The organism is Longimicrobium terrae, from assembly GCF_014202995.1.
Classification (GTDB): Bacteria; Gemmatimonadota; Gemmatimonadetes; order Longimicrobiales; family Longimicrobiaceae; genus Longimicrobium; species Longimicrobium terrae.
On sequence record NZ_JACHIA010000010.1, the window covers coordinates 57672 to 113412 of the forward strand.

Sequence of the window (55741 nt, forward strand, 5' to 3'; positions counted from 1 at the left end):
GTCACCTTTCCCGAGGACTTCGCCGACGAGGCGCAGCGCGGCAAGCAGGAGCGCCTGCACATTCGCCTGAACGAGGGGCAGCGCCGGCAGCTTCCCGCGCTGGACGAGGAGTTCGCGCGCGGGCTGGGCGACTTTGAGACGGTGGACGCGCTGCGCGAGCAGGTGCGCACCGGGTTGCAGGAAGACGCCACCCGCCGCGCCGACCAGGCCATGCGCGACGCGCTGCTGGGCCAGATCGTGGACGCCAACCCGTTCGACGTTCCGGCCAGCATGGTGGACCGCTACCTGGACTTCATGACGGGCGACGTGCCGGACCAGAACGGAAAGCGCCGCGCCCGCGGAGCGGACGAGCAGGAACGGATCTCGCAACTGCGCACCTTCATGCGGCCGCAGGCCGAGGCGGCGCTCAAGCGCATGCTGGTGGTGGAGCACCTTGCCGACCGCGAGGGGCTGCGCGCCACGGCGGACGATGTCGACGCCCGCGTGGAAGCGCTGGCCGAGCAGCACGGCCGTTCCGCCTCGGAGGTCTGGGTGGAGCTGGAGCGCTCGGGCCAGATGCAGCAGATGGAAGCCGAGATCACCGAAGAACGGGTGTTCGAGCACCTGCGGGCGCAGAACACGGTTTCTCAGGGCTGAGGCGGGCCCTCGGCCGCGGGCCTTTTCGTGAGGCCCGCGGCTCAAGCACCAGCACGTCACCACGCAGCGAAACAGCCGGGAGAAACAGCACAATGGCCATTTTTCCGCCGTACGTGATCGAGCGGTCCAGCCGGGGCGAACGAAGCTACGACATCTTCAGCCGCCTGCTGATGGACCGCATCGTCTTTCTGGGCAGCCAGGTGGACGACACGGTGGCCAACATCATCATCGCCCAGCTCCTGTTTCTGGATGCCGACAATCCGGAAAAGGACATCTACCTGTACATCAACTCGCCGGGCGGCGTGGTGACCGCCGGCCTGGCGATCTACGACACCATGCAGTACATCCGCTCGCCGGTGCACACCATCTGCATCGGCATGGCGGCCAGCATGGGCGCCATCCTTCTGGGCGCGGGCGCCAAGGGCAAGCGCAGCGCGCTTCCCAACGCGCGCATCATGCTGCACCAGCCTTCGGGCGGCAGCCAGGGCAACGCGGCCGACATCGAGATCGCGGCGCGCGAAATCCTGGGGCTGCGCGACAAGCTCAACCAGATTCTTTCGCACCACACGGGGCAGACCGAAGAGCAGGTCGGGCTGGACCTGGACCGCGACCGCTTCATGTCGCCGGCGGAGGCCAAGGAGTACGGCCTGATCGACGAGGTCATCTCGCACGGCGGAACCACGCCGCTGGTGGCGGTTCGCCACCAGGAATCCGAGACGGGCTCCTGATCTTCAGGAGCCCCACCTCTTCCGTTCCAATCATACAGCAGGTTCAGGCATGCCCAGCGACAAGCACCTCCGCTGCTCGTTCTGCGGAAAATCCAAGGACTCGGTAAAGCGGTTCATTTCCGGGCCCTCGGTATACATCTGCAACGAGTGCATTTCCCTGTGCAACGAGATTCTTGCCGAGGAAGAAATCAAGGAGGCAACCAGCGCCGCGACGCCGGTGCCCACGCCCTCCGAGATCAAGGGAGTGCTTGACCAGTACGTGGTGGGGCAGGACCGCGCCAAGAAGTCGCTGGCGGTGTCGGTGTACAACCACTACAAGCGGGTGAACAACCACGGGGTGATGGACGAAGTCGAACTCGACAAGTCCAACATCATGCTCATCGGCAGCACCGGCGTGGGCAAGACGCTGCTGGCGCAGACGCTGGCGCGGGTGCTTCACGTGCCGTTCACCATCGTCGACGCCACCACGCTCACCGAAGCCGGGTACGTGGGCGAGGACGTGGAGAACATCCTGGTCCGCCTGCTGCAGGCCGCCGACTTCAACGTGGCGGAGTGCGAGCGGGGGATCATCTACATCGACGAAATCGACAAGATCGCCCGCAAGAGCGAAAACCCGTCCATTACCCGCGATGTGTCGGGCGAGGGCGTGCAGCAGGCGCTGCTCAAGATTCTGGAAGGCACGACGGCTTCGGTGCCGCCGCAGGGCGGGCGCAAGCATCCGCAGCAGGAGTACATCCAGATCAACACCCGCCACATCCTCTTCATCTGCGGCGGGGCGTTTGACGGGCTCGACAAGGTGATCGAGGCGCGGCGCGGCAAGCGGCAGATCGGCTTCGCCTCGGCGGGGCTGACCAAGGGCGGCGAGGCGGACGACACCGATCCGTTCCGCGACGTGGAGCCGGAAGATCTGCTGCGCTTCGGCCTGATCCCGGAACTGGTGGGCCGTCTTCCGGTGACGGTCACGCTGGAGAACCTGGACGAGGACGCGCTGGTGCGCATCCTCACCGAGCCCAAGAACGCGCTGGTGAAGCAGTACCAGAAGATCTTCGGGATGGACGGCGTGGGGATCACCTTTGATCCGGGCGCCATCCGGGCCATCGCGCGGCAGGCCATCGAGCGCGGCACCGGCGCCCGCGGGCTGCGCGCCGTGATCGAGACGCTGATGCGCGACATCATGTTCGACATCCCGTCGCGCGAGGACGTGCGCGAGGTCGTGGTCACGCCGGAGTGCGTCACCGACGCGGTGCCGCCGCTGCTGGTGCTGGCGGCCGAACCGAGGCGCAAGAAGGAAGCGTAAGCTCGACGCGATGGAGAAAAAGGGGGACGGCCGGAAACGGCCGTCCCCCTTTTCCTTGTCCGGCGCTCCGGGAGGCCGCCCAGCAATCGTCCGATTTCAATCGCCCCGCGCCCCTAAGGTGCCGGCACGAGAGGATGAGCGTCCTCCGTTCCTCCGAGAACCGCACGTAAGCGCAAGCAGGACAACGGTATCAGATTTCGCGCGCTCCGATCAGCTAGAACATACGTTTATTTTCCGTCATCTTTCGGATCACGCAAAAACGAACTACAATGGATTGCGGCTGCAAACGGACCGCCGTCATCCATCACCCGATTCAGGATTTCGTCATGAAGAAGCTCCGGCTGGACATCGATTCGCTGCAGGTGGAGTCCTTTGATCCCGCCACCAGCCAGACGCCGCTGCGCGGCACGGTGGACGCCAACCAGATCCTGGTTCCCAGCACCCGCCGCCTGTCGGAGTGCGGACCGTGCCTGGAAACGGCGTACCTGAGCTGCAACCGCACCTGCTTCGCCTCGTGCAACGGCACCTGCAACTGCCCGGCGCCCAGCCAGTACGTCACCGACTGCGGGTGTCCGATCCGCACCAACTTCTGCCCCATCGGCGACACCCGCCTGTGCCCGATCGAGGATCCGGACCTCAGCGGCGGCCACATCTGCTGAGAGGGGCGTAGAGGCTCCGCGCGGGGCGCGGGCCACTGACAGGAACATCATCACACAGAGCCGCAGAGACGCAGAGAAAGGGGTGCAGCAGGCAGCATCCCGCCCTCTCTGCGGCTCTGCGTCTCTGCGTGAGGCCCTTCCGTTCCGCTCCATGCCCCCGCCGGACGGGCGGCCGCCGCGTACGGCCTTGTCCGGTGTTCCCTTTCCCCTTTACCTTGCCCGCATGCGAATCAAATCAGTGGAATTCGCCGGCGCCATCGGGCAGCTCGGCCAGCAGGCGCCGGAGAGCGCGCGCGGAATGCCGCAGGTGGCGTTTTCCGGACGAAGCAACGTAGGCAAGTCGTCGCTCATCAACCGGCTGCTGGGGCGCACGCGCACGGCCATCGCCCGCGTGTCGCAGTCGCCCGGCAAGACGCAGGAAATCAACTTCTACCGCGTCCGCGCCGACCTGGGCGACTTCTTTCTCGTGGACCTTCCGGGCTACGGCTACGCCAAGGCGCCCCTTGCCCTGCAGAAGAAGTGGGAGAGCGTCATCGCCGAGTTTCTGACGGCAAAGACGGACCTGGTGGGGATGGTGCAGCTCATCGACCTGCGCACCGGGCCTACGGCGGACGACCTGCGCTCGGTGGATTACCTGGCGCAGCTGGAGATTCCCGTCCTGTTCGCGTTCACCAAGTCCGACAAGCTGAGCCTGATGAAACGGCAGGAGCAGTTCCGCTCCGCCGTGCAGAAGCTGGGGATCGACCCCGACCAGGCGATCCCCTTTTCCGCCCTGAACGGCGAGGGAACGCAGCAGCTCCTGGACACGCTGGGCGAATTGCTCTTTCCCGCGGCGGACCCGGAAACGGACCCGGAAGCGGACACGGACGCGCAGGAGAGCGACGTGGAAAGCGAAGAGGCGAATCCAGAAGACGAGGCGGATTCCGGCGTGTGATGCACGCTGGCACGCACAGTGCCTCGACTGCGCAGCGGACCTCAACGGAAAGAGAACCGAACATGCGCGGATTTGGATTGCGGCTTGCCGGCCTGCTGACGGCGTTTGTCATGGCGGGATGCGCGGGCAACCAGAACGGCGAAGGCGACACGCCTCCGCAGGTGCTTCAGGTGACCATTCAGAACGACGGCGCCATCACGCAGCAGCCCCGCATCAACCTGGTGCCGGAGGGCGGCGGCGCCATGACCATTCTGGTGGGGCGGCTCACCACGCTGGGCGTGGAAACCCTCACGGTGCGGCGGCCGGACCTGGGCGGCACCTACCGCCTGCAGGCACAGGCCACCGGGGGATACACGGTCAACTCCCCAATCTTTTCCACGCGCGGCAACGAGCGGCTGTTCTGGGACCTGCGGCGCAACGTTGTTTCCGTCCGCAGCCTGACCGACGACTCGGCGCAGTAGCCGGCACAACAGGCGGATGAGAAGAGGCCCCGCCGGAACCAGGGTTCCGGCGGGGCCTCCTCTCGTTCATCCAGCCCGCGGTCAGGAGCCGGCGGCCGCGAAGCTGGATACCAGCACGATGCGCTGGTCGTTGGGCGTGTTTCCCGAGGGATCCACCGCGATCAGATTGGGGAATCCGAAAGCGGGATCGTACGACACGTTCAGCACCGCCGGGCTGCCGCGCACCTGGTCGTCCACGTACTCGAACAGGTCGTTCACGGTGTCGTAGTCGCCAAAGAGCGAGTCCGGCGCGGGGCGCGGCGGGCCGGTATCATCCTCGTCCTGCACGTAGGTGCGGCTCACCACGGCGCCGTTGGCCACGGTGACCCGCACGGGCTCCAGCGCGCTGGCGGAGGCGCAGAAGCAGTCCAGTTCCACCACGTAGCTGTACGACGGCACGTTGCGCGACGTCCACAGGGCGCGCGCGTCGGACAGCCGGCCGCGCTGCACGTCGTCGCCGTTGCTGGTGAAGGGCGAATCGCACGCGCCCAGGGCAAGCAGCGCGAGCACCGGCGCCAGCCGGGCGGACAACGATCGCATCATCTTGGTCTTCCTCACAATTCATGGCTCCGGCGGCCCCGCCGCGCCGCCCCGCGTGTGGGGTGCAACGCCCGAGCCGCGCCGGATGTGACGCGGGTGCACGGTGATACACCTGCCGCGCGTCCTTTGATCGCCGGAAAACGAAGCGGCCCCGCATCCATGGCGGGGCCGCTGTTTCCGTTCGATGGATCGTCCCGCGCGATCGTCTGCTCAGTGCAGCCACGTGCGGTCCGGCCGGCCGCGCGCCGCGGCCTCCTCGCGCAACGCGAACAGCTCGCGCGCGAATGCACTGGCGGCGGCGGAAAAGGCCTGCCCGCGGAGCGCGCCGGGAGGGCTGCCGAGGAACGAGCGCAGTGCGTTGCGCAGCGCCGCGTCCCCCGAGTATCCGCACGCCCGGGCGATGACGGAAAGCGGGCGGCCGGGGTCGTCCAGCATGTCGGCGGCCAGCAGCACGCGCAGCCACGCCAGCAGGCGCCGCGGATGCGGCAGGTCCGCGCGCCGGCACCAGCGCAGAACCGTGCGCTCGGTGGCGCCCAGCGCGGCCGCGAACTCGGCGGCGCCTTCGCCCGCCGCGGCCGTCTCCGCCGCGGCGGAAAGGAGCGCGCGTGTGCGGCTGGGGGTGCTGCGGGGGAGCGCGCGGTCCAGCAGCTTGGCCACGGAGCGGCGGCGCACGGCGATCAGCCGCTGCCGCAGCGCCGCGGGCGTGTCCTCGCGCCCCACGTCCACCACGTCGGCCAGCCCGGCGCGCACCATCCGCTCCAGGTGGCGCAGCGTGCCGGCGCCGATGGGGAAGGCGGCCACCAGAATGGCGGAGCGCACGTCGTTCAGCAGGTGGAGCAGCCGGGGCGCCGGCGTCCCCGCCTCCTCGCCCAGAAACGGGTCCACGAAGGCCACCACGCTGGGCGGGGCCCGGTGCAGCGCGGCTTCCAGCTCATCCCATCCCGCCAGCGCCCACACGCGCCCGTCTCCGCCCACCGCCGCGCGCAGCGACTCCGCGAGTTCGGCGGAAGGGTGCATCAGGAGCACGGAACGGGGCGGAGTTTCCATACGTGTCGGCTGAGATGCGTGATAAGGACGCGTTTTGATTGACGGAGTGCACCAACACTGTGCACTTTAGAGGGATGCCGGGGCCTTCCCGGACACTTTCTCCATCTCAACGCTCCGAAGAGGCACGATGAAGATCATGCGCCTGGCCGCCGCCGCCGCCCTGCTGACCCTGGCCGCGTGCTCCACCTCTCCCACCGCGCCCGCCCCGGCCGCGTCCAGCCCCGCCACGAGGTCGGATCTGACGAACGGCCAGGGGATGATCGGAGGCGGAACGCGCGCGGAACCCTGAAGCTCTTTACACGGCGGCCAGACCGGCGTCGCGGCGGGGCGAGAGAGACTCGATCATCTGCCGGGCGAGTTCATCTCCGTATTCCGCCACCCTGGTGACGGTGGAATCAGCGGGAGCGACGGGGCTGCGTCCGGACTGCAGCACCGACTCGCACTCCATGCGAATCTGCGCGAGGCTGCGGATTTCGGCAATCTCGAATGCGTGACCTGCCGCTTCCTGAACGCGCGCGAGCTCGCGCAGTGAAACCGCGCCTCGGGCAAGCGTCAGCCATGCCTGCGCGACGGTCGCGTGCGTGCCAAACGGCAGCGACTCCTGTACCGTCGCGTCCCAGTACTGCTCAAAGCGCGCACGGTCGCCGGCTCCCGCGGCGGCGCGGGCGGTGCTGCTGAGCGCCAGCACTCTGTCCAGCCCGGCGGGGATGTGTGGGAGAACCGCTTCCAGCACGGGGAGAGCCTGTCCGAACCTCCCCTCCAGGAACCAGAGGAGCGCCAGGTCGTTCGCCAGCGCGGGGAGGGCGGGGTGAGACGCCCCGTACCGCCGGATGGCGGCCGCGGCGTAGTTCTGGGCCCGCCGGTAGTCGCCGGCCTCGGACGCGAGCACGAACAGGTTGTGGAAGGCGGTTCCCGCGAGGGAGCCGAGCCGCCGCCTGCGCGTCGTTCGCAGGCCGCGCAGCGTGACGATGCGCGCCGCGGGGAGGTTGCCGAGCGTCTGGTACAGGGTGCCCAGGCTCAGGTACCCCAGCGCGTACGTCTGCCAGTCGTGGTTGCGGGCCAGGCTGATGGAGGCCCGCAGCCAGCTTTCTCCGCGCGCGTACTCACCGCGGTCGCGGGCAAGACGGCCCACCGCGTACGCCAGCTTCGGCTCGTCCGGCAGCAGGCGCGCCGCCGCCTGCGTAAACGCGAGCTGAACCGCGGTGGCGCCCTGCCGCCGCCCCCATTCGGCGATGGTGCGGCAGGCATGCACCAGACGCCGTTCATCCACGCTCACCGGCTCCGCCAGCACCCGGGCAATCACCAGCAGCGGCGCCCAGAGCTCCGGCTGGGCCGCGGCGGAGATTTCGCCGGCGCGCGCGTCCGCGGCCCCCGCGCCGAAGAGGGCGGCGCGGTCCCGCGGCTCGGCGCACGTCCACAGCGACACGTCGCGAAGCGACTTCCAGAGCACCACGCCCAGCGGGCCGGGCTGCTCCTGCAGCAGTGCGGCGCCCTCAAAGGCCTCCGATTCCAGCAGCAGCGGCGGAGGCGCCAGATAGGACGACCGCGAACGACAGGCACTCTTGGAAGCAGGACGTGACATCCTGGCAGGCTCCCGATCAGGAGGAAGTTCGTGGCGGGTTCGGAGCGCGGACCCTTTCAGGCCCAAACTAGGGACAAGATACGGATCGCGCAAAGACTTTCGACGTGCGCTGGCGTATGACGGGAGTAACGCCCCGTTCTTCTGACGCCTTTGTTCGCGCCAATCCTCATGGCAGGCAGCGGTTTGCGCCTCTGATTCCCAAGCCTAGGCAGACGGATGGCGTCGCGCAGGTGCATGGTTTCCTTCCCCGGCCGCCGCGCTGTTCCGCATCCAGAAATACAACGCGTATCTGATGCAGTAACACACGCCGCGCTGATTGTTCCATCCACACGGTTTTCATTCCGCCCGCACATGGCGGGAACGGCGTCCATGGCGCGCGCCGGCAACGAGTGCTGTCCGCCTGATCTCCGTGCCTGTCCCGAAGCATGCCCGATGGCCGGCGGCGGATGTCAGGGACGAGTTGCGGACGATCGATGAACATATGAATCCCGCCGTTATCCGGAGATGGCGGGGCGCGGCGAGGGCCCGAAGCGATCCGCGTGAAATGCGGGAGAATATGCGTGTTGTACCACGTAACTGATGAGCGGGCCAGCATTTCGCTCGTGTGCGACGATCGAGGCGCCGGAACCCGGACACTGCCGCCACGTCCAACGCGTACTCTTTATCAGACCATCCTTGACGCGGCGCATCCAGGCCCCTACCATCCACGGGCTGTTCACCGCTGTACTCTCATCATCATGGAGGAAGATATGGCCATCGTGACGACCAACGACCGCATCATCATCAAGGAGCCGGTTTACCCGGTGGATCCGACCGGCTGCCCCACCTGCCTGTCCGGCACCCCGCCGCGCGACCCGTGGTACGAAGAGGCCATCGAGCCCGCCCGCGCCACTTCCTGACCGGCTGCATGCGCTGACGGCCCCGCCCCGCAGTGGGGCGGGGCCGTCGCGTTCGGACCCCTTGCCCGCAGGACCCGCATGACGACCGCATCCCCCGCCGCCCTCACCGGGCCCGGCCTGCACACCCTGCCCCGCCTGGGCGTGGGCGTGCTGTACGTGCCCTCGCTGCCGGCCTTTCTGCGCCAGCACATCGACAGCCTGGACTACCTGGCCATCGTCCCCGACCGCTTCTGGGCGGACGACGGGCCGCAGGCCGGGACGCGCTACCACGAGATGGAGCGCCAGGTGGAGCTGCTGGACTGGGTGGCGGCGCGCAAGCCGGTGATCGGCCATTCCGTGGGGCTCAGCATCGGGAGCGCCGACCTGTTCGACGACGAGCACGTGCGGCAGATCGCCCGGTGGCAGTCGCGGTACGGCTTTCCCTGGCACAGCGACCACCTCTCGTTCAACCGCATTCCCGGGCTGGACGCGCACAGCGACCTTGCCGGGCTGGCGATTCCGGTTCCGTACGATCACGACGTGCTGGAAATGGTGGCCGAACGCGCCGCCCGGGTGCGCGAGATCATTCCCGTTCCGTTTCTGCTGGAGAACAACGTCTACTACGTGGACCTTCCGGATCAGGACATGAGCGAGCCGCAGTTCCTGAACGCGCTGTCGGCGCGCAGCGGGTGCGGGCTGCTGCTGGACATCCACAACGTATACGTCAACTCGGTGAACCACGGATTCGACGCGAGCGAATTCATTCGCGCCGTGGACCTGTCGCGCGTGGTGGAGCTGCACATCGCGGGCGGCAGCGACATGGGCGGAATGTACACCGATTCGCACGCCGGCCCCGTGGCGGAACCCGTGTGGGACCTGCTGGACGAGGTGGTGCAGAACGCGCCCAACCTGTGCGGAATCACCTTTGAGTTCGAGGACGGCTACCTGCCCGCGCTGGGCGGCGGCGACGGCGTGCTGCGCGAACTGGACCGCGCGCGCCAGGCGTGGGACCGGCGCCCCGGCTGATGGCGCTCGCCGACTTTCAGCGCGCCATGGTGGCGATGGCCGCCTCGCCGGAGCTGTGCGACCGCGTGCGCGCGGGCGATGACGCCGAAGGGTTGCGCGGGTACGCGCTGACGGAGCGCGAGCGCCTGCGCCTGCGCGACGCGGCTGGCCAGCGCGGCATGACCGTCAACGCCATGCTGTACCGCAGCAACCGCCTGGCGCCGCTGGCCTCGCAGCTTCGCTACACCTGCTTTCTGATCGGCGGGCAGATGCGCGTGCTGGCCAGCGCGTACTGGGCGCAGAACCCCGTGCTGGAGCGCAACGCGCCCACCGAGGTGCGCCGTTTTGCCGCGTATCTGCGCAGGGAGATCGCGGCCGGGCGGGTGCACGAGCCGCTGGTGGCCGAGGTGCTGGAGTGGGAGGCCGAAACGTACGAACTGGCGCTGATGGCACCCAGCCGCACGCTGCAGGCGCTGGGCGACGCGCCGGAGCGCGCCCGTGCGGACGGGCCGCTGCGCACGCACCCACTGGTGGCCGTCGCGTGGTTCAGCCGCGACCCGGGCGGGCTGCTGAGCGCGCTGGCCATCAAGCGCCCGCCCCCGTACGACGACGTGCCGCAGGGCGCGTTTCCCGTGATGATCGACGCGCGCACGGAGCCGCGGTCGCTGCGCACCCTTCCCGCCGCGACGGCGTCCGCGTTCCGCGCGCTGCGTGCCGGCCGGCTGCTCTCCATGCGCGAAGCGGAAGACCTGATCGAGCGCGGGCTGGCGGTCGCCGCGGACTGAGGCGCGCCGACCAGCCGCGGTCCCGGTGCATGGCGGAAAGATGGGCGAACGCGCGGATGCCGACGAAAGTCGCCGGCATCCGCGCGTTTTCGTTTGTCCTCCAGAAAGCGAAAAGAGCTGCGGATGTAGTGGGAAGGGACTTGATCCAGATGTTTGTTTCCGTTTCTTTTGTGCTTCAACTCCTCCGCCAGGCCCCCGCTCCTCATCGGCTCCCATGAACACGCGCGCTCTTTCGCTGCTGCTTGTTTCGCTCCTTGCCACCGCCGCGTGCGGGGACGGCGGCGGAAGCCGTACCACGCCCTTGGAACCGGTGGAGACCGCCGAGTTCCACATGACGCTGGGCCGATCGGCAAACAGCGCGATTCCGGCGGCGGCGGACAGCGCGCTGATCCGCATCTGGAATTCCAGGGCGGGTGTAAACGCCTTCAAGGCCGTCGCGATTCCGGCGCCCGGAACGCAGACGCAGGTTCAGTTTTCACTTCCCGCCAACACCGGGTACTCGGTGGGCGTCGTCGCCTTCACCCGCAGCAGCGCGTCCCTCCGCGAAGGGCTTGCCGCGGGCGTTACGCACGAGGTCAGCATCCTTGCCGACCAGGCGAACACCGCGACCGTCAACGTACAGCCCGTTTCGCTGACGATGTCGGCGCCTGCCTTCATCCGGGGCGGCACCAAGGCCACACTGAACTTTACGCTCAACAATCCGGAGCTGGCCTCGCGCGAGATGCTGGGCGGCAACTTCTACGTGAATACGGGGATGACGCCCTGGACGTCGGACGCCACGGTCAACCAGCAGCTCGACGGCCAGACCACGTCCACCGGCTACACGTTTGACGTCACCGCCCCCACGGTGGAGGCGGACACCGCCATCTACCTGCAGGGACGCATTCTGATCAGCTTCAACTGGGAGCCGTCTGGCACCCCGGTGATCTTCTACGCGCCGTCCGTCAACCGGGGGCAGGCGCTGTTCCGCGTTCCAGTGCGGCCCGCGTCGGGAACCATCACCGTCCTGTTTGATCGCAAGAAGAACTGACCGGCGGCGGACCAGATACGCCAAAGCGGCGCGGAGAACCCGGTTCTCCGCGCCGCTTTGTTTTGTCCGGTGATCAACTGGCAGCGCAGGCCGAGGATGAGACCAGCGTGTCCGCTCGCGGAACGTGCGTGTCGGGCGTCGTCCTCCTTCCCGCCATCGGCCGGACAGGCCGCCATCGATCCATCTCGTCCGCGCGCTGGCGGGAGAAGGACGAGAGGACGCCGGCCGGCGTCAGGGCTCCGGCGCGCGCAGCAGGCCGCCCTCGTAGATGCGGCGGATGGTGGCTTCGATGTCCGGCTCGCGGACGGTTACGTCGCGCACGGGCGCATGGGCCGTCACCAGCGCGATGGGGCGGGCGGCCGCGCCCTCGAACGCGTAGGTCGCCCGCGGCCCTTCCACGGACAGCATCCGCAGACCCTCTACGGCGGGCTCGGCGGGCGGGGCCTCGAACTCCACCACCAGCTCGCGCGCACCGCCGAATCGCGTCTGCAGATCAGGCAGTCCGCCGTCGTACAACAGGCTGCCGTGGTCGATGATCAGGACGCGCCGCGCGAGCCGCTCGATGTCCGTAAGGTCGTGCGTGGTAAGCAGAACGGTGACGCCGCGCTCGGCGTTGATGTGCTGCACGAAGGTGCGGATGCGCTCCTTGGCCACCACGTCCAGCCCCACCGTGGGCTCGTCCAGAAAGAGGAGTTCGGGGTCGTGCAGCAGGGCGGCGGCCAGATCGGCGCGCATCCGCTGGCCGAGGCTGAGCGAGCGCGCGGGGGTGCCCAGAAACGGTCCCAGTTCCAGCATCTCCGTGAACGCGGCCAGGTTGCGGCGAAAGCGTTCGGCCGGAACGCGATACACGTCGCGCAGCAGGTCCAGCGAGTCGCGCAGCGGGAGGTCCCACCAGAGCGTGGTGCGCTGGCCGAAGACGGCGCCCAGCCGTGCGACGTGCCGCCGGCGGTCGCGCCACGGCACCAGCCCGCCCACCTCCACCCGGCCCGCCGTGGGGACGAGGAGGCCGGTGAGTACCTTGATGGTCGTGCTCTTTCCCGCCCCGTTCGGCCCCAGGTAGCCGACCACCTCGCCGCGCGCGACGGTGAAGCTCACGTCGCGAACCGCGTCGACGGTGCCCCGCGTTCCGCGCAGCAGGCCACCCGTTCGCGTCACGAACGACTTGTGCAGGTGCTCGACGGTGATCATGCGGATTCGCGGAGATCGGCGGCGTGGCGGACGGTCAATTCCCCGCCCCGTGATAGTGGCGCACGCCCACGCGCCAGAACGCGAACGCCGCCGCCAGCAGCAGCGGGCCGACGACCATGGGCAGGAACGCGGCCCAGTGCGGCAGGCCGTCCGGCAGCGGCCGACCCAGCACGTGCAGCACGGGAAAGTAGCTGAGGAACGCGGCGGGGATCAGGTAGGTGAACGTCCTTCGCAGCCACGTTCCGTAGATGTCCATGGGATACGAGATCAGCGTGCGGCCGCCGTAGGTGAGCACGTTCATGGCTTCCACGCTCTGCACCGTCCAGAACGTCAGCGTTCCGCCGACGACGAACAGGCCGCCGAAGAAGGCGATCATCCCCAGCACGCTTGCCGCCATCAGCAGCACGTCCCCGATCGTCCAGGCGACATCCACGCCCGCGACGCCGTAACCGACGATCCCCACCGCCAGCACCACGCGCGTCAGCCGCCGCAGGGCGAAATCAGAGCCGAAAATCTGCAGCGGGAGCGGTACGGGGCGCAGCAGAAAGGTGTCGAAGCTGCCGGTGCGCACGTGCCCGCTGAGCGTGGGCGCGTCGTATCCGCCGAAGACGATGTCCATCAGCACGAAGGCGAGTTCGGCGATTCCGTACAGGAGCGCGACTTCGCCCAGGCTCCATCCGCTGAACGAGCCGAAGCGCGGAAGCACCAGCGCGAACGCGGCGAACTCGGTGGCGGTGACGAGCGCGGCCGCGGCGGCATCCAGCAGAAACGCGGTCCGGTAGACCAGCTGCGACCGTGCCTGCGCCCCCAGCAGCCGCCGGTAGAGGCGGAAGTGGTGGCGCGCATCCCTCACCCAATCAGCCACCGGCCACCTCCAGCCGCCGCAGCCCGCGCGCCAGTGTCAGGCGCGCCAGGGCGAGCAGCGCCACCGTCCACGCGGCCTGCACCGCGATCGCCTGGACCGCGTCCATTCCCACGCGCACACCCAGCCAGACTTCGATGACGGTGTTCATCATCCCGGGAAACGGGGTGAGGGCGAGCAGCCGCTGAAACCATGCGGGAAAGAACGCCAGCGGCATCAGAAATCCGCACGACAGCCCCATGATTCCCCACGCGAAACGGCCGATTCCCACGGCGTCGGGCGACCAGAAGGCCGCGCAGTTCACCCAGAAGCGGAACGCGAATCCGCACGCCCACGCAAGGAGGAGGCTGATTGCGACCAGGGCCGGGCTGGCCGGCCACTCCAGCCCCCAGATCAGTGCATAAAGCGCCAGGATCGACACGCCGCGCAGCAGAAACTGGGCGGCGGCGCGCCCCGCGTCCTGCGCCATCCAGAAGCCCAGAAACGAGTGCGGGCGCAGCAGTTCCGTCGCCACCTCGCCGCGATGGATGGTGCGCATCAGGTCGTACCATCCAAAGAGGCTGAACGCGCTGAGCAGGGCCTGGGTAAGGCCGGTGTAGGTGACGGCGTCGGCCTGCGTGTATCCAGCCATTTGCGGACGCGCGCCGAACAGCGCCAGGAGCACGGCCACGCGCAACGCGCCGAAGAAGAGATTGGTGACCAGGCCCCAGAACGTGGCCAGCGGGTACGCGAACTGGCGCCGGAACGACAGCCGCGCGCCGTGCAGGTACAGAGGCAGGTTGAGGCCCGTGCGGATCGTCGGTGCGGCGGTGGTCAAGCCTGCTCCTTTCTTTGCCGGGCTGGGCGTGGGGGCTGGGGCGACTGAAGTCGCGGCAACAACGGCGCGAAGTCCGCCTGCGCGGACTGGGGCGGAAAGTAGCGTTCAGGCGGCAACCGTCGGCCCGTCGACCTGTCCAGGAGCGAATGAATTCGCCGCTGGAACAGCACGAAGTCCGCCTTCGCGGACTGTGGCCGCCGGTTCAACGCGCGGGGGCGAGCCGGCGTGCGCGGGCCAGATTCTTCGATCGCGCGGGACGCGGCGATTACGGAAGGGCGTCGCTGGCGGATTCGGGGTGGGGGCCGGGGCGCGGCGCCCAGCCGTCCGCCACCACCTCGGCCGTGTGCTGGCCCAGCGCGGGCGCGGGGAGGCGCGGGGAGGCCGGCGTGCGGTCCAGCCGCAGCGGCGAGGCGACGGTAGGCACTGCGCCGAAGGTGGCGCCTTCCATCTGCCAGAGACCGTCGCGCTCCAGCAGCACGGGATCGCGCAGCGCCTCGCCCACGGTCTGCACGGGGGCGCAGGGGACGCCGGCATCCTCCATCGCGCCCAGCCACGCGGCCGCGTCCGCCGTGCGGAAGCGCGCCGCGAGCAGCGGAACCAGAAGCTCGCGGTGCTCCACACGGCCGGGATTGGTGGCGAACCGCTCGTCATCCCGCAGGTCGTCCGCGCCCAGCACGCCACACAGACGCCGCCACTGCGCGTCATTTCCTACTGCGACGGCGACGGGGCGGTCCGCGGCGGCAAAGGTCTGGTACGGGACGATGGTGGCGTGCGCGTTGCCCCAGCGCCGCGGCTCGTTTCCCGTCACGAGCGCGGCCTGCGCCACGTTCACCAGCCCCGCCATCGCCGAATCGTACAGCGCTACCTCCACCCGCTGCCCGCGCCCGGAAATCTCGCGTTCGCGCAGCGCGGCGAGGATCGCGATCGCCGCGTTCTGCCCGGTGAGCACATCCACCAGCGCGATGCCCGCCTTGGTGGGCGCACCGTCCGGCTCGCCGGTGATGGACATCCACCCGGACCGCGCCTGCACGGCGAAGTCGTAGCCCGGCCGCCCCGGCTCCGGCCCGTCCGATCCGTATCCCGTGATCGAGCAGTACACGAGCCCCGGATTGTCCGCGGCGAGCGCGTCGAATCCCAGGCCCCACCCGTCCAGCGTGCCCGGCGCATAGTTTTCCACCAGCACGTCCGCGTCCCGCGCCAGGCGACGGACCAGATCGCGCCCGTCCTGCGTCTTGAGATCCACCGCCGCCGAGCGCTTGTTGCGATTGACGCAGAGATAGTAGGCGGACTCGCGGCCGCCGGTCCCGGGGGACCAGGGCGGGCCCCAGGTGCGCGTGTCGTCGCCAGTGCCGGGGCGCTCGATCTTGAGCACGTCCGCGCCCAGGTCGCCCAGCGTCATGGTGCAGAGCGGGCCGGCCAGAACGCGGCTCAGGTCCAGCACGCGGATGCCGGCGAGCGGTCCGCGCGCCTCGGGATTGGGGGACATGGGGCCTTGTGGATGGATCACGGGTCGCGAGCGCGCAGAGTAGGCGTCCGCGTGCCCCGGCGATAGGGCGCGGGACTCCGGTTTCGTGCGGTGGACGAGCTTCTACTGCCGTTTCACACGGAGGCCACGGAGGATGCACGGAGGGCACGGAGGAACAGCAATCTCACGCAGAGCAGCAGAGGAGCAGAGAACAGACAACAAAAGGCATCACACAGAGTTAACAGAGTCAACAGGAACAGAAGTCATGTACTCCGTTGATTTCGTCGGCTCCGTGTGAGCCCGATCATTTCTTCTTTTTTCTCTGCTGCTCTGCTGCTCTGCGTGAGGGATCCGTTGTTGATCGGTTCCCCCGCGCCCCTCCGCCACCCCCGCGTCCTCCGCGTGAAAATGCACCCGGAATCAGCGGCGCCCTGCGATGAATCGCGACCCAACTTCGCGTATCGCGCCCGCGTGACGTAAGTTGTCCACCCCGCGCGCCGCAACTGGCCGGCGCCGGGCAGGAACCTTGCGAATGCGGGCGCGCGAATCGGTTGACGCTGCGCGTCGGTGTGACCCACCCAGACGGACGGAACGACGTACATGGCTTCATTCAACGACCTCGGGCTTCGCGAGCCGCTCCTCGCGGCGCTGGAAGACGCCGGGATCGAGCGCCCCACCGCCCTGCAGCAAGCCGCCATTCCGGTGCTTCGCCGCGAAGGCAACCTGGTGGCGCGCGCGGGCAGCGGATCCGGCAAGACGCTGGCCTACGGGCTGGGCGTGCTGGACCGCCTGTCGCCCCGCGAAACCGGCGAAGACGAGGCGGAAGAAGCAGCCGGCGGCACGCGCCTGCTCATTCTTTCCGCCACCCCCGAGGCCGCGGACCGCGCCGCGCTGGAACTGGTGCCCTTTGCCCACGCGGGCGGGCTGAGCGTCTCGGCCTCCGGCGGCGGATGGGGCACGGCGGCGGGGCAGGCCGACGTGCTGGCCGCGACGCCGGCCGAGGTCATGGAAGCCGTGCGCTCCAGCGACGTCAAGCTCGAAGGCGTGGAGGCCGTGGTGATCGACGGCGCCGCCGAAATCCACGCGCTGGGTGGATGGGAAGTGCTGGAAACGCTGTTCGATCACCTGCCGCGCGACGCGCAGCGCATCATCATCACCGCCGAGGTGATCGAGCCGGTGGAAGACCTGGCCAGCCGCCGGGTCAAGCGCGCCATCCGCTACCCGGCCGAGGCCGCGGTGCCGGACAACGTCCCCGCGCCCGCGCCCACGTCCACCGTGGGCTACGTCCCCGTCGCCGACCGCGACAAGGTGGACACCGTGGCGCGCCTGCTGGGCGGCAACGGCCGCGGTGAGGGCGACGTCACCGTGCTGTACTGCCGCACGGAAGAACGCGCCGCGCAGGTGGCCGAAGCGCTCTCCATGCGCGGCTTCCTGGTGGGCGACGCGGATGATCCGGACACCGAAGTGGCCGTCATCGGCTCCGCGCCGGAGGACGAAGACGAGACGGAAACACCGGCCGGGCAGGTGATCAGCTTTGACGTCCCCGCGGACGAGGAAACGCTGACCGCGCGCCACGGCGGCGAGGACCCGGGCTTCATCCTGGTGGAGCCGCGCGAACTGGGGCACCTGCGCCAGATCGCCAAGCGCGCCAACTTCCACGCCCAGCCGGCGGGGATCGCGGGCGAAGAGCCGGTTTCGCGCTCGGCGGACCTGCGCGCCTTCCGCGGCGAACTGCGCCGCGCGATCCGCGAAGAAGATCTGTCCGCGCAGATGCTCATCCTGGAGCCGCTGTTCGACGACTTCACCCCGGCGGAAGTGGCGGCGGCGGCCTCCGCGCTGCTGCGCCGCCGTCCGGCCGCCGTGGCCGCCTCGGCGGACGCCATGCCCGCGGCGGCGCAGGCTGCCCGCGCGGCGCGTCCCCAAGCCCGCCCCGCGGCGGGACAGACGGACGCGGGACCGGCGCCCTCCGCCTTCACCCGGCTGTTCATCAGCCTGGGCGAGCGCGACGGCGTGCGGGCCAGCGACCTGATGGGCGCCATCGCCGGCGAAGCCGACATCCCCGGCAGCAACATCGGCAAGATCGACATCCGCGACACCTTCAGCATCGTCGAGGTGCCCGCGGACGTGGCGGAGCGCGTGATCAGCGCGCTCAACGGCACCACCATGAAGAGCCGCAGCCTGCGCGTGGACTACGACCGCCAGCGCAAGGCGCCCGCGGGCGGACGCGACGGCGGCGGACCTCCGCGGCGCATGCAGCGCCCCGGACCGCGCGACGGCGCTCCTCCTCGCGGCGGCGATGATCGGCCCCCGCGCCGCGACGACCGCGGCCCGCGTGGCGGCGACGACCGTCCCCGTGGCGGCGGCGGTGGATACGGCGGTGGCGGCGGGCGTCCCTCCGGGGGCGGTGGATACGGCGGCGGCGGATCCCGCGGCGGCAGCGGTGGCGGTGGTGGAGCCCCGTCGCGCGGCGGTGGATTCCGTCGTCCGCGCGAGGACTGATCCCATGCCGTCCACGGCGGGCATCCACACGCACCCGCTGTAATCGAAAGCGCCCCCGTGCCGGCGCGCGGGGGCGCTTCCGTTCGAAATCATCTCGGGCCGCGCTCCTCCCCATCATCCCTCCCCCGCCCCACCCGCCCATGAACATGATCCACAACCTGCGCCGCGCCTCCCGCGTGGCCGCGCTCATGGCGCGAAACGGACCGGCGCCGGTGCGCATGGCCCGCACGGCCATCCGCGAGCACGGCGCCATGCAGCGCACGTGGGAGCTGGCGAGCCTCATCAGCCGCGTCGCGGAGCTGCGGCCGGGCGTGGTGGTGGAGATCGGGACGCACCGCGGGGGGACGCTGCGGTGCTGGGCCGCGACCGCCGCGGCGGATGCGCTGCTGGTGAGCATCGACCTGCCCAATCCGGCGGAGGGGATGGGAACGCGGCCGGACGACCTGCTCGCCGTACGCCGCGCGCTTCAGCCGGCCCAGACGCTCGCGGAGGTCACGGGTGATTCTCATCTTCCGGAAACGCGCGACCGCCTCGTGGAGATCCTGGCGGGACAGTCCGTAGACTTCCTGTGGATCGACGGCGACCACTCCGAGGCCGGCGTGCGGCAGGACTGGGCGCTCTACAGCGGCCTCGTGCGCCCGGGAGGCATCGCCGCGCTGCACGACATCCATCCCAACCCGGAACTCCCAGGCAACCAGGTGCAGCCGCTGTGGCGGGAACTGAAGCGGCGGCATCCGGGAAAGACGGCGCAGTTCATCGACCAGGACCAGGCTGGCGGGCGCGGCTGCGGAATCGGCGTCGTGCGTCTCTGACTGGATCCGCACTGCACGGGGACGACGGAGGGCGGCGCGCCACCATTGCGCGCCGCCCTTTGCGTCGGCTACACTAGCGCCGCGCGGGGGTCCGGGCAGATTTCGGGAATTTCGGCCGATGCGGATCGATGCGCCGCGCGTCTGAATCCGCCGCCCCAGTCCGCGCAGGCGGACTTCGTGCGGGTCCAGCGGCGAATTCATTCGCTCCTGGATGGCGGCGCGGGCCGGCGCAGGTCGAGACGCATCAGACCCGCTGCCCCAGTCCGCGCAGGCGGAGTTCGCGCCGTTGTTGCCGCGACTTCAGTCGCCCCGGCACCGAGGTACCCGGCAACCACCGCGCCCGACCATCAGCCGTCCTCGGCGCCCTCGGCCAGCATGCGGCGGATTTCGGCGTCCAGCAGCGCGGGCGTGGGGCTCACGCCCAGTTCGGCGAGCGCCTCGGCGGCGCGCAGGCGCAGCGCGGGGTGTGCATCGTCCAGCACGGGCGAGCGGAACACGGGCGCGGCGGGGCGCGCGGGCGGCGGCGGGCGGCGCAGTTCCACGCGAAAGCTGCCGCCCTGGCTGGCATCCTCCCATCCGCTCACCAGCCGCCCCTTGAGCGCGGTGAGCAGGTCCTCCACCTCGTTCTTGACGACGGGGATGCCGCGCGAATGCAGCCCGCGGCCGGTGACCACGATCACCGTGCGGACGTTGCGCGCCTGCTGGTCGCGCAGCCAGACCTCCGTCCGCCGCCGCGCCTCTTCGCCCGTCATTCCGTGCAGGTCCAGAATGGGGTGCACGCGCCCCCACACCTCGCGCGAGATGCCCGGCGAGGCTGGTTCAGCGGTCGGGAGGCGCTTCTTCCGGCCCATGCGCAAGGTGAGAGGTTGAACGTGCAACGGACCGCGGACACGGCGTGAACATGCACGATAGCCGCCGCGCCGCGCGAACGGAACCGTGCAAGGCGATCTGGACGCGTCTTTTTCGGGAAAGATGACCTGACGGGATGGCGAAGTTCGCGGGCGGCCCCCACCCGGGCTCGTACTACTCGCCCACCCTCCGGCACGAGAGCGGATGAATCCGCCGCTCCAACCGCGGGAACCCCCGACTCATGGCCGCTGTCGCGTCCACGATCGGGGCTTCAACTGCACCGTGGCCGCCGAATCCGGTGTGAGTTCCCCCCTCTCCGTGCGGCAGTTTGCACGGGGAGGGGCCGGGGGAGGGGCCTGCCGGGGGACGCGAGCCGAACCCGCCTCCGCGCCGAACGGCTCCCCCTCCCCCGCTTGCGGGGCGAGGGGGCTGGGGGGAGGGGGCCCTCTCCGAACGCGCCTCAGCTGGGCTGATCGCGCTACCCTCCGTCCTCGACGCGAAAGCTCTTGACGCGCCTGTGGCGGAAAACACGAAAGCCACGGCGCTGGGCCGTGGCTTTCGTGAAGTGGAACCGGCGAACGCTCCGCCGTCGATCAATGGTTCAGGACGCGCCGAGCATGTCCTTGAGGCGCTTGCCGATCTTGAAAGCCGCGCTGGTGCTGGCGGCGATGTCGATCTCCTTGCCGGTCCGCGGGTTGCGGCCCTTGCGCGCTTCGCGCTTCTTGGTCTCGAAGCTGCCGAACCCCGTGATCTGAACCTTGTCCCCGTTCCGCAGCGCCTCCGAAATGATGCCGTCCTCGACCCCGAACAGCGCGTCGATGGCCTTGGTGGCTTCAGCGCGGCTCAGGTCGGCACGGGAGGTAAGCTGCTGAATGAGATCAGACTTGTTCACGAAGGAGCTCCTGTCGAAAGTGGGGTGTGAATTGGCACAAAACCAAACGGCAGCGCCGTTCGCACCGTAGAGTAGGCGCACCCTCCGCACACGTCAAGAGAGTTGCCGTGCACGAAACCTCAGTAGCTACGCCACTTCCCGCGCACGAGAGGCACGTTCGCGAACTTCGCGCCGCGAGGGAAATCGCCCACGCGTTCCTGACGGCGCGGGGCCCCGAAGAGGTGTATCGGCTTGCGCTGGAACGCGTTGCGCCCGTGGTGGGCGCGGCGTTCGGATGCGTGTACCTGCGCGAGAGCGACGACGTTCTGCGCCTGGTGGCGGCGTGGAACTGGCCCGCGGAATTCCGTCCGTTCCTTGGCGAAATGCGTGTGCGCGTCGGGCTGGGCCCCACGGGGATCGCCGTGGCCGAGCACCGCTTCGTGGAGGTGTACGACGTATTTGCCGACACCGCGCTGGCGGACTGGTGGGACGCGGCCCGCGAACTGGGCTTTGCCTCCACGGTGGCGCTTCCCGTGGTGCTGGACGGGCGGCCGGAGGGAGCGCTCACCTTCTATTTCCGCCAGACGGAGCAGCTGGATGAGGGTGACCGCTCTCTGCTGCGCCTGGTAGCCGACCAGCTGAGCGCCACGGCGGAAAAGGCGCACCTCATCGAGGACCTGCAGCGGGCCAACCTGCGCCTTCGCGAGCAGAACGTGGAACTGGAGGCGCGCTTTCGCGAGGCGGAAGAGGCGCGGCGGCTCAAGAACGAGTTTCTGGCCAACGTCTCGCACGAGCTGCGCACGCCGCTCACGGCCATCCTGGGCTTCACCTATCTGCTGCGCGAACAGCACGGCGGGCCGCTCACCGCCGAGCAGTCGGCCAGCGTGGAAAAGGTGGAGGCGGCCGCCATGGCGCTCATGCACCTGATCGACGACCTGCTCAGCATGGCCAACCTGCAGCTGGGCCGGCTGGATGTGAAGCCGGAAACGTGCGACGCCGTGGCCTTGGCCCGGGCGGCGATGTCGGGCCTGCCCGCGCCCTCGCCGGAGGTGGTGGTGCGCACGCTGGCGCCGGACGCCGCCGTCCCCGTGCGCACCGATCCCAGCCAGGTCGTGCGCATTCTCCGCAATCTGGTGGGCAACGCGTACAAATTCACCGCCAGCGGCAGCGTCACCATCCGCGTGCGCATCAGCAGCGGCTCGCCGTGGACGCCGGAGGCCCGCGCGGGCGGGGACGCGCGGCACGCCGTCGTCTGGGAGGTGGAGGATACGGGGATCGGCATCGCGGAAGCCGACATGGAAGCGATCTTCGATCCGTTCCGGCAGGTGGATGGATCGGCGACGCGGCGGTACGGCGGCACGGGAATGGGGCTGTCCCTCTCCCGCCAGCTCGCGCGCCGTCTGGGCGGCGATATCAGCGTGCGCTCCAAGCCCGGCGTGGGGTCCACCTTCGTCCTGGCGCTCCCCGCCGGCTTCGCCCCCGTCCTCATGTCCTGATCGCTCTCCGGCGTTCTGTTGTGTCGATGGATGACTAGCGGCCTCGAGCGTGAACACGGGAGCCGGCAGCCGCCGTGTGGACGTGTGGACGTGTGGACGTGTGGACGTGTGGACGTGTGGACGTGTGGACGTGTGGACGGTGACGCGGAATGCGTAACGGCGACGCGCGGCCCTTGGCACGAAGCCTATGGTTTCCGCCACCGCGGGCGCGGGGCGCGTGGCAGGCGGGACGTTGCGCAGACGCATTCCATAGCCGGCGCAGATGGCGCGACAGGCGCGGCAGACGGGACCCGGCGGCGGCAGACACGGCCACGGTTCGGAGGTACGCAACCCGTTGCCGCAACGCCCGTTGGCGTCATCCTGAGGAGGCGCCGGCCGAAGCGGCGGCCGAGACGAACCCTGGCGCCGACGAAGGATCTATTTTCCGCGCGAGAACGGCGTGAGAAACGTGACGATGCGGCGCCCGGACGCCTTCCTGGACGCGCCCGGCGCTCCGAGATCGAATTTGGCAGACGTTCTGCCCATTGCCGAATGGCGCTCACTTCGCCAGCATGCCTGCTCATCTTCCGCCTTTGCGATCGTGATCCGGTGACCGGCTTTGCCACGGTAGTCTTCGACTGCGATTGCACCCTCGTCGGCATCGAGGGCATCGACGAACTCGCCGGACCGTACCGCGAGCAGGTGGCAGCGCTCACGGATGCCGCCATGCGCGGCGAAGTGCCGCTGGAAGAGGTGTACGGCCGCCGTCTGGCGCTCATCCGCCCGACGCGCGCGCAGGTGGACGAGATCGGCAGGCAGTACGTGCGAACGCTCGTGCCCGATGCGCGCGAGGTAGTCGCGGCGCTCCTGTGGCTGAAGAAGGATGTCCGCATCCTTTCCGGCGGTGTGCGCCCGGCAGTGGACGCGGTCGCGGCGGAGCTTGCGATCGCGGACGATCACGTGGCGGCCGTCGGGCTGCGGTTCAGCACGGCGGGCGAGTACGAGGGGTTTGAGGATGACTCGCCGCTCGCGGCCAGCGGCGGCAAGGCACGCGTGCTGGCGGGGTGGGATCTTCCCCGCCCCGCGCTCCTGGTGGGAGACGGCGCCACCGACCGCGAGGCGCGCCCGGCCGTCGATGCATTCGCCGCGTACATGGGCGTGGAGTTCCGCCCCGCCGTGGCCGCCGGCGCCGACCACGTGCTGCGCGACCCGAGCCTCGCGCCCGTGCTCGCGCTCGCGTGCACCGCAGGGGACCGCGAGCGCCTGTCCGGCTCCCCGTGGGCGCACCTCCTCGCCCGCGGCTACGAGCTTCTGCGCGCCGGCTGATCGCGACGGCTGATTTGGATGTGGGTGGATGTCAGCGGCGCGCGAACCCCGTTGAGCGAATGAATCCGCCGCTCAAACAGCGGGAACCCCCGACACGACGCCCACAGGCGCCGTTCGGGGCTTCAACTGCGTAGGCGACGCGAACAGAGATGGAGTCCCAGTCCGCGCAGGCGGATTTCGTGTGTTTCGTGGCGCGGTTTCAACCGCCGATGATCTGGCGGACGCGCGCCGAACCTGCTTCCGCGCCGAACGGCTCCCCCTCTCCCGCTTGCGGGAGAGGGGGTTGGGGGGTGAGGGGTGCCTCAGCATGCACCGGGTTCCATCGAACCTCCCGAACCTTGTTTCAGGGGGAGCAGAACCCAGGCGAGGACCTTCTCCGAATCCGCCTCGAGTAATCGAGACGCACCAATCAGCATCAACCCGTACCCGCGTCCACTGTGACCGAGAACGTGCATCTTCCCGCGCCGGCGGAGTTCGGGCGGTTCTTTCTTCCGGGGCCCACCGAAGTGCACCCCGACGTGCTCGCCGCCATGACGCGCCCCGTAATCGGCCATCGCGGGAGCGAAATGTCTGCCCTGCTTGGCGCCTGCGACCCCGTGCTGCGCGCCATCTTCCGCACCAGCCGTCCGGTGTACGTCGCATCCTCTTCCGCCACCGGGCTGATGGAAGGTGCCATCCGCAACGGCGTGCGCACCCGCGCGCTCTCCCTCGTGAACGGCGCGTTCAGCGCGCGCTTCCGCGATCTGGTGGACGACTGCGGCCGCGACGTGGAGATGTACGACGTGGAGTTCGGCCGCGCGCACGATCCGGAGGAGGTCTACACGCGCCTCCGTGACGGAAAGTGTGACGCGGTGACCGTCGTCCACTCGGAAACATCCACCGGCGTCCTCAATCCCCTTTCCGACATCGCCGAAGCCGTCCGCCGGGCGGAAGCGGAGACCGGCGAAGAGATCCTGCTGCTCGTCGATGGCGTGACGAGTGTGGGCGGAATGCTGGTGGAGGCGGAGGCGTGGGGGCTCGACTTCCTGCTGACGGGCTCGCAGAAGGCCGTCGCGCTCCCGCCGGGGCTGGCGTTCGGCACGGCGTCGGAACGGATGATGGCCAGGGCGGCGACGCTGCGCGGGCGCGGGCAGTACTTCGACCTGATCGAGTTCGACGCGTACGCCAAAAAGCACCAGACGCCGACGACACCGGCTGTTTCGCTCATCTACGCCCTCGCGGAGCAATGTGCCCGTATTGGCGCCGAAGGTGTGGAAGCGCGCGCGCGGCGGCACTGGGACATGGCGGAGCGCACGTGGCAATGGGTGCAGGAGCGCGGCCCGCGCTGGGGGCTCTCCCTCTTCGCGGCGGAGGGCTACCGCTCGCCCACGGTCACCACGATCGCGGTCGACGGAGCCATGCCGGCCACGCGCATCTCCGGGGAAATGACGGCCCGCGGCTGGACGCTGGGCACGGGCTACGGCACGCTCAAGGACACCACATTCCGAATCGGCCACATGGGAGACCACACGGTGGATGAACTGAACCTGCTCCTCGCCGCCCTGGAAGAGGTGCTGGGATGACGGAACGCCGCTATCGCGTGCTGGTCACCGACGAGGTCGACCCCGAGGGCGTCGCCATCCTGCGCGCGCACCCGGACATCGAGGTGGTGGAAAAGCCCACCCGCCCGCTGACCGAAGTGCTGGAGGAAATCGGCACGTACGACGCCTTCATCGGCCGCAGCGCGACCAGGGTGACGCGCGAGTTCCTGCAGGCGGGCGAGCGGCTGCGCATCATCGGGCGGGCCGGGGTTGGGGTGGACAACGTGGACCTGCCCACGGCGACGGAGCTGGGCATCGCCGTCATCAATGCGCCGGGCGGCAACACGGTTTCCGTCGCGGAGCTGGCGTTCGGCGTGCTGATCGGCCTTGCGCGCCACGTACCCGTCGCGGCGGAAAGCATGCGGGCCGGGCGCTGGGACCGCAGCAAACTTGGCGGCATCGAACTGCGCGGAAAGACGATGGCCATCATCGGCGTCGGCCGCATCGGCGGGGAGATGGCGCGGCGTGCGCGGGCGTTCGGCATGCAGGTCATCGGCTACGATCCGTACATCGCCGCGCCCCGCTTCGAGGAGCTGGCCATCGAGCGCGTGGAACGGCTGAACGAGGCGCTGGAGCGCGCCGACGTGCTGACCGTGCACGTTCCGCTCAACAACGAGACGCGGGGGATGATCGGCGCGCCGGAGCTGTCGCGAATGGGACGGCAGGCGTTCGTCCTCAACCTCGCGCGCGGCGGGGTGGTGGCGGAAGACGCGCTGGCGGACGCGCTGACCTCCGGCCGCATCGCCGGCGCCGCGGTGGACGCGTTCGATCACGAGCCGCTGCCGGTGGATTCGCCGCTGCGCGCCATCCCCAACCTGATTTTGACGCCGCACCTGGGCGCCTCCACGACGGATGCGCAGCGCAACGTGGCGGTGGAGGCGTGCGAGGCCGTGCGCGACGCGCTGGTCACCGGTGACCTGAGCGCCGCGATGAACTCGTCCGGCGTGGGCGGCGCGGCCACGCGCGAACTGCGCCCGCTCCTCCTCCTGGCCGACCGGCTCGGCAGGCTGGGGCGCGCGCTGGTTCCCGGCGCGCTCAGCTCGCTGGAGGTGCGCTACACCGGCCCGCGCGAGAACGCGCCGCGGCCGCTGCTGCTTTCCGCGCTGCAGGGGGCGCTTCGCGACGTGGTGGAGCGCCGCGCCATCAACCTGGTGAACGCGCAGCACGTAGCGGCGGAGCGCGGGATCGAGACGGCGTGGGCGTACGTGGAGCCGCGCGGCGAGCAGGGCGAGGAAATCGAGCTGCGGCTGGAGGGCGGCGAGCGCAGCATCCGCGTGGGCGGCGCGCTGCTGGGCGAGACGCACGGGCGCATCATCCGCATCGGCGGGTTCCGCGTGGACGTGGCGCCGCGCGGCGTGATGATGGTCATCCGCAACCGCGACGTTCCCGGCGTGATCGGGCGCGTGGGCACGCTGCTGGGCGAGGCGGGCGTCAACATCGCCGAGTACCACCAGGCGCGCCTGCAGATCGGCGGCGAAGCGCTGGCCGCTGTCTCCGTCGACAGCCGCGTCCCGGCGAACGTGGTCGACGCGCTCTGCACGCTTTCCGAAATTCTGGAAGTGCGCCAAGTGGAGATGGAATAACGGCAGTGCGTGAGTGCGGCGTGCGGGGTGCGTGAGTGCGGTTGATGGGGAGCGGCGGGAGAGCTCGTTGTGGGCGGCGGTGTTCTCGGGCGGCCCCCACCCGGGCTCGTACTACTCGCCCACCCTCCCCCAAAAAAGACTGGGGGAGGGTTGGGGCGGGCGGAAAGTTCGGCGCGGGCGGCGGGGTTCGTCGGGTGAGCGGATTCTCTGGAGCGAATGAATCCGCCGCTCAAACAGCGGAAACCCCCGACACCGCGCTATTCGCGCCCGGTTCGGGGCTTCAACTGCACCGGGACGCGCGACCAACCCGCGCCGCAGTCCGCGAAGGCGGACTTCGTGTCTTTCGAGGCGCGGTTTCAACCGCCGGGCGAAACCCAGGCGATGGGTGCCGACGCCCGCCTCCGCGCCGAACGGCTCCCCCTCTCCCGCGGAGCGGGTGGAGGGGGTTGGGGGGAGGGGGCCCCGTCTGCGCATCGGCACCATCCAGATCGGGGTGAGTTGCAGTTCTCCCCTCTCCGTGCGGCAGTTTGCACGGGGAGGGGCCGGGGGAGGGGCCCCAAAGCCGGGAACGCACACCGCACATCGCCGCCAGCACCCACCTGCCTTCGGGGATTGGGCGGAAGCCTGGGATGAGGAACCCCGGCGCACTCCTTGCCTGTCGTTTACGGCGCAGTCAGCATCCACATCCACGCGAAATCGCAATGGGCATCCGGCACTGGCTCCGGCAACGGACGGCGGACGAAGGCGAAGACTCTCCGCCGCACACCTCCATTTTCCACTCCATCTTCGGCCGGGAAACGCCCACGCCGCGCGCGCTGGGCGAATTCGACCAGAAGACGTACCCGGGCGAACTTCAGGAACTGCTCGGCCGGCGCACGGAAGTGGCCGAGGACCTGATCGAGATGGAGCTGCTCACGCGGGACGCGCGCATCGCCGCGATCCCGCAGCTGCGCGAGCTGCTGCGCCGCTACCCGCATCCGCTCGTGTACGAGACGCTGATTCACGCGTACGTGGACGCCGGCCGCTGGGACGAGGCGCGCGGCGCCGCCTTTGCCGCCCGCGAGCGCCGCAACGAGGTCAGCCGCTCCGCCTACTCCGAGATCCGCGCCGAAGTGGACCGGCTGAACGAGTGGACGCCCGAAGACGTGGAAGCGCTGCGGGTGGAACGGGAATCCCACGTGGCTCCCAAGCTCTGACCCGCATCGGCCCCGATTGAAAAGCCCCGCCCGGAGTTCCGGGCGGGGCTTTTTGTCCATCGGTTCCCGCCAGCCGCGGGGTTTTCCACGATCTCCGCCGCCAGCGGGACGGACGGGAGGGCGCTTCGGGTGCGCCCGGTACGCTCCTTGAACTTCAGCGCGAAATGGCAGTTCAGCCCGCGCCGCGGGCTGATGCCGTCCGCCTGTCCGGGAGCGCTCCATGTCCGACCTCCAGTCCCTGCCCCTCGGCTACGGCCCCGCCGACGACCTGGTCATGCGCGACCTGGCGCACGCCGCCGACGCCTACCGGGCCGCCCGCGCGGAATGGAGCGCCCGCGCCGAACGCGCCGAGTCGGAAGCCGCCACGCAGCGCGCCATCGCCGAACGGCAGCGGCGCCGCGCGGAATGCCTGGAGCAGTCGCTCAGGGAAATTCACGGCGCGCTCTTCGGCGGAGACGTGTACCGGCTGATCCTGCAGGCGTGCCTCACCATCACCGACGCGGAGCGGGGCGCGTACATCACCGCGGGCGCCGCCGGCGAGCCGCTGCGCGTGCGCGCGTCGCTGGGGATGCAGCAGGACGGCCTTCAGCCCTCCCCCTTCCTGGAAGCGCTCGCCCGCCGCGTGCTGGACGGCGGCGAAACGCTGGTCTGCAACGCGGAGGGGGGCGTGGCCGGCCTGCCGGAGCCGGGGCCGGGAGAAGACTTCCGCGGCTTCGTTGCCGCGCCGGTGCTGCTGATGGCGGATCTGAGCGGAGTGGTGATCGCGGCGGACCGCCGCTCGGGGGAGTTCGACAAGGAGGACGTGGATTCGCTGATCTCCGTGGGCAGCCAGGCCGAGGTCGCCGTGCGCAACCGGCGGCTGGAGCGGGAGCTTCAGCACGCGTACCTGTCCACCGTGAGCATGCTGGCGGACGCGGTGGAGGCCAAGGACCCCTCCACGCACGGGCACTGCGAGATGGCGTCGCGGTATGCGCGGATGGTGGCGGAACGGATGGGGATGAGCCCGTACGACCTGGCGATCGTCTGCTATTCGGCCCTGCTGCACGACGTGGGCAAGATCGGCGTGAGCGACGGCGTGCTCAACAAGCCCGGCCCGCTGCTGCCGGAAGAGGTGCAGCTGGTGCGCGCGCACGTGCGCGTGGGGCACGATCTGCTGCGCGGCGTTCCCGCCCTGGGCACCGTGGCCGACGTGGTGCTGCACCATCACGAGTGGTACGACGGAACCGGCTACCCCGACGGGCTGCACGGCGAGCAGATCCACCTGGCCGCGCGCATCGTGTCGGCGGTGGACGCGTACTGCGCCATGGTGGCGCGCCGCAGCTACAAGGAGGCGTATACGGAAGATGTGGCCCGCGCCGAACTGAGGCGGTGCGCGGGGACGCAGTTTGATCCCGCGGTGGTAGAGGTGCTGCTGCAGGTGCTGGACGATCCCCGCGCCACCGACTCGGACGACGACTACGACGCCGAGTGCGGCCTGCTGCCGGAGTTCGTTCTGCTGACCGGCGGGGCGCCGGCGCTGGGCTAGGCCGCCAGCGTCCGGCGCCGTGCCTTGATGTCGCACAGACGGCGGTCCGCCTCGCGGATCAGCGCTTCGGGGTCCGCCGTTTCCGGGGTGAACACCGCCACCCCGGCCGTGATCCCCACCTGCCCGTCCAGCCGGCGGCGCACCCGCTCCGCCAGCAGCTGCGCGCCGTCTGCGGTGCCGCCGGGCAGGATGGCCAGAAACTCGTCGCCGCCGCAGCGCACCACGATGTCGGCCGCGCGCGCCTCGGAGCGCAGCGCCTGGGCCACGGCGCAGAGCAGTTCGTCGCCCGCGTGATGGCCGCGCGCGTCGTTGATCTGCTTGAAGCCGTCCAGGTCCAGCGCCAGCACCGCCAGCGACTCGCCCCGCCCCGCCGCGGCCCACGCCTGCGCCAGCATCAGCTCCATGTGCCGTCGGTTGCCCAGCCCGGTGAGCGGATCGGTAAGCGACAGCGTGCGCACTTCCTCCAGCAGCCGGATGCGGCGCAGCGACATCTCTGCCTGCAGCGCCAGCGCGCGCAGCACGTCCCAGTCTTCCGGCTCAAAGATGCGCTCGTCGCGGCGCTCGGCCAGCACCAGCACGGCGCTTTCTCCGACCGGCACGTGCGCCACCATCACCGTGTGCGGATCGCCAAACAGCCCGGCCGCGGTGGGGCAGGTGCCGCCGGGACGCGCGTCTTCCGCCATCAGCAGCCCGGGCTGGGCAAAGCGGTCGTCCCAGGCGATGCACAGGCGGGTGCGGCAGGCGCATGGCTCCACGGGCATGGGCGCGCGCAGCAGCCCGCGCTCCGTCTCGCGCGCCAGCGCCACCGAGGTGTACGCGCCCACGATGCGCAGCGCGTGCGTGGCCAGCGACCGCAGCACGTCGGGCTCCGTGTCCGCCGCGTTCAGCTCCTCGAAGTAGCCAATCAGCTGGTCGGGCAGGCGCTGGCGCTTTTCCGTGCGGTTGCGCTCGCGCAGAAAGACGGCGGCGCCCACCGCGGCGCGGTCCATCAGGTCCGGGATCTCGCGCGACTGCGGAACCCGGCCGGCCACGGCGCCCGTCACCAGCACGCCCTCGCCATCCGGCCCATCCAGCAGCAGAACCAGGTTTTCGCCCCGTTCCACCGACTCGGGAAGCCCGTCGCGCACCTCCAGCGCGTCGGGAAGGGTGTCCCGGCGCGACGTGGGGCGGCGTGGCGACACATCTCCACCCGTGATCCACCCCGTCGGCTGCGCCAGCACCAGGCGCAACCGGCGGTCTTCTGATCGCCGTACCTGCATGGAGAACCTCCAAAAGAAGCACCCGGACCGGCACCGCGCTCACAATCCCGCGCGGTCGTCCGCAGCCATAAATCGTTATTCTGTATCGGGATAGCGAATCTACATGTGTTTCCTTTTAGCGTCAATCGCGTCCTCACTACAGGACACTTTCCGCCACCCGTGATTTCGGCTTCACCGCCTCGGCCCGTTCGGATGATCACCATCTTGGCCGATGGCGCCTATCGATCGTCCTCCCCTACCTCATCCGCCGCCAGGAGAGTGCGCAGGGAACGCTCGCGGTGGTCCAGAAAGTCGCGCGTGACGCGGTACGCATCCGTCTCCTCGTACTCCGTCTCGTCGATCCCGTCTTCGTCAAAGCGGTAGATGCGGGCGCCGGGATAGGCCAGCAGAATGGGCGAGTGCGTGGCGATGATGACCTGCGATCCTGATCGCGCCAGCCGGTGCATCACCGAAAGCAGCGCCATCTGCCGCAGCGGAGAGAGCGCCGTTTCCGGTTCGTCCAGCAGGTACACGCCGCCGCCGCCCAGCCGGTTGCTGAGCAGGGCCAGCATGGCCTCGCCGTGCGACTGCTGGTGCAGCGAGCGGCCGCCGCCATAGCGGTTGGAGAGCGGCCGGTAGCCGGTCATCGTGACTCCGCTCCACCGCTTCGCCTCTCGCGCGATCTCCTCCATCTCCTCGTCCTGCCGGTCCACCTCCGTCGCCAGATTGAAGAGCCCCTCGGTGCGCACGAAGAAGCCGTCGTCCGCGGAGCCGTCCAGCGTCAGCAGTTCCAGGTGTTCGTGCAGGGATGACGACGAGCGCGCGACCGTTTCGAACCGCAGGTCCGTCGACCCGCCCTCGGGGTTGAAGCCCAGCAGGATGGCGATGGCCTCCAGCACCGTGCTCTTTCCCGTCCCGTTCTCGCCGGCAAAGAAGGTGATGCCTCGCTCCAGGCGCAGCCGCTCCACCTGCTGCACCGCGGCGAGGCTGAACGGATACACGGCGGATCGCGGAACGGAGTCGCGCCGCAGCCGCACGCCGCGCACGAAGGGGATGGATGTCTTCACGGGAGTGACTTCGGGGATGGACCGAATGCGGACGCGCGCCCCGCCGCGAGTCGCGTGCCGCCGGGGAGTGCATGGCCGGCTCTCGTGCACGCTCCGGCGATGAGACGGACAACTGCCGTTTCACACGGAGGGCACGGAGGAGGAGCAACACAATCTCACGCAGAGCAGCAGAGGAGCAGAGGAAAAGAAACGGAGCAGGGTTTTCTCTGCTCCTCTGCTGCTCTGCGTGATGATCCGTTTCCCTGGGGTATGTACGCGAAAAAGCCCCGCAGGCACGAGGCCTGCGGGGCTTGATCAATTTGCGGGCTGCACAACGGAGGCGGAGGGACTCGAACCCCCAAAGGCTTGCGCCCGCCGCATTTCGAGTGCGGTGCCTTACCAATTAGACTACGCCTCCAACAACTTTCCGACTTCACAGTCGGGACGGCCGGATTTGAACCGGCGACCCCTCGCTCCCGAAGCGAGTGCTCTACCGGGCTGAGCCACGTCCCGAAATTCCTACGGAGCGGACCGGGTGGGATTCGAACCCACGAGGGCTATTAACCCCACACGATTTCCAATCGTGCTCCTTAAGCCGCTCGGACACCGGTCCAAGACGGAGCGGAGAGGGCGGGATTCGAACCCGCGTCTGCCTTTTGGGCAGGACGGTTTAGCAAACCGTTGGTTTTAGCCACTCACCCACCTCTCCATCATTACGCTCGCATGCGTCAGCCCACATCATGCGGCGCAGTTGCCCCCCCAGGGATCGAACCTGGACTTTCCTGAGTCAGAGTCAGGCGTGTTGCCAATTACACCAGAGGGCAATCATACAACCCGGATTTTCAATAGAGCGGGAGACGGGGCTCGAACCCGCGACCCTCAGCTTGGGAAGCTGATGCTCTGCCAACTGAGCTACTCCCGCGCGGCCAGACAATGTAACCCACCCGCCGCGATTTGACCAGAGCCACTGGTCGGATTTGAACCGACGACCGCTCGATTACGAATCGAGTGCTCTACCCCTGAGCTACAGTGGCGGTGGTAGTGGAGCTGAGGGGAATCGAACCCCTGACCTCTGCAGTGCGATTGCAGCGCTCTCCCATCTGAGCTACAGCCCCGAACATCTCCCGAGTGGGCGGTACAAGACTCGAACTTGTGACCTCCACGATGTCAACGTGGCGCTCTAACCAACTGAGCTAACCGCCCAAAGTGGTGAGGGTAGGATTCGAACCTACGTAGGGCGAAGCCCGGCAGATTTACAGTCTGCTGCCATTAGCCACTCGGCCACCTCACCGCTTTACTCGTCCCGCATGCCAATGGAGCCGAGGGGAATCGAACCCCTGACCTCTTGAATGCCATTCAAGCGCTCTCCCAACTGAGCTACGGCCCCAGGAATCGCCACTGTAAACGGCGATGCCAACCCAAGTTTTCAATTTCCCAAAGCGGGGCCGACGGGACTCGAACCCGCGACCTCCGGAGTGACAGTCCGGCACTCTAACCGACTGAGCTACGGCCCCTTTTGCGTTTGACTTGTATTCCGGAGTCTGCTCTCCGGCCCATCCAAGCGGGCAACCGGACTCGAACCGGCGACCTCAACCTTGGCAAGGTTGCGCTCTACCAACTGAGCTATGCCCGCACGTTCCAGACCCGACGCTCCCACGGGGAATCGAACCCCGCTCTCAACCTTGAAAGGGTCGTGTCCTAACCGATAGACGATGGGAGCCCACCTATCAAGCTCGCGATGGGACTCGAACCCATGACCTCTTCCTTACCAAGGAAGTGCTCTGCCGGCTGAGCTACGCGAGCATCCAGTTCAGTCCGCCGCAAGGCGGTCATCCTTGGCCCCCGCGAACACCGAAGCGTTCGTCCGGGGAGCAGGCCAGGAGGGAATCGAACCCCCAACCGCCGGTTTTGGAGACCGGTGCTCTACCAATTGAGCTACTGACCTACACGTTCAGGTGGCCAGGGAGGGAATCGAACCCCCGACACTGCGATTTTCAGTCGCATGCTCTACCAACTGAGCTACCTGGCCCTGCAACCTTGCTTCCCCGAATAAAAAACCGCCCGACTTCGGCGGCGGGGCCCGGCATAGCGGGGGCGGGATTCGAACCCGCGACCTTCGGGTTATGAGCCCGACGAGCTACCAGGCTGCTCCACCCCGCGGCAAGGACGGAGAATGTAAGGCCTCAGCCTCACCGCGTCAACCCCCTTCTTCAAACATCTTTTCGGCGGGGGCGCCGCGCCTCGCCGTTCCGTCCTGACCGGCGAGGCCAATAACATATCCCGTTTCCCAGAATGTTCAAGTCCTTGACACCAACATCATGAAGCGTTACCGCGGCTCAGCGCCCGAATCCCACCTCGGTGCTCAGGTACAGCATCACGCCCGCGCGGCCCCGGCTGGGGCCGAATCCCACGGGAACGCCCACGCCGGGCACCAGGTGCAGCCCGCCCACCGGCACGGCCACCTGCACCCCGGGAAGCACGTACGCGCTCTCCACCTGCCCGTCGCCGGGAAAGGGCGAATCCCCGCGCGTGTACACGGCTTCCACGATCAGGTTGGCGTACGGACGGGCGCGCCAGAACAGCGAGCCGCCGGCGAACCACTCCCGCTTTTCCTCCTCCTCCACCGTCAGGTTGACCGCGCCGAGTGCGTTCGCCGTCCAATTCTCCGCCACCTGGACGGCGAGCGGGAGCAGCGCCTGGAATTCCACGTCGCCGGAATCCATCGGGTACTCGACGGCGATGCCGGGGCTCAGCGTCAGCGGCTCGTCATCGCCCCCCAGCACCAGCAGGCGGTATCCCGCGCCCACGGCCTCCACCCCGTCGCCACCGGCCTCCACCTCCAGCGACAACTGGTGCCGCTCAGACAGAATCGGCCACTCCTGCTCCACCTCCACCGTCCAGCCGTCCTCCCCCGCGGCGCCCCGCACGGTCTGCTGCAGCACGCCGGCCTCCTGGTTGTAGGCTTCCTCCACCCACAGCCCGCTCACCTCGATCTGGAACTCCTCGTCCTCTTTCCGCGCGGCCGCGGGGCGGGCGGGAAGGCCCGGCACGGCCCCGGGCGCGCCGCGAAGCCCCAAGCGCGGGTCCGGCGCGGACGACAGGCGTGAGCCCGCCCGCGAGGGGGAAGACGGGGGAGCGGTTCGCGCCGCCGGGGCGCGCTGCGCGGCCGCCGGGAGGGCGGCGGAAAGGAGCAGGGCAAGGAGCAGGGCCTGTACGGAACGCATCGATACGCGGGGATGGGAGTGAACGGTCATGGTCAGACCTCGAAGCGGACGACGAGGCCGCGCAGCTGCTGCGCGGCGCCCGCCACGGAATGCTGGCCCTCCACGGAGCCGCCGCTGGCGAACTGGTGCACGCGGTCCATGGCGGCGGTTACGTGCTCGCTCATGGCCGACATTTCCTCGGCGGAGGCGGATGTTTCCTCGGCGACGGCGGAAACGCTCTCCATCAGCCCCGAAACGCGGTCCAGCTCCGGGGCGATTGCGCGCGCCTCGCCGGCGATTTCCTGCACGGCCTGCTCGGTGTCGGCCAGGGCCAGGAGGATGGAGTGCAGCGCCTCGCCCGCGTGGCGCGAGGCGGCGCTCTGCTCCTCGATCTGCGCACCGCTGCGTTCAATGGCCTGCACGGCGCGCTGGATTCCTCCCTGGATGGCGGTCACGCGCCCGGAGGTCTGCTGGGCGGCCTGCGCCGAGCGCTGCGCCAGCTTGCGGATCTCGTCGGCCACCACGGCGAAGCCGCGGCCCTGGTCGCCGGCGCGGGCCGCCTCGATGGCCGCGTTGAGCGCCAGCAGGTTGGTCTGGTCGGCGATCTCCGAAATCACCTGGACAAACGTCCCCACGTCGCCGGAGTAGGGCACCAGCGCGCGCACGGTGACGTCGGTTTCTTCCGCGGTGGCCCGCAGTTCCTGCATTCCCCCGATGGAGGCCTGGATCTGCTCGCCGCCGCCGCGCGCGGTCTGGGCCGCCACCGCCACCGCGTGCGCGACGTCGGTGGCGTGCCGGGCCACGTCGGAGAGCCGTTCCGCGACGCTCGCGGTGGAGCCGGCGGCCTGCAGGACGGCCGTGCTCTGCTCTTCGGCGCCAGCGGTGATCTGCACGATCGCCGAGCGCAGCCCCTCCACGGATTCCGCCGCCTCCGACACCAGCTCGCCCAGCCGCCCGCTGCGCTCGGCCAGATCGTCGCTGGTTTCGCGGATGGGCTGAATGAGCCCGCGGAGCTCGGCGGTGGTGCGGTTGATCATCTGCGCCAGCCGGCCCACCTCGTCACGCCCGCGCACCTCGAGGACGGCGCCCCGCAGGTCGCCGGCGGCGATGCGTTCCGCGGCGTCGGTGGCGCGCAGCATGGGGTCCACCACGCGCCGCCGGGTGTGGCGCGAAAAGGCGTACGCCAGGCCCATGGACAGGAGCGCCATCCCCACGGCAAAAGCCAGCAGCAGCCGCTGGTCGTCGCGCGTTTCCTGGATGAGCCCGCCCACCCGGGCCATGTCTTCGCGGATGGTGCGCGCCAGCTGGTCGCCCATGGCGCGGGCCGTGGGCACGGACGAGGCGCGCGCCAGTGCCAGCGCGTCGTCCATCCGTCCCGCCTGTGCGAGCGTGCGGATCCGGGCGTGCACGCGGTCGTGCTCCCGCAGCCACTCGGCCAGCCGGCCCAGCGACTCGCGTTCCTCCGCCTCGTCCTCTTCGGCGAGACCGGCGGCGCGCTGCACCAGCGCGGCTCCGCGGCGCGAGGCGCCGTCGTGTTCGGCCAGGTAGACGGGGTCGCGCGTGGCCAGATAGAGCACCTGCGCCTGAACCATGCGGTCCATCTCCATGCGCAGGTCGCTGGTGGCCACCGCCTGCTCCCGCTCCTCTTCCACCTCGATTAGGTCCCCGCGAAGGTTCACGAGGCCGGCGGAGGACACGGCGGCAAGCACGAGCAGGAGCAGGCCCAGGATGGCGAACTGCCCCGTGAGCCGCTGGCCGATGGTGAGGCTGGCGGCGCGGGTCCGGAAATCGTCGAGGGGTGCCAAGAACGGGGAGGGCGGAGAGCGTTCCGGGCATCCCCATCGGGAAGGCCGGACAAACTCGATACATGGTGGCTGCGGTTCCGGAAGATAGCCGTTCGTGAGACTCTGGGAAGTAGCAGCGAACGCACTGAATCTGACGCCGGATCTACGGAAAAGTCATCAGATTCCTTTTGAAACGCTTTCTCGCGACACGGGCGATCCCGGCCCGGCGGAGCGGGAAACGGCGGCGTTGCAGTTTCACCATCCAGCCCACTTCTGCCCGTCCGGGCGACTTCTCCCGGGGCTCCCGTAAACGCAAGCCGGGCCGGCGTCATGCGACGCCGGCCCGGAAGGCAGACCCGTCATTCCGCGTTGCCGCGGCCGCGCTCAGTTCATGAAGCGCCCTTCATCCGTCAGTTGGCGAAGCAGCTCTCCGCGCTCGTTTTCCGCCTCCGCGATACGGCGGAACTCGGGGGTCGCGGGGTGCCGCGCCCCGCACGCGCCGCATCCCAGGAACCGCTCGTCCCACATCCACCGCTCCGCCCACGTGCCCGTGCAGTCCGCCAGCACGTGGCGCAGCAGCTTTTCGGGGGCGCGTTCGTCCGCGCGCTGCACCTCCAGCCGCGGCTCAAAGTGGCAGGCCAGGCAGGGCACGGTGTGCGGCAGGCTGATGCGCGCGCCCGCGCCGATGCGCAGGTGCCGGCCGCAGCGCGGGCACATTCCCACGAACCAGCGTACGCGGTAGCGCCCGGTCCAGAACTCGTGGGCCAGCCACGCGCCCAGGCAGATGCAGACGACCGGCCAGGGGTAGTGCGGCGGCAGCCAGAACGAGGGCGCGGCGAGCAGCCAGCACACCACCAGCGACACCACGGTCTTGACCGCGCGGCCGGGCATGGGCTGGTACACCAGCCCTACGCGCGCCGGGGCGGGCGGGTAGGCCGGCAGGCTCATCTGTACGGGGGGTGCTTCGGTGCGGCCGTTCATCGCGCTTTCCTTCCGCGGTTCCACCGGTGCCGCAGCAATTTAGGAACCCGCGGCCGGATGTTCTACCCCCCGCGCCCCTTCCCTGCCCGTGAGCGACGCTCCCGCGTACCCGCACCCCTGTCCCGACCGCGAAAAGGCTCCCGCGCAGCCGCACGGGAGCCTTTCTCATGCAGCGGCCGGGCTGGCCGGACGCCGCCTACCGGTCGCCGCGGCGCGTCAGGCGGTCACGGCGCGAGTACGCCACGATCAGCGCCAGCATCAGCAGCGCGACCGGCATGGCGGGGCTGCCCCCGACGACGAAAAGGTGCGTGCAGATGGCGCCCACCATCACGCAGGCCAGCAGAACCGCGCCGAACGCGGCGAGCGCCGGGATCAGCAGCAGCACGGCGCCGATGATCTCCAGGGCTCCGGTGGCGTAGCGGAACCACTGCCCCATGCCGATGACGCCGAACATGGCGACCATCTCCGGATTTCCGCTCAGCTTGGCGAAGCCCGCGCCCAGAAAGAGGAACGCGAGCACCAGCTGAACTACCCACAACGCCACGTTCGCCGCGCGGGACCGCGCCACGATCGGTGCTCCAGCCGCCATCACCCCGCTCCTCGCTCGGTGGATCATGCACGGCGGCTCGCCCGGTGCGGCGCACCGCCGTTCTTCCACATAGGAGTACCTACCGTCCGGTATGTCAATGGTGGATGATCCGCGGCTCTCGACTTCGGCGGATCGAGGATGGTCATCGCCCCGTGAACGACGACGCCCTCCCCCGCGGCGCGGAGGAGGGCGTCTGGACCATCGCTGCCCGCGAACGGTCAGGGCTCGGCTTGAACCGGCACGCGGTTGGTGTTGGCGTCGTGAAACAGGAAGCCCTGGGTGTAGTGCACGCCCAGGCGGCGCACCGTCTCCCACTCCTCCTCACGCTCCACCCCCTCGGCAATCACCTTGATGCCGTGATCGTTGGCGAACTGCACCATCGTTTCCACCAGGTTCTGCTTCATGAAGTTCGCGTCGATCCCGCTGATGAGCGAAATGTCGAGCTTGATGAAGTCCGGCTCCAGGTTGGCGATGCTGCCCAGCCCCGCGTATCCGCTTCCCGCGTCGTCCACGGCAAAGCGGAACCCCGCCTTGCGGAACTCCTCCAGGTATCCCTGAAAGGTGGGATAGTCGGTGATGGCCGTGCGCTCCGTGATTTCCAGCACGATGCGCTCCGGGTGCTCCACCCCCAGCTCGTCCAGGTCCAGGTAGCGGAACGTGGGGTCGCGAAAGTCGTGCGGGTCGATGTTGATGAACAGCAGCTGCCCCGGCTTCAGGTGCGTGTCCATCCCCTCGATGGCCCGCCTGCGGCACAGGCGCGAAAGCTCCCAGATGAGGTTGGCTTCCTCCGCCACGCCGAACAGCACCTCCGGCGAGCGCAGGGCGCGGTGGCTGCCCCGGGCCAGCGCCTCGTACCCGAACACCTCGCGCGTTTCCGTGACCACGATGGGGTGGTAGACGATGTAGACGGCACCCTCGCGCAGCGTGGTCTTGAGGTCCGCCACCTTGCGCGACCGCTCGCGGTTTTCCACGCTGCGGGCCGCGTGGGCCGCCTCGCGGATGCCGCGGTAGATGATGCGCTCGGTGCGGATCTTGGGATTGCGAAAGATGGTGCTGCTGCCCACGTAGATCTCGAACAGCCCCGCGATGTCTTCGCCGTGCTCCGACTCCAGCCGCGTGCGGACGTGGTTTTCCAGCGCGTGCGTCATCTCGTTCACCCGCCGCTCCGCGTCGTCCATGCCGTCGGGGAGGTCGGTAAAGAAGATGAAGTCGTCGTCGGCCGTGTGCGACACCATCATCACGCTGTCGCCGGCTTCGTAGTCTTCGTAGAAGGCGCGGACGGAGGCGGCGGTGGTCTGCAGCACTTCGTCGAGCTTTTCCCACCCGTAGATTTCCTCGAGCTTGCTGTAGCGGACGAATTCGATGTACAGAATCGTCAGCCGGCCGCGGCGCTCCAGCATTTCGCGCCCGCGCTCGATCATCACCGGCAGGGTGGGAAAGCCGGTGAAGCGGTCGTACAGCAGTTCCTCGTAGCGCAGGTGCTCGGCGGAGTGGCTGGCCTGCCCCGGGCGCACGCGGCGGCGGGCACGCTCCATGGCCGCCAGCACGCGCGCGCCGACCTCCACCTCGTCCACGGGAAGGATCATCCACTCTTCGGCGCCCTCGGCCACGGCGCGGCGGGCTTCCTCTTCCGAGCCGCAGGCCACCACCAGCGCGATGCCGCGGGTCTGCGCCTCGTCGTAGGCGCGCTCCAGCAGCCCGCGGCGGTAGCGCACCACCGCGACGTCCGGATGCGTGCGCAGCGCGTCGAAAAAGATGTCGTCGCGCGCGGCCGAGCCCTCCACCGGGGTGAGCAGGTTGAGCTCCGCGCCCAGGCGGCGCGCGGCCGTCTCCAGCGCGTCGCGCAGCGCCTGGTCTTCAGCGTATCCCAGAACTCTCACGCCTGGCTGCCCCTGGCCGCCAGGTTGCGCTCGACCTTTCCGAGCAGGTCCTTGAAGTCCACGGGCTTCACCACGTAGTCGTCGGCGCCGGAGCGCAGCCCTTCGAATTTGTCTTCAAAACCGCCCTTTGCCGTAACCATGACCACCTTGGTGCCGCCGTGCGTGGGGTGCTGCTTGATGATGCGGCAGACTTCCCAGCCGTCCATGCCGGGCATCATCACGTCCAGCAGCACCAGCGCCGGGCGCACCTCGTCCAGCCGCGCCAGCGCGGCCTTTCCGTCGCGGGCCTCGGCCACCACGTATCCGCGCGATTCCAGAAAGGCGCGCAGAATTTCGACGTTATCCAGGTTGTCGTCCACCACCAGGATCGTCTGCTTGCTCGGTTCGCCAGCCACGGCCCGTTATCCCCTTGCGTGTGTCCCCGCCACCCATGCCGAATCCGTCGCGGGCGCAAGAAGCAGGCCCACCCCTCGCAAGGTCTTGTTGGACACACATTTACAGCCACATGCGTTTACGGGGCATGTGGCTGGATGCGTGGCGGATACGTGCCTTGGGGGAACTGCCGTTTCACACGGAGGCCACGGAGGATGCACGGAGGGCACGGAGGAACAGGCGGGGAAACGGTCGCTCCTGCCCGGAACAATAAAGCCCCGGCCGGAGGGCCAGGGCTCGTTGGGTCAGGAGAAAAGGCCGGCTCAGCGGTTGAACACGGGAACTCCGTGCCTCAGCATCAGTTCGTGGAACTCGCGACGGATCTCCGCCTTCTTTTCTTCCAACCGACGCATATCCTGGATGAACCGGTCTCCAGAGTCGCCCATCTGCGTGGACCGGATGCTCTCCAGAATCCCGCTGATGCGCTCAGACGTGGTTTGTTCCGCCATTCCGGACCTCCTCCAATCTCTCGATGCGTTTCCGGAGTGCATCAATGTCTTTTGCAAGCCCCGCACCGAGGCTGCTCGTGTCGCTCATTAGAGTATCGTGCTTGCTTCGCAACTCGTCAACCGCGGTCGTGATACGCCCGATTTGCGCGTCCCGCTGCCCGTCCAGCGCGTCGTTCACCTCCTGGCGCGCTCGCCAGACGAGCCCATCCTTTCCGATGGAGAAGTCCAGCGGGGGAGGAACCCGCCAGTCCGGCTTGGGCTTCCCGTCCTTCTGGCCGAAGAGAAAATATGCGGATCTGCGGACGATCGTTCCGATCAGAACCGAGATGACGAGCAGCAGCAGGATCTCGAACGCAACCAGCGTGATCCGCCCCGTCCAGGAGTCCGGATGCGTGATGGACTCCGCGATCCCCTGCTCCTTCCTGGCCGGCTCCGGGATGGGTGTCGGATCATGCACGATAATCTGAACGGGCAGAAGCGGCGTCCGGTCCTCGGGCGAGCCGACCCGTGCTCGCTCGCTCCCCGATGCGCTCTGGATGACGGGCGCACCAGAAGGATCTGCGCCCTGCTCTTTTTCCCCGGTACGCTGAAGCAGCATGTGTTTTCACCTCACGGTTCGACAACCGAAGACCGGCCCGCACCCAATCCACGATATATTGGCATATATTACCCGCCACCGCCGCGCAACTCGGCCCACTCTCGTGAGCCGGATGCGGTGCGTCAGTCCGCGGCGGCGTCGCCGGCGGCGGACTGGCGGATGAACTGGAGTTCGTACAGGCGCGCGTACAGCCCGCCGCGGCGCAGCAGTTCGGCGTGGGTGCCGCGCTCGCGCACTTCGCCCTGGTGCAGCACCAGGATCTGGTCCGCGCTGACGACCGTCGACAGGCGGTGCGCGATCACCAGCGAGGTGCGGCCGCGCATCAGCTCGTCCAGCGCTTCCTGGATCTGCGCCTCCAGTTCCGAATCCACTGAACTGGTCGCCTCGTCCAGCACCAGCACCTGCGGATCGAACGCCAGCGCCCGCGCGAACGACACGAGCTGGCGCTCGCCCACGCTCAGCGACAGGCCGCGCTCGCCCAGCGGCTGGTCGTATCCACCCGGCAGGCGCTGGACGACGCGGTCCGCGCCCACCCGCGCCGCCGCCGCGCGCACCTGCTCGTCCGAGATCTCCGCCGCGCCCAGCCGGATGTTGCTGCTGACGTCCTGGCTGAACAGAAAGACGTCCTGCAGCACCAGGCTCACCCGCGCCCGCAGTTCCGCCATGGGCACGCGCCGCACGGGAACGCCGTCGAACAGCACCTCGCCGCGCGTGGTGTCGTAGAAGCGCATCAGCAGCGAGATGATGGTGCTCTTTCCCGCCCCGGTCGCGCCCACGATGGCCACGCGCTCCCCCGGCCGCGCCACGAAGCTCACGCCGCGCAGCACCCACTCGCCGTCGTCGTCGTAGCGGAACCACACGTCGCGGAACTCGATCTCCCCCCGCCCGGGCACCGGCAGGCGCAGCGGATCGGCGTCGTCCGCCACCTCGGGGGTGGTGTCCAGCAGCTCGAAGATGCGCTCCGACGCCGCCATCGCCCCCTGCAGGATGTTGTACTTTTCCGACAGGTCCTGGATGGGGCGAAAGAAGCGGCGTGTGTACTGAAGAAAGGCCGCCACCACGCCCAGCGTCATCGTCCCCTGGATGGTTTCGCCGCCGCCGTACCACAGGATCAGGGCGAGCGCCACCGCCGTCAGCACTTCGATCGTGGGAAAGAAGAGCGCGTAGTAGGTGATGGAGCGCAGGTGCGCCTGCAGGTGGTCGTCGTTGATCTGCTTGAAGCGGCGCAGCGTGGGCTCCTGCCGCCCGAACAGCTGCACCACCCGCATTCCCGACACCTGCTCCTGCATGAAGGCGTTGATGCGCGCCAGCCGCACGCGGATGTCGCGGTACGCCGTGCGGATCAGCCCGCGGAACACGAAGGTGGCGACGGCCACCAGCGGCAGGACGGTGAAGGTGACCAGCGCCAGCCGCCAGTTCAGCTGCAGCATCATCCCCAGGATGAAGATGAGCGTGAACACGTCGCCGAACACGGTGACCAGCCCCGACGAGAACGCCTCGTTCAGCTGCTCCACGTCGTTGGTGACGCGCGTCATCAGACGCCCCACCGGGTTGCGGTCGAAGTAGCGCAGGCTCAGGCGCTGCAGGTGCGTGAACACCTCGGCCCGCATGTCGAACATCACCCGCTGCCCCAGCCAGGTGGTGAGCAGCGTGTCGGCGTACTCCGCCAGAAAGCCCAGGACGAGCGAGCCGGCGTAGGCGGCCACCAGCCACCCCAGCAGCCGGGCGTCGCCGTCGGGAATGGCGCGGTCCAGCGCCACCTTGGTCAGGTAGGGCCCGGCCAGCTCCAGCCCGGCGCCCACGAACAGCAGGACCAGCGCGAGCGCCACCTGTGGCCGGTAGGGGCGCAGGTAGCCCACCAGGCGGCGCAGCAGCCGCCGGTCGTAGGCGCGGGCGTCGGGCTCCAGCTCCTGCGCGGACGGTTCGCTCATGCGCGCGGGCGCGCGGGGGCGCGGGAAAGGCGGACGGATGAAATGGGCTGATCCATGGCGCGGAACGTAGCGCCGGGGCGGCGGGGCGGCAACGCGCGGGATGGCATCGTTGACAACGTCTGGACGCGCACTGTAGCTTGGCCCATCCCCCCAGACACACGCCACGGGGCCCCGCTCCACGACGTCTCCGCCACTCCCATGACCCATCCGGACCCCGGCTCGCGACAGAGCCGCGCGCCCCGCGCTGCGCTCGGGGTGCTTCTTTGCGGCGCCTGCCTGCTGGCCGGGTGCACGCGGAGCGGCGGCGGCCTGGTGCTGGGGCTGGCGATTCCCCTGACGGACGGCGCGGGCAAGCCCGATCCCTACGGCGTACGCTCGCGCATGGGCGCCGAACTGGCCGTGGCCGAGATCAACGCGGCGGGCGGGATCGCGCACGATTCGCTGCGGCTGCGGGTGGTGGACGACCACGGCGATCCCTCCACGGCGCCCGAGGTGGCCGACCGGCTGGTGAACGACCCCGCGGTGCTCGCCGTGGTGGGGCACGTGTACTCCGGCACCACCCTCAAGGCCGCGGAACGCTACGACGGCCACCTGGCCGCCCTGGCCACCAGCGCCACCAGCCCCGAGATCTCGCGCCTGGGCGGGTGGATCTACCGCATGGCCAGCAGCGACTCGGCCAACGCCGTGGCCCTGGCCAGGGCCGCGCGGCAGATGGGCCGGCGCATCGGCGTGCTGTACAGCAACGACGACTACGGGCAGGGGCTGGCGCGCAACTTCATTTCCGCGCTGCGGCAGGAGCGCGTGGAGGTGCTGGAGGCCGACCCCTTTCTGGACGCCACCCCCGACTTTCGCCCCTACCTGCGCCGCATGCAGTCGCGCGGCGTGGACCTGGTGTTCGTGGCCGGGCTGCAGGAACCCGCGGCCCGCGCCATCACGCAGGCGCGGGAGATCGGGATCACGACGCGCTTTCTGGGCGGCGACGGCATCGAGGGGCTGGCGGAGATGGGAAGCCGATTCGACGGCACCACGGTGGGCGTCCTCTTTCATCCACAGATGTCTGATTCGGCCCGGGCGTTCACGGCGCGGTTCCGCGCGCGCTTCGGGCAGAACCCCGACTCGCAGGCGGCGCTGGCGTACGACGCGGTGCGGCTGATGGCGCGCGCGCTGCGCGGCGGAGCGCGTACGCCGGGGGCGGTGCGGGCGTACCTGGAAACGGTGGGACGCGGCGGAGGGTCCGACGCCTTCGAGGGCGCGGCCGGCACGGTGAAATTCGACAGCAACGGAGATCCGGTGGACAAGCGGTTCACGCTGGGGGTGATTGGCGGCGGCGGCATTCAGCTGCCGGAGGCCGCCCGATGAGCATCGTGCCGGCGGACGGGCGGCGCAGGAGGAGGCTGAGCGCCTGGCTGCGGGGCGGCGGCGTGGCGATCGTCATTCTGGTGCTGGCGGGGGCGGGCGCCACGCTGGTTGCGCTGCAGCTTCTGCAGCGCGACATGGAAAAGCGGATGACGCAGCTGCGGGCCAGCAGCGAGGTGGGCACCGCGCTGGAGTCGCTGATCCTGAACCAGATCGCCTCGGGCGAGCAGTACCTGCTGGCGCCCAGCCCGGAGTTTGCCCGGTCCTTTGCCGACTACGGCCGGCAGGCGCACGAGCAGCGCCGCAAGTACAAGGACCTGGCCAACATCACCACCGCCGAGCAGCAGCAGATCACCGCGGTGGAGCAGTCGCACCAGAGCATCGAGGTGGAGTACGCCCTGGCGCACGCGCAGCTGGACGTGGGCGACCGCGAGGGCGCGCTGCGCCGCGTGGCCGCCGTGCGTCCCCGCACGCAGGAGCTGGAGGAGAACATCCGCTCCATCAGCGCCGCGCAGACGCAGAAGGTGACGGACGCGGCCGCCAGCCTGCGCACCGACGTGCGCAAGTGGCAGGCGTTTCTGGCCCTGATGGCGCTGGCGGCCGGGGCACTGACGGCATGGCTGATCTGGTGGGCGCTGCGGATGATTCAAAAGCCGCTGGAAACGCTGGGCGGCGCCGCGCGGCAGCTGGGCGAGGGCGACCTGCGCCTGAACATGACGGGGCACACCGACGACATGCCCGAGGAGTTCGCCGCGCTGGCCGACACCTTTGAGCACATGTCCGGGCAGCTGCGCAACATCGTGGGCGAGACCGCGGGAACGGCGCAGCGCATCAGCAACTTCGCCTCGGATCTCAGCAGCATCAGCGAAGAGGTGGCGGCGTCCAGCGGCGAGGTGGCCACCGCCATGGTCGGCATCGCCAGCGGCGCCGAGACGCAGTCGCAGGGGCTGCAGGCCACGCGCGACGCGCTGGAGGAGATGGGCCGCCGCTCCGACGAGATCGTGAACGCGTCGCAGACGGTGACGTCGCTTTCCGAGCAGATCTACCTGGTGGCCGCGCAGAGCCGCAGCGAGGTTTCCACCGCGCTGCAGCGGCTGCTGGAGATCCGCGAGGTGGTGACGGAGTCGGCGTCGCAGGTCACGGAGCTGGAGCAGGCGTCGGCGCAGATCGACCGCTTCGTGGAAACCATCACCGGAATCGCGCGGCAGACCAACCTGCTGGCGCTGAACGCGGCCATCGAGGCGGCGCGCGCGGGCGAGCACGGCCGCGGCTTCGCGGTGGTGGCCGAAGAGGTGCGCAAGCTGGCCGAAGGTTCGGCGCGGGCGGCCAGCGAGGTCGCGCAGAACGTGCAGACCATCCGCGGGCGCATCGAGGAAGTGGTGAGCACCATGAGCCGCAGCACCACCAAGGTGGCGGACGTGGAAGAGGTGTCGCGCGGCGCCGACTCGGCGCTGGAGCAGATCCTTGCCGCGGTGGACGGCGTGCGGCTGGGCGCCGACCAGGTGGAGCAGGCTGCCCTGCGCAACTCCGCGGCGATGGGCGGGGTGGAGGCGGCGCTCACGGACGTGTCGGGCACCAGCGAGTCGCACGCGGCCAGCGCCGAAGAAGTGTCCGCCGCGGCCGAGGAGCAGTCCGCGGCCACGCAGGAGATGTCGGCGTCCAGCGCCGAACTGCTGCACGCGGCCGAGCGCATGCGCGAACTGGTGAGCGGCTTCCGGGTCTGATCCGCCGTCACTTCTGCTGTTCAGGAAGCCCGCTCCTCGCGCCCGAGGGGCGGGCTTCTGCGTATCCCACGCCTCCCAACTGCCGTTTCACACGGAGGTCACGGAGGATGCACGGAGGGCACGGAGGAAAAAAACAGTCTCACGCAGAGCAGCAGAGCAGCAGAGCAGCAGAGAAAGGATAAAGAACAACTATCGTCTTCCATCTTCATTTCCTTGATCTGTTCTCTGCTGCTCTGCTGCTCTGCGTGATGCCTTCCCTTGCTGTTCCTCCGTGACCTCCGTGTCCCCTCCGTGCCCTCCGTGAGAAACGGCAGTTGACGGACTCCGCACGCGCCGCGGTGACCGGGGTAGAAAGAGGCCGGGTGATCCTTGCCCGAGACGCGCCCCGGCCCCATGATGGCGGCGGATTCAGACGGGCGCGGACGGCCATCGCACTCACGCACCCAGCACTCACGCACTCCCTTGCTGCATCATGGCTGAAGATACATTCGACCTGATCGTTCTGGGCGGCGGGCCCGGCGGCTACGTGGCCGCCATCCGCGCCGCACAGCTGGGCCTCAAGACCGCCTGCGTGGAAAAGGAAGGCGCGCTCGGCGGCACCTGCGTGCGCGTGGGATGCATTCCCAGCAAGGCGCTGCTCGACAGCACCGAACTGTTCGACCAGATCCGCCACAAGACGGAACTGCACGGCATCACCGTCGGCGCGCCGGAGATGGACGTGGCGCGCATGCACGCCCGCAAGGACGCCGTCGTCAAGAGCAACACCGACGGCGTCGCCTTTCTGTTCAAGAAGAACAAGATCGAGTGGGTGCGCGGATTCGGCCGCCTGGCCTCGCCGGAAACGGTGGAGGTGCAGGGCGAGGGCGGCACGCGGACGCTCCGGGCAAAGAACATCATCCTGGCCAGCGGATCCGTGCCCGTGGAGCTTCCGTTCCTCAAGTTCGATGGCGAACGCATCATCGACAGCACCGGCGCCCTCACTCTTCCCGAAGTCCCCAAGCACCTCGTCGTCGTCGGCGGTGGCGTGATCGGGATGGAACTGGGGAGCGTGTGGCTGCGGCTGGGCGCAAAGGTGACCGTGCTGGAGATGGCGCCCACCATCCTCCCCGGAATGGACGCCGAGATCGTGCGCCAGGCGGACCGCGTGTTCCGCAAGCAGGGCTTCGAGGTGCGCACCGGCACCCGCGTGACCGGCGCCGAGCGGCGCGGCGACAAGGTGTTCGTCAGCGTCGAGGGACAGGAGCCCATCGAGGCGGATTACGTGCTGGTGGCGGTCGGGCGGCGGGCGTACACCGAGGGGATGGGATACGAGGAGGCCGGCATCCGTCTGAACCGCGGCGTCATTCAGGTGGATGAGCACTACCACACCGGCGTGGGCGGCATCTACGCCATCGGCGATGCCATCGGCGGGCGCATGCTGGCGCACAAGGCGGAGGAAGAGGGCGTCGCCGCGGTGGAGTTCGCCGCCGGAAATCACGGCCACGTCAACTACGACGCGGTCGCCAACGTCGTCTACACCTGGCCGGAGATCGCCTCGGTGGGGATGACGGAGGAAGAGGCCAAGGCGGCCGGCGCCGAGTACCGCGTGGGCAAGTTCCCCTTCCAAGCCAACGGCCGTGCCCGCGCGATGGCGGAAACCGACGGCATGGTGAAGATCCTGGCGGACGCCAAGACGGACCGCATGATCGGCCTGCACATCCTGGGGCCGCGCGCCAGCGACCTGATTGCCGAGGCCGCGCTGGCGATGGAGTTCCAGGCCAGCGCCACCGACATCGCCATGTCCGTGCACGCGCACCCCACGCTCCCCGAGGCGGTCAAGGAAGCCGCGCTGGCCGCCGGCGGCCGGGCCATCCACATCTGAGGGAATAGGGAATAGGGAATAGGGAAGGTGGTCCGTTGGCGGATTGCGGAATGCACGCCGCCTCGCGCTTTGGGGCACTGGGCACCTGACCACCGGGCACTGCAAAAGAGGCCCGCGCCACGGTTTCTGGCGCGGGCCTTCTTCATCCTTGGACCAACCTTGGGCGCAAACAGGTGGCGCGGGGATTGCTGCTTGGATGCTGGAAACTGCGACCGCATTCAGGTGCAGGCGATACACAGATGGACAGGGACGGGCAGAGATGGGGCTTCGCACCTTTCGCGATGCCGGCGACCGCGAGTGGCGGGTGTGGGATGTTCAGCCGGATACCACGAACGATGTGCGCCTGCGCACCCTGGGACACCTGCCGGCGGAAATGGCCGGGGGTTGGCTGTGCTTTGAAACGGAGGGCGAAAAGCGCCGCCTGACGCCCGTGCCCGAGGGATGGGACGTGGACGATCCGGAGGCGCTGATCCGGCTGTGCCTGCTGGCCACCCTCGTCGTCCGCGCGGCGCGGCCCATCAGCACCGACGCGTCCGGCTGATCAGGAGCCGACGTCCAGCAGGCCCTCCCCACGCTGCAGCGTGCAGGAAACGGGGGTGGCGCGCTGGCAGAGTTCGTACAGTTCCGACTCCGGAACCTCTTCCCACCGGGCGGGAATGGGCACCAGGCGCCGCCGTTCGGTGGTGCACTCAAAGGTGAGCCAGCCGGCCAGCAGCCCGGGAAAGAGGGCGGCCGCGCTGCGCCCGCGGCGGTCGCCGCTGGCCCGGCGCTCCGGCCCCTTGTACAGAAAGATGGGATCGTCGCTGCGGCGGTCCCTGCCCCGCCGGCGCTCCTCGTCACGGCGCAGCCCGGGGATGACGCTCCACACCTGCCACAGCTCCCCGGCCGGATCGCGAAACGCGCGGAGTCCCACCGTTCAGCGCCGCGAGCTGTCCGGCGACGCGCGCCGGCACAGGTTCAGCAACTCGTCTTCCGAGACCTGGTCCCACCCGGCGGGCGTGGGCGCCAGACGCCGCTTTTCCCCCGCGCGCTCAAAGCACACCCACCCCTGTTCCGACATCGCCCCCGCGCGCGACCGACGACGGTCCACCGCGGCGCGGCGCTCCGGCGCGTAGCCCGGCGTCTCGCGCACGCGCCGCTCCTGGTAGTTGCGCGCGGGCGAAAACACGCGCCAGGGCGGCACGTCCCACGCCGTCCAGACCGTCCCGTCCGCATCGGTGAATTCCCGGTAGGCCATTCCGTATACTCCTCCTGGGTGTGGAACCGGCCACGGGAAGGCAAAGGCCGTGCCCGGAACGACTTACCCGCGGCGGGATCCCGTCATCCGTTTCCCGGAACCGGCCAGTTTCCGCGCAACTCCACCGTGCACAGGTCGGAGGGACGGCGCGGATCGTCGCGGTCCACCACCACCAGCGCGGTCCCTGGCTCCCGCCCGGGCGCCACCCCTTCCACCTTGCCGTCGAACGGCCGCCCCGCCGCGTCGCGCAGCAGCGCCCAGCGTGCGCCACCCGCCGCCAGCACGCCCAGCGCGGCGCCCGCGACTGGCCCGTCGTCGTACGTGTTGGGCGATGCCTCCGCCGCGGCGGTAAAGACGATCCGGCCGCCGAACGCGGCCACGTCCGTAAAGGTGAGGCGCGATCCATCCACCTCCCCCAGATCGTACGCGGTCACGGCTCCCGGCACGGGCGGCGCGGTTCCGCCGCGGAGGTGGTCCAGCAGCGCGGGCCAGTGGATGCGGCACGTGGCGTCCGCCGGCTGGCGTCCATCCACCACCGCACCGTTGCCGCGGTTCACCAGGATCAGCTCGCCCCCGTCCCAGGCGGCGCCCTCCACGTTCAGCTCGCTTCCGGCGAAGTCGCGCGCGGCGTGCAGGGCGGCGTAAAAGGCGGGGGCGTGATGCACCTCCACCCGCGGGCGGGCGGGAATGCCGCGGACGAACACGATGCGCTCGCGCGCCGGCGTGCTCCCCGAGCCGAAGGCGGCCAGAAGCTCGGCGCCGTCCGCATCCGGAAGGACGACGCACGATTCCAGGTCCGGCTTGCGCGCCTTGTTGCCGCGGTCGTCGCCGAACTGGCGCACGCCGTCCTCCGCCGGGAGCGGCAGGGAGTTCACCTCGCCTGTCCGCGGGTCGATCAGCGCGAGGAACGCCGCGTCGTCCTGCACCACGGCCAGCACGCCGCCGATCCACGCCAGCCCGGAACCGGCCCGCACGTGCGCCGGGCGGTCCAGCGCCGGGTCCGCGCCCGCGGCGTAGCGCAGCGGAACGATGCGGGTGATGACGGCCGCCAGCGCCGGGTCTTCCCTCCCCCGCAGCACGCTCATGGCTGGCGGGCCGCGGGGGCGGCGGCGCGGGTGTACACCACGTAATCCGCCAGCGCCGCGGCATCCGCGTGGTCCGCGCGGGCGGGATCGGCGACGGGGACCATCAGCACCGTGGCGATGCGCGCGGAGGGGAGGCGGCGGGCGGTGCGCTCCACCGTGCCCAGGCGGCGCTCGCTGTGGAATCCGCCGTTGACGTGCACCACCATCCACCCGGGCCACGACTGCCGCGCGCGTTCGATGGACTCCGCCATCGTTTCGTCCTTGAGGCACTGCGCGGCGTAGAAGCGCACCAGCGGGCTTTCTCCGCCCTCCACCGCGGCGCCGTGGCCGCCCATGCCGCCCATCGCCTCGCCGAAGCGGCGGAAGTACTCGCCCTCCGGCGCGCACCGGCGGTCCGCGGCAAACAGGCGCCACTGCGCGGGATCCATCGCCATCGCCGCCTGCATTCCGCTTCGCGACACAGACGCGGCAATGGGGCGCGGCACGTTGCCCGCCGCCACGGGCCAGCGGTTGGCGCGCGCGATCTCCACGAGCGGGCGATAGTCCGTGGCGTAGTTGGGCCAGGGGCGCGACTGGGCCAGGAAGTCCGCCTCGGAAATACGTCCCGCGGCGTACTCGTCCACCTGCGTCTGCACGTCGCGCTCGAACATCTCCAGCGCCAGGATCACCTCCCGCCGCCGCTGGCCGATGAGGCGCAGCAGGCCGGCCTGCACTTGGTGCGTCACGGGGTCGTCGTGCTGCTCGCCCAGGAAGACGACGTCGAAGCGCGCGAGCGAATCGGCCATGCGGTCCAGCGAAACCGTCTGCCCGGTGCGCGTGTCGAGGGCGACGAACGCGCTGTCCGCCTGCGCGTTCGCGGGGATTGCATGCGCGAGGCAGAGGATCGCCAGCAGGGCCGTGAGGGGAACGCGCATCGGGTCTCCGGGCGTGAGGGGCGGATGAGCACGGCAAGATGCGGGTCAGCGCGGCGCCGCGCGAGGTGGGGAGGGCATCAGGGCGGCCCCCACCCGGGCCGGCACCACCGGCCCACCCTCCCCCAAAAAAGACTGGGCGAGGGTTGGGGCGGGCGGATGGTTCGGTGGGAATCGGAAAGTGCCGGGCGTGAGCGGAGTCTGTTGAGCGAATGAATCCGCCGCTCCAACAGCGGGAACCCCCGACACGGCGCTATTCGCGCGCCGTTCGGGGCTTCAACTGCATCGCGGGGATGAACAAGGTCCGCCGCCACAGTCCGCGCAGGCGGACTTCGTGTTTTCCGAGGCGCGGTTTCGACCGCCGGGCGAGGCATGCGGATGACCACCGTCGTCTGCCGCCGCGCTGAGGTCTCCCCCTCTCCCGCTTGCGGGAGAGGGGGCCGGGGGGAGAGGGCTGCCTGCGGCCGCGCCAAACCAGCCGGAGAGCGCCGATCCGCAGCTCTCCCCGCTCCGTGCGGCTCTTTGCACGGGGTGGGACCGGGGGAATGGGCTCTGAATCAAGGCGCGAACGATCGCCTGGATGCGAACGATCGTGGGAGACACACGCAAAAAGAGCGAGGCCCGGTTTGACCGGGCCTCGCTCTCGTAATGTCCAAACCTATCCGCTCAGCCGATGGCGCGGAGTTCGGCGATCTGGTGCGCCACCGACGACGGCGAGGTGCCGCCGATGGAATCGCGCGCTTCGATGGACGCCTTGGCGTTGAACAGCGCCTCCAGGTCCGCGCCCACGAACTCGGTGGACACGTGGTTGAACACCTCGCCGGGCACCGCGCTCAGCGGGCAGCCGAGGCCCTCCGCCGCGCGCACCAGCCGCCCCACCGCCCCGTGCGCCTCGCGGAACGGAACCCCGCGCCGCACCAGAAAGTCCGCCAGGTCCGTCGCCAGCATGGCCGAATCCACCGCGGCGGCGCAGCGGGCGGTGTCGATCGTCATCGTCGCCACCGTTCCCGCCACGGCCGGCAGCACCACGCCCAGAGCATCCATCGCCCCGAAGAGCGCGGCCTTGTCTTCCTGCAGGTCCTTGTTGTAGCCGGACGGCAGCCCCTTGAGCAGCGCCATCATCCCCGTCAGGTCGCCGATCAGCCGCCCCGCCTTGCCGCGGGCCAGCTCCAGCGCGTCGGGATTGCGCTTCTGCGGCATCAGCGACGAGCCCGTGCTGTACTCGTCCGAAAGCCGCACGAAGCCGAACTCCGAGGTGGCGAACAGGATCAGGTCCTCCGCCAGCCGCGACAGGTGCACCGCCGCCATTGCGCCCACGAAGAGCAGCTCCGCCACCCAGTCGCGGTCCGCCACCGCATCCACCGAATTGGGCGACAGTCCGCGGAAGCCCAGCGACTCCTTGAGCAGCACGCGGTCGACGGGAAACGGGCAGCCGGCGATGGCGCCCGAGCCCAGCGGCATGACGGCGATGCGGTGCGACGCGTCCGCCAGCCGCTCGCGGTCGCGCGCCAGCGGCCACGCGTGCGACAGCAGCCAGTGCGCCGCCGAAACCGGCTGCGCGCGCTGCATGTGCGTGTACGCCGGCATCACCGTATCCACGTGCGACTCGGCCAGGTCCACCAGCGCCTGCTGCACGCCGCGCAGCCCGGCGTCCAGCGCGGCCGCGGCTTCCATGCCGTACAGGCGGAAGTCCGTGGCCACCTGGTCGTTGCGCGAGCGCCCCGTGTGAAGCTTGCCCGCGACGGGGCCGGCTTCCTCGCCCAGCAGGCGCTCCACGAGGGTGTGCACGTCCTCGTCCGTGGCGGCGGCCCAGTCGGCCTCCGTCCACTTTTCCAGCCGGGCGGCCACCGCGTCCAGCCCGGAACGCAGGTCCGCCGCCTCGGTGAGGGTAATGACCCCCGCCGCGCCCAGGGCCGAGGCCCAGGCGCGGCTTCCCCGCACGTCGTGCCGCCACAGGCGGCGGTCCACCGGAAGAGACCGGTTGACCAGGTCCATCTCCGGCGCGGGGCCGGAGCTGAAGCGCCCGCCCCACATGCGGGCGCCGGGAACGGTGGGCGGCGTCTGGGCCGCCGTCACGGGAGGCTGGGCCATGGTTCAGTCCGCGGCGGCAAGGGTGGGCGCAACGGCGGCTTCCTGCTCCTTGAGCGCGGCCACCCGGGCGGACAGGCCGAACAGGCGGATGAAGCCCGCCGCGTCTGCCTGCTGGTACACGTCGTCCTCGCCGAACGTCACGAAGCGTTCGTCGTACAGCGAGTTGGCCGACTCGCGCCCCGCGACGGTGACGCTGCCGCGGTACAGCTTGAGGCGCACGGAGCCCGAGACGCGCTTCTGCGTGGCGTCCACCAGGGCGTCCATCGCAATGCGCTCCGTGGTCCACCAGCGGCCCTCGTACACCAGGTCGGCGTAGCGCGGCGCCACCATGTCCTTGAGGCTCAGCGTGCGCCGGTCGAGCACGAGCTGCTCCAGCTCCGAGTGCGCGGCGTACAGGATGGTGCCGCCGGGCGTTTCGTAGATGCCGCGCGACTTCATCCCCACCAGGCGGTCTTCCACCAGGTCGATGCGGCCGATGCCGTGCTCGCCGCCGATCTCGTTCAGCACGCCGATCAGCTCCACCGGGCCCAGCGCCTCGCCGTTGACGGCCACGGGGTAGCCCTCGTGGAACTCGATGGTGACGTACGCGGGCCGGTCCGGCGCGCTCTCGGGCGAGCGGGTGAGCAGGAACAGGTCGCTCTCGGGCTCGTGGGCCGGATCCTCCAGCGGGCCGCCCTCGTGGCTCACGTGCCACAGGTTGCGGTCGCGCGAGTAGATCTTTTCGCGCGTGGCGGCGACGGGAACCTTGTGCTCCGCCGCGTAGGCCAGGGCGTCCTCGCGCGAGCGGATGTCCCATTCGCGCCACGGGGCAATCACCGGCAGGTCCGGCGCGAGGGCGGCGTAGGTGAGCTCGAAGCGCACCTGGTCGTTGCCCTTGCCGGTGCAGCCGTGGGCCAGGTGCGTCGCGCCCACCTTGCGGGCGATCTCCACCTGCGCCCTGGCGATGATGGGGCGCGCCATGCTGGTGCCCAGCAGGTACTTGCGGCCGTACGTGGCGCCGGCGCGCAGCGTGGGCCACACGAAGCCGGTCACGAACTCCTCGCGCAGGTCCTGCACGTAGCACTCGGCGGCGCCGCTGGCGATGGCCTTGGCTTCCAGCCCGTCCAGCTCTTCTGCCTGGCCGACGTCGGCGGCCACGCAGATCACGTCACCGCCGTAGTTCTCCTTGAGCCACGGCACGATGATGGAGGTGTCGAGCCCGCCGGAGTAGGCCAGGACGATGCGGGGGCGGGGGGTGGGGTTCGGCATATGTCGATCTCCTGAGAGAAAAAAAGTGCGTTAGTGCTGGGTGCGTGAGTGCGTCAGTGCGTCGGCGACGGTGCGCTGCGTGGTCCGGCGCGGTACTTCAGTGCCGAGTGCTCAGTGCCAGGTGCCAGGTGCGCGATCCGAAGTTTCCCTCGCACTCACGCACCCCGCACCCCGCACTACCGCACTTCCTTTACGACCGCGATCTCGTCGCACGCGGTCAGCTTCGGGCAGTTCCGGCAGTCGGACCACACCTTGGCCGGGAACATCTCCTTGGGCACGGTGCGGAAGCCCAGGCGATGGAAGAAGCCGTCGCGCAGCGTCAGCGCGAACACGGTCGTCAGTCCCAGCCCTTCCGCGTCCTCCACCAGCCGGTCCACGATCATTCCGCCCACGCCCAGCCCCTGCGCCGCCGGGCTCACCGCCAGGGA

At 69.5% G+C, this 55741-nt stretch carries 50 protein-coding genes and 18 tRNA genes (2 of these 68 only partly in view); 23 read left to right on the top strand and 45 right to left on the bottom strand.

The annotated features are described in order from the left end of the window. From tig to HNQ61_RS16320, 6 genes are all read left to right on the top strand, one after another. Nucleotides 1–636, top strand: partial view of a trigger factor gene (gene tig / locus HNQ61_RS16295; protein WP_170032393.1) — the final stretch only. It extends 669 nt beyond the left edge of the window; 636 of the gene's 1305 nt are visible here — the last part of the coding sequence; the start codon falls outside the window, past its left edge; the stop codon is at nucleotides 634–636. Nucleotides 637–728: 92 nt separating this feature from the next. Then, a complete protein-coding gene (clpP, locus tag HNQ61_RS16300; protein ID WP_170032395.1) occupies nucleotides 729–1364 on the top strand; it encodes an ATP-dependent Clp endopeptidase proteolytic subunit ClpP in 636 nt (211 codons plus the stop codon). A 49-nt stretch (nucleotides 1365–1413) separates the two neighbouring features. Continuing rightward, nucleotides 1414–2661: an ATP-dependent Clp protease ATP-binding subunit ClpX gene (clpX, locus tag HNQ61_RS16305; protein WP_170032397.1), complete on the top strand. Its 1248-nt coding sequence runs from the start codon at nucleotides 1414–1416 to the stop codon at nucleotides 2659–2661. 326 nt (nucleotides 2662–2987) lie between these two features. Continuing rightward, the gene (locus HNQ61_RS16310) at nucleotides 2988–3320 is read left to right on the top strand and encodes a hypothetical protein (protein WP_170032399.1); all 333 of its coding nucleotides are present in this window, start codon (nucleotides 2988–2990) and stop codon (nucleotides 3318–3320) included. A 223-nt stretch (nucleotides 3321–3543) separates the two neighbouring features. After that, nucleotides 3544–4254 carry a ribosome biogenesis GTP-binding protein YihA/YsxC gene (gene yihA, locus HNQ61_RS16315; RefSeq protein WP_170032401.1) on the top strand — a complete coding sequence of 237 codons (711 nt, stop codon included), beginning with the start codon at nucleotides 3544–3546 and terminating at the stop codon, nucleotides 4252–4254. A 62-nt stretch (nucleotides 4255–4316) separates the two neighbouring features. After that, on the top strand, nucleotides 4317–4715 hold the full coding sequence (locus tag HNQ61_RS16320) for a hypothetical protein (protein WP_170032403.1): 399 nt from the start codon (nucleotides 4317–4319) through the stop codon (nucleotides 4713–4715). A gap of 81 nt (nucleotides 4716–4796) precedes the next feature. On the opposite strand, the gene HNQ61_RS16325 is transcribed toward HNQ61_RS16320, so the two are convergent. Both HNQ61_RS16325 and HNQ61_RS16330 read right to left on the bottom strand, forming a co-directional pair. Next, the gene (locus tag HNQ61_RS16325; protein WP_170032405.1) at nucleotides 4797–5297 is read right to left on the bottom strand and encodes a DUF6174 domain-containing protein; all 501 of its coding nucleotides are present in this window, start codon (nucleotides 5295–5297) and stop codon (nucleotides 4797–4799) included. A gap of 207 nt (nucleotides 5298–5504) precedes the next feature. Continuing rightward, nucleotides 5505–6311, bottom strand: coding sequence for a helix-turn-helix domain-containing protein (locus HNQ61_RS16330; RefSeq protein ID WP_170032407.1), 807 nt, complete (start codon nucleotides 6309–6311; stop codon nucleotides 5505–5507). Between the two features lie 157 nt (nucleotides 6312–6468). On the opposite strand from HNQ61_RS16330, the gene HNQ61_RS16335 reads away from it, so the two are divergent. Then, entirely contained in the window at nucleotides 6469–6630 is a 162-nt protein-coding gene (locus HNQ61_RS16335) for a hypothetical protein (protein ID WP_170032409.1), read from the top strand. A gap of 6 nt (nucleotides 6631–6636) precedes the next feature. Here HNQ61_RS16335 and HNQ61_RS16340 read toward each other — a convergent pair whose 3' ends face one another. Beyond that, nucleotides 6637–7923: a tetratricopeptide repeat protein gene (locus tag HNQ61_RS16340; RefSeq protein ID WP_170032411.1), complete on the bottom strand. Its 1287-nt coding sequence runs from the start codon at nucleotides 7921–7923 to the stop codon at nucleotides 6637–6639. 749 nt (nucleotides 7924–8672) lie between these two features. Between HNQ61_RS16340 and HNQ61_RS16345 the strand changes: the two genes are divergently transcribed. The 4 genes from HNQ61_RS16345 to HNQ61_RS16360 all read left to right on the top strand — a co-directional run bounded on the left by HNQ61_RS16345 (nucleotide 8673) and on the right by HNQ61_RS16360 (nucleotide 11621). Next, complete coding sequence (locus HNQ61_RS16345) at nucleotides 8673–8822, top strand: hypothetical protein (protein ID WP_170032413.1); 150 nt, start codon at nucleotides 8673–8675, stop codon at nucleotides 8820–8822. A gap of 78 nt (nucleotides 8823–8900) precedes the next feature. Further along, a complete protein-coding gene (locus HNQ61_RS16350) occupies nucleotides 8901–9827 on the top strand; it encodes an MbnB/TglH/ChrH family RiPP precursor modification enzyme (RefSeq protein ID WP_170032415.1) in 927 nt (308 codons plus the stop codon). Further along, entirely contained in the window at nucleotides 9827–10591 is a 765-nt protein-coding gene (locus HNQ61_RS16355; protein WP_170032417.1) for a hypothetical protein, read from the top strand. The genes HNQ61_RS16350 and HNQ61_RS16355 overlap by 1 nt, the downstream gene beginning before the upstream one ends. Before the next feature lie 214 nt (nucleotides 10592–10805). Continuing rightward, on the top strand, nucleotides 10806–11621 hold the full coding sequence (locus HNQ61_RS16360; RefSeq protein ID WP_170032419.1) for a hypothetical protein: 816 nt from the start codon (nucleotides 10806–10808) through the stop codon (nucleotides 11619–11621). Between the two features lie 231 nt (nucleotides 11622–11852). On the opposite strand, the gene HNQ61_RS16365 is transcribed toward HNQ61_RS16360, so the two are convergent. The 4 genes from HNQ61_RS16365 to HNQ61_RS16380 form a co-directional block, all read right to left on the bottom strand. Next, entirely contained in the window at nucleotides 11853–12809 is a 957-nt protein-coding gene (locus HNQ61_RS16365; protein WP_170032421.1) for an ABC transporter ATP-binding protein, read from the bottom strand. A 34-nt stretch (nucleotides 12810–12843) separates the two neighbouring features. Continuing rightward, on the bottom strand, nucleotides 12844–13674 hold the full coding sequence (locus HNQ61_RS16370; RefSeq protein WP_170032423.1) for an ABC-2 family transporter protein: 831 nt from the start codon (nucleotides 13672–13674) through the stop codon (nucleotides 12844–12846). Further along, nucleotides 13667–14488, bottom strand: a complete 822-nt coding sequence (locus HNQ61_RS16375) for an ABC transporter permease (protein ID WP_170032425.1) — start codon at nucleotides 14486–14488, stop codon at nucleotides 13667–13669. The genes HNQ61_RS16370 and HNQ61_RS16375 overlap by 8 nt, the downstream gene beginning before the upstream one ends. Before the next feature lie 265 nt (nucleotides 14489–14753). Next, nucleotides 14754–15974 carry a CaiB/BaiF CoA transferase family protein gene (locus HNQ61_RS16380; RefSeq protein ID WP_170032427.1) on the bottom strand — a complete coding sequence of 407 codons (1221 nt, stop codon included), beginning with the start codon at nucleotides 15972–15974 and terminating at the stop codon, nucleotides 14754–14756. Between the two features lie 579 nt (nucleotides 15975–16553). Here HNQ61_RS16380 and HNQ61_RS16385 point away from each other — a divergent pair. Next, nucleotides 16554–18452 (top strand): DEAD/DEAH box helicase, encoded by a 1899-nt coding sequence (locus tag HNQ61_RS16385; protein WP_170032429.1) that lies wholly within the window; start codon nucleotides 16554–16556, stop codon nucleotides 18450–18452. A gap of 140 nt (nucleotides 18453–18592) precedes the next feature. Further along, nucleotides 18593–19264: a class I SAM-dependent methyltransferase gene (locus HNQ61_RS16390; protein ID WP_170032431.1), complete on the top strand. Its 672-nt coding sequence runs from the start codon at nucleotides 18593–18595 to the stop codon at nucleotides 19262–19264. 347 nt (nucleotides 19265–19611) lie between these two features. On the opposite strand, the gene HNQ61_RS16395 is transcribed toward HNQ61_RS16390, so the two are convergent. Continuing rightward, on the bottom strand, nucleotides 19612–20115 hold the full coding sequence (locus HNQ61_RS16395) for a Smr/MutS family protein (RefSeq protein WP_170032433.1): 504 nt from the start codon (nucleotides 20113–20115) through the stop codon (nucleotides 19612–19614). Nucleotides 20116–20714: 599 nt separating this feature from the next. Continuing rightward, complete coding sequence (locus HNQ61_RS16400) at nucleotides 20715–21005, bottom strand: HU family DNA-binding protein (protein ID WP_170032435.1); 291 nt, start codon at nucleotides 21003–21005, stop codon at nucleotides 20715–20717. A 107-nt stretch (nucleotides 21006–21112) separates the two neighbouring features. Between HNQ61_RS16400 and HNQ61_RS16405 the strand changes: the two genes are divergently transcribed. The 6 genes from HNQ61_RS16405 (at nucleotide 21113) to HNQ61_RS16430 (ending at nucleotide 29669) form a co-directional block, all read left to right on the top strand. Continuing rightward, nucleotides 21113–22480 (top strand): ATP-binding protein, encoded by a 1368-nt coding sequence (locus HNQ61_RS16405; RefSeq protein WP_170032437.1) that lies wholly within the window; start codon nucleotides 21113–21115, stop codon nucleotides 22478–22480. 588 nt (nucleotides 22481–23068) lie between these two features. Next, nucleotides 23069–23785: an HAD family hydrolase gene (locus HNQ61_RS16410; protein ID WP_170032439.1), complete on the top strand. Its 717-nt coding sequence runs from the start codon at nucleotides 23069–23071 to the stop codon at nucleotides 23783–23785. 437 nt (nucleotides 23786–24222) lie between these two features. Then, nucleotides 24223–25347, top strand: coding sequence for an aminotransferase class V-fold PLP-dependent enzyme (locus HNQ61_RS16415; RefSeq protein WP_170032441.1), 1125 nt, complete (start codon nucleotides 24223–24225; stop codon nucleotides 25345–25347). Continuing rightward, nucleotides 25344–26948 carry a phosphoglycerate dehydrogenase gene (gene serA / locus HNQ61_RS16420; protein ID WP_170032443.1) on the top strand — a complete coding sequence of 535 codons (1605 nt, stop codon included), beginning with the start codon at nucleotides 25344–25346 and terminating at the stop codon, nucleotides 26946–26948. The genes HNQ61_RS16415 and serA overlap by 4 nt, the downstream gene beginning before the upstream one ends. Nucleotides 26949–27649: 701 nt before the next feature. After that, the gene (locus HNQ61_RS16425; protein ID WP_170032445.1) at nucleotides 27650–28144 is read left to right on the top strand and encodes a hypothetical protein; all 495 of its coding nucleotides are present in this window, start codon (nucleotides 27650–27652) and stop codon (nucleotides 28142–28144) included. Nucleotides 28145–28364: 220 nt separating this feature from the next. Further along, complete coding sequence (locus HNQ61_RS16430; protein ID WP_170032447.1) at nucleotides 28365–29669, top strand: HD domain-containing phosphohydrolase; 1305 nt, start codon at nucleotides 28365–28367, stop codon at nucleotides 29667–29669. On the opposite strand, the gene HNQ61_RS16435 is transcribed toward HNQ61_RS16430, so the two are convergent. The 29 genes from HNQ61_RS16435 to HNQ61_RS16575 all read right to left on the bottom strand — a co-directional run bounded on the left by HNQ61_RS16435 (nucleotide 29666) and on the right by HNQ61_RS16575 (nucleotide 43800). After that, on the bottom strand, nucleotides 29666–30928 hold the full coding sequence (locus tag HNQ61_RS16435; protein ID WP_170032449.1) for a GGDEF domain-containing protein: 1263 nt from the start codon (nucleotides 30926–30928) through the stop codon (nucleotides 29666–29668). The genes HNQ61_RS16430 and HNQ61_RS16435 overlap by 4 nt on opposite strands. A 218-nt stretch (nucleotides 30929–31146) precedes the next feature. Then, nucleotides 31147–31974, bottom strand: a complete 828-nt coding sequence (locus tag HNQ61_RS16440; RefSeq protein WP_170032451.1) for an AAA family ATPase — start codon at nucleotides 31972–31974, stop codon at nucleotides 31147–31149. A 314-nt stretch (nucleotides 31975–32288) separates the two neighbouring features. Beyond that, nucleotides 32289–32371: transfer RNA gene (locus tag HNQ61_RS16445), tRNA-Ser, on the bottom strand. Nucleotides 32372–32392: 21 nt separating this feature from the next. Beyond that, nucleotides 32393–32466: transfer RNA gene (locus HNQ61_RS16450), tRNA-Pro, on the bottom strand. Between the two features lie 14 nt (nucleotides 32467–32480). Beyond that, nucleotides 32481–32566: transfer RNA gene (locus tag HNQ61_RS16455), tRNA-Ser, on the bottom strand. A gap of 9 nt (nucleotides 32567–32575) precedes the next feature. Beyond that, nucleotides 32576–32662, bottom strand: a tRNA-Ser gene (locus HNQ61_RS16460). A 42-nt stretch (nucleotides 32663–32704) separates the two neighbouring features. Then, nucleotides 32705–32777 (bottom strand) — tRNA-Gln (locus tag HNQ61_RS16465). Nucleotides 32778–32802: 25 nt separating this feature from the next. Further along, a tRNA-Gly gene (locus tag HNQ61_RS16470) sits at nucleotides 32803–32875 on the bottom strand. A gap of 40 nt (nucleotides 32876–32915) precedes the next feature. After that, a tRNA-Thr gene (locus HNQ61_RS16475) sits at nucleotides 32916–32987 on the bottom strand. Nucleotides 32988–32995: 8 nt separating this feature from the next. Continuing rightward, nucleotides 32996–33068 (bottom strand) — tRNA-Ala (locus HNQ61_RS16480). Between the two features lie 14 nt (nucleotides 33069–33082). Further along, nucleotides 33083–33156 (bottom strand) — tRNA-Val (locus HNQ61_RS16485). 4 nt (nucleotides 33157–33160) lie between these two features. Further along, nucleotides 33161–33244 (bottom strand) — tRNA-Tyr (locus HNQ61_RS16490). A 23-nt stretch (nucleotides 33245–33267) separates the two neighbouring features. After that, nucleotides 33268–33340 (bottom strand) — tRNA-Ala (locus HNQ61_RS16495). Nucleotides 33341–33393: 53 nt separating this feature from the next. After that, a tRNA-Asp gene (locus HNQ61_RS16500) sits at nucleotides 33394–33467 on the bottom strand. Nucleotides 33468–33513: 46 nt separating this feature from the next. Then, nucleotides 33514–33586, bottom strand: a tRNA-Gly gene (locus HNQ61_RS16505). 15 nt (nucleotides 33587–33601) lie between these two features. After that, nucleotides 33602–33673 (bottom strand) — tRNA-Glu (locus HNQ61_RS16510). Nucleotides 33674–33683: 10 nt separating this feature from the next. Further along, a tRNA-Thr gene (locus HNQ61_RS16515) sits at nucleotides 33684–33756 on the bottom strand. Between the two features lie 69 nt (nucleotides 33757–33825). Continuing rightward, a tRNA-Trp gene (locus tag HNQ61_RS16520) sits at nucleotides 33826–33898 on the bottom strand. 11 nt (nucleotides 33899–33909) lie between these two features. Then, nucleotides 33910–33982: transfer RNA gene (locus HNQ61_RS16525), tRNA-Phe, on the bottom strand. A 57-nt stretch (nucleotides 33983–34039) separates the two neighbouring features. Next, nucleotides 34040–34113: transfer RNA gene (locus tag HNQ61_RS16530), tRNA-Met, on the bottom strand. A 176-nt stretch (nucleotides 34114–34289) separates the two neighbouring features. Continuing rightward, the gene (locus HNQ61_RS16535; protein WP_183685712.1) at nucleotides 34290–35177 is read right to left on the bottom strand and encodes a hypothetical protein; all 888 of its coding nucleotides are present in this window, start codon (nucleotides 35175–35177) and stop codon (nucleotides 34290–34292) included. 32 nt (nucleotides 35178–35209) lie between these two features. After that, nucleotides 35210–36961 (bottom strand): methyl-accepting chemotaxis protein, encoded by a 1752-nt coding sequence (locus HNQ61_RS16540; protein ID WP_170032455.1) that lies wholly within the window; start codon nucleotides 36959–36961, stop codon nucleotides 35210–35212. A 363-nt stretch (nucleotides 36962–37324) separates the two neighbouring features. Next, entirely contained in the window at nucleotides 37325–37921 is a 597-nt protein-coding gene (locus HNQ61_RS16545) for a hypothetical protein (RefSeq protein ID WP_170032457.1), read from the bottom strand. 196 nt (nucleotides 37922–38117) lie between these two features. Further along, entirely contained in the window at nucleotides 38118–38510 is a 393-nt protein-coding gene (locus HNQ61_RS16550) for a DoxX family protein (RefSeq protein WP_170032459.1), read from the bottom strand. Nucleotides 38511–38728: 218 nt separating this feature from the next. Beyond that, on the bottom strand, nucleotides 38729–40390 hold the full coding sequence (locus HNQ61_RS16555) for an EAL domain-containing protein (protein ID WP_170032461.1): 1662 nt from the start codon (nucleotides 40388–40390) through the stop codon (nucleotides 38729–38731). Beyond that, a complete protein-coding gene (locus HNQ61_RS16560) occupies nucleotides 40387–40785 on the bottom strand; it encodes a response regulator (RefSeq protein WP_170032463.1) in 399 nt (132 codons plus the stop codon). The genes HNQ61_RS16555 and HNQ61_RS16560 overlap by 4 nt, the downstream gene beginning before the upstream one ends. Before the next feature lie 300 nt (nucleotides 40786–41085). Next, a complete protein-coding gene (locus HNQ61_RS16565; RefSeq protein ID WP_170032465.1) occupies nucleotides 41086–41271 on the bottom strand; it encodes a hypothetical protein in 186 nt (61 codons plus the stop codon). Next, nucleotides 41249–41869, bottom strand: a complete 621-nt coding sequence (locus HNQ61_RS16570; protein ID WP_170032467.1) for a hypothetical protein — start codon at nucleotides 41867–41869, stop codon at nucleotides 41249–41251. The genes HNQ61_RS16565 and HNQ61_RS16570 overlap by 23 nt, the downstream gene beginning before the upstream one ends. Before the next feature lie 122 nt (nucleotides 41870–41991). After that, nucleotides 41992–43800 (bottom strand): ABC transporter ATP-binding protein, encoded by a 1809-nt coding sequence (locus tag HNQ61_RS16575; protein ID WP_170032469.1) that lies wholly within the window; start codon nucleotides 43798–43800, stop codon nucleotides 41992–41994. Between the two features lie 198 nt (nucleotides 43801–43998). Between HNQ61_RS16575 and HNQ61_RS16580 the strand changes: the two genes are divergently transcribed. The 4 genes from HNQ61_RS16580 (at nucleotide 43999) to HNQ61_RS16595 (ending at nucleotide 49282) form a co-directional block, all read left to right on the top strand. Then, nucleotides 43999–45159, top strand: a complete 1161-nt coding sequence (locus HNQ61_RS16580; protein ID WP_170032471.1) for an ABC transporter substrate-binding protein — start codon at nucleotides 43999–44001, stop codon at nucleotides 45157–45159. Continuing rightward, the gene (locus tag HNQ61_RS16585) at nucleotides 45156–46880 is read left to right on the top strand and encodes a methyl-accepting chemotaxis protein (RefSeq protein ID WP_170032473.1); all 1725 of its coding nucleotides are present in this window, start codon (nucleotides 45156–45158) and stop codon (nucleotides 46878–46880) included. The genes HNQ61_RS16580 and HNQ61_RS16585 overlap by 4 nt, the downstream gene beginning before the upstream one ends. Nucleotides 46881–47352: 472 nt before the next feature. Next, nucleotides 47353–48741 (top strand): dihydrolipoyl dehydrogenase, encoded by a 1389-nt coding sequence (gene lpdA / locus HNQ61_RS16590; RefSeq protein ID WP_170032475.1) that lies wholly within the window; start codon nucleotides 47353–47355, stop codon nucleotides 48739–48741. Between the two features lie 259 nt (nucleotides 48742–49000). After that, nucleotides 49001–49282: a hypothetical protein gene (locus HNQ61_RS16595; protein ID WP_170032477.1), complete on the top strand. Its 282-nt coding sequence runs from the start codon at nucleotides 49001–49003 to the stop codon at nucleotides 49280–49282. On the opposite strand, the gene HNQ61_RS16600 is transcribed toward HNQ61_RS16595, so the two are convergent. From HNQ61_RS16600 to HNQ61_RS16630, 7 genes are all read right to left on the bottom strand, one after another. Beyond that, a complete protein-coding gene (locus tag HNQ61_RS16600; RefSeq protein WP_170032479.1) occupies nucleotides 49283–49654 on the bottom strand; it encodes a hypothetical protein in 372 nt (123 codons plus the stop codon). A 3-nt stretch (nucleotides 49655–49657) separates the two neighbouring features. Then, nucleotides 49658–49978 (bottom strand): hypothetical protein, encoded by a 321-nt coding sequence (locus HNQ61_RS16605; protein WP_170032481.1) that lies wholly within the window; start codon nucleotides 49976–49978, stop codon nucleotides 49658–49660. A gap of 83 nt (nucleotides 49979–50061) precedes the next feature. Beyond that, nucleotides 50062–51063: a DUF6929 family protein gene (locus HNQ61_RS16610; protein ID WP_170032483.1), complete on the bottom strand. Its 1002-nt coding sequence runs from the start codon at nucleotides 51061–51063 to the stop codon at nucleotides 50062–50064. After that, nucleotides 51060–51977 (bottom strand): ChaN family lipoprotein, encoded by a 918-nt coding sequence (locus tag HNQ61_RS16615; RefSeq protein WP_170032485.1) that lies wholly within the window; start codon nucleotides 51975–51977, stop codon nucleotides 51060–51062. Before HNQ61_RS16615 ends, HNQ61_RS16610 begins: the two co-directional genes overlap by 4 nt. 663 nt (nucleotides 51978–52640) lie before the next feature. Beyond that, on the bottom strand, nucleotides 52641–54065 hold the full coding sequence (argH, locus tag HNQ61_RS16620) for an argininosuccinate lyase (protein ID WP_205761214.1): 1425 nt from the start codon (nucleotides 54063–54065) through the stop codon (nucleotides 52641–52643). A gap of 3 nt (nucleotides 54066–54068) precedes the next feature. Next, nucleotides 54069–55313 (bottom strand): argininosuccinate synthase, encoded by a 1245-nt coding sequence (locus HNQ61_RS16625; protein ID WP_170032487.1) that lies wholly within the window; start codon nucleotides 55311–55313, stop codon nucleotides 54069–54071. Nucleotides 55314–55489: 176 nt separating this feature from the next. Further along, on the bottom strand, nucleotides 55490–55741 hold the 3' end of the coding sequence (locus tag HNQ61_RS16630; RefSeq protein WP_205761216.1) for an N-acetyltransferase. Its footprint extends 273 nt past the window's final position; the window shows 252 of its 525 coding nt (coding positions 274–525); its start codon lies beyond the right edge, outside the window; its stop codon occupies nucleotides 55490–55492.

What these genes read in the sequence shown, in the direction of transcription:
- clpP (WP_170032395.1), top strand. Translation starts at nt 729, where the DNA reads ATGGCCATTTTTCCGCCGTACGTGATCGAGCGGTCCAGCCGGGGCGAA.
- clpX (WP_170032397.1), top strand. Translation starts at nt 1,414, where the DNA reads ATGCCCAGCGACAAGCACCTCCGCTGCTCGTTCTGCGGAAAATCCAAG.
- HNQ61_RS16310 (WP_170032399.1), top strand. Translation starts at nt 2,988, where the DNA reads ATGAAGAAGCTCCGGCTGGACATCGATTCGCTGCAGGTGGAGTCCTTT.
- yihA (WP_170032401.1), top strand. Translation starts at nt 3,544, where the DNA reads ATGCGAATCAAATCAGTGGAATTCGCCGGCGCCATCGGGCAGCTCGGC.
- HNQ61_RS16320 (WP_170032403.1), top strand. Translation starts at nt 4,317, where the DNA reads ATGCGCGGATTTGGATTGCGGCTTGCCGGCCTGCTGACGGCGTTTGTC.
- HNQ61_RS16325 (WP_170032405.1), bottom strand. Translation starts at nt 5,297, where the DNA reads ATGATGCGATCGTTGTCCGCCCGGCTGGCGCCGGTGCTCGCGCTGCTT.
- HNQ61_RS16330 (WP_170032407.1), bottom strand. Translation starts at nt 6,311, where the DNA reads ATGCACCCTTCCGCCGAACTCGCGGAGTCGCTGCGCGCGGCGGTGGGC.
- HNQ61_RS16335 (WP_170032409.1), top strand. Translation starts at nt 6,469, where the DNA reads ATGAAGATCATGCGCCTGGCCGCCGCCGCCGCCCTGCTGACCCTGGCC.
- HNQ61_RS16340 (WP_170032411.1), bottom strand. Translation starts at nt 7,923, where the DNA reads ATGTCACGTCCTGCTTCCAAGAGTGCCTGTCGTTCGCGGTCGTCCTAT.
- HNQ61_RS16345 (WP_170032413.1), top strand. Translation starts at nt 8,673, where the DNA reads ATGGCCATCGTGACGACCAACGACCGCATCATCATCAAGGAGCCGGTT.
- HNQ61_RS16350 (WP_170032415.1), top strand. Translation starts at nt 8,901, where the DNA reads ATGACGACCGCATCCCCCGCCGCCCTCACCGGGCCCGGCCTGCACACC.
- HNQ61_RS16355 (WP_170032417.1), top strand. Translation starts at nt 9,827, where the DNA reads ATGGCGCTCGCCGACTTTCAGCGCGCCATGGTGGCGATGGCCGCCTCG.
- HNQ61_RS16360 (WP_170032419.1), top strand. Translation starts at nt 10,806, where the DNA reads ATGAACACGCGCGCTCTTTCGCTGCTGCTTGTTTCGCTCCTTGCCACC.
- HNQ61_RS16365 (WP_170032421.1), bottom strand. Translation starts at nt 12,809, where the DNA reads ATGATCACCGTCGAGCACCTGCACAAGTCGTTCGTGACGCGAACGGGT.
- HNQ61_RS16380 (WP_170032427.1), bottom strand. Translation starts at nt 15,974, where the DNA reads ATGTCCCCCAATCCCGAGGCGCGCGGACCGCTCGCCGGCATCCGCGTG.
- HNQ61_RS16385 (WP_170032429.1), top strand. Translation starts at nt 16,554, where the DNA reads ATGGCTTCATTCAACGACCTCGGGCTTCGCGAGCCGCTCCTCGCGGCG.
- HNQ61_RS16390 (WP_170032431.1), top strand. Translation starts at nt 18,593, where the DNA reads ATGAACATGATCCACAACCTGCGCCGCGCCTCCCGCGTGGCCGCGCTC.
- HNQ61_RS16395 (WP_170032433.1), bottom strand. Translation starts at nt 20,115, where the DNA reads ATGGGCCGGAAGAAGCGCCTCCCGACCGCTGAACCAGCCTCGCCGGGC.
- serA (WP_170032443.1), top strand. Translation starts at nt 25,344, where the DNA reads ATGACGGAACGCCGCTATCGCGTGCTGGTCACCGACGAGGTCGACCCC.
- HNQ61_RS16425 (WP_170032445.1), top strand. Translation starts at nt 27,650, where the DNA reads ATGGGCATCCGGCACTGGCTCCGGCAACGGACGGCGGACGAAGGCGAA.
- HNQ61_RS16430 (WP_170032447.1), top strand. Translation starts at nt 28,365, where the DNA reads ATGTCCGACCTCCAGTCCCTGCCCCTCGGCTACGGCCCCGCCGACGAC.
- HNQ61_RS16435 (WP_170032449.1), bottom strand. Translation starts at nt 30,928, where the DNA reads ATGCAGGTACGGCGATCAGAAGACCGCCGGTTGCGCCTGGTGCTGGCG.
- HNQ61_RS16535 (WP_183685712.1), bottom strand. Translation starts at nt 35,177, where the DNA reads ATGCGTTCCGTACAGGCCCTGCTCCTTGCCCTGCTCCTTTCCGCCGCC.
- HNQ61_RS16545 (WP_170032457.1), bottom strand. Translation starts at nt 37,921, where the DNA reads ATGAACGGCCGCACCGAAGCACCCCCCGTACAGATGAGCCTGCCGGCC.
- HNQ61_RS16550 (WP_170032459.1), bottom strand. Translation starts at nt 38,510, where the DNA reads ATGGCGGCTGGAGCACCGATCGTGGCGCGGTCCCGCGCGGCGAACGTG.
- HNQ61_RS16565 (WP_170032465.1), bottom strand. Translation starts at nt 41,271, where the DNA reads ATGGCGGAACAAACCACGTCTGAGCGCATCAGCGGGATTCTGGAGAGC.
- HNQ61_RS16570 (WP_170032467.1), bottom strand. Translation starts at nt 41,869, where the DNA reads ATGCTGCTTCAGCGTACCGGGGAAAAAGAGCAGGGCGCAGATCCTTCT.
- HNQ61_RS16575 (WP_170032469.1), bottom strand. Translation starts at nt 43,800, where the DNA reads ATGAGCGAACCGTCCGCGCAGGAGCTGGAGCCCGACGCCCGCGCCTAC.
- HNQ61_RS16580 (WP_170032471.1), top strand. Translation starts at nt 43,999, where the DNA reads ATGACCCATCCGGACCCCGGCTCGCGACAGAGCCGCGCGCCCCGCGCT.
- HNQ61_RS16585 (WP_170032473.1), top strand. Translation starts at nt 45,156, where the DNA reads ATGAGCATCGTGCCGGCGGACGGGCGGCGCAGGAGGAGGCTGAGCGCC.
- lpdA (WP_170032475.1), top strand. Translation starts at nt 47,353, where the DNA reads ATGGCTGAAGATACATTCGACCTGATCGTTCTGGGCGGCGGGCCCGGC.
- HNQ61_RS16595 (WP_170032477.1), top strand. Translation starts at nt 49,001, where the DNA reads ATGGGGCTTCGCACCTTTCGCGATGCCGGCGACCGCGAGTGGCGGGTG.
- HNQ61_RS16605 (WP_170032481.1), bottom strand. Translation starts at nt 49,978, where the DNA reads ATGGCCTACCGGGAATTCACCGATGCGGACGGGACGGTCTGGACGGCG.
- HNQ61_RS16610 (WP_170032483.1), bottom strand. Translation starts at nt 51,063, where the DNA reads ATGAGCGTGCTGCGGGGGAGGGAAGACCCGGCGCTGGCGGCCGTCATC.
- HNQ61_RS16615 (WP_170032485.1), bottom strand. Translation starts at nt 51,977, where the DNA reads ATGCGCGTTCCCCTCACGGCCCTGCTGGCGATCCTCTGCCTCGCGCAT.
- argH (WP_205761214.1), bottom strand. Translation starts at nt 54,065, where the DNA reads ATGGCCCAGCCTCCCGTGACGGCGGCCCAGACGCCGCCCACCGTTCCC.
- HNQ61_RS16625 (WP_170032487.1), bottom strand. Translation starts at nt 55,313, where the DNA reads ATGCCGAACCCCACCCCCCGCCCCCGCATCGTCCTGGCCTACTCCGGC.